Origin of the sequence: Flavihumibacter stibioxidans (assembly GCF_014332695.1) — a bacterium.
In the GTDB taxonomy this organism is placed as follows: domain Bacteria; phylum Bacteroidota; class Bacteroidia; order Chitinophagales; family Chitinophagaceae; genus Flavihumibacter; species Flavihumibacter stibioxidans.
Genome location: NZ_MBUA01000012.1, coordinates 865,256 through 922,926, shown reverse-complemented (window position 1 = coordinate 922,926; position 57,671 = coordinate 865,256). Strand labels below are relative to the sequence as shown.

Below are 57,671 nucleotides of genomic sequence, written 5' to 3'. Positions count from 1 at the left end.
ACTCACTTATGGGAATCCGACCAGTGGGATACGCTGCGCCAGCCCTTCAACTATGTTCACCGCCCCCTGGATCCCAAAACAGCCACCCAAAAAGACTTTGATTCATTCAAGGGGCGTGATTATGCGCCGCAGAAGATGACGGAAAAAGCACTTGAGTTCATCAGCCTGAATCAGCAAAAACCATTCTTTTTATACCTGCCCTATACCCTTCCGCATGTTTCGTTACAGGTGCCTGATGAGTGGGTGGAAAAATACCGGGGACAGTTTGAGGAAGCACCTTATTATGGGCAGCGGGGTTATGCATCACACCAGTACCCCCGTTCTGCTTATGCCGCCATGATCAGTTACCTGGATGCGCAGGTAGGGATTATTATGGATAAGATAAAGGCGATGGGAATGGATGAAAACACCCTGATCATGTTCAGCAGTGATAATGGCACCACCTTTAATTCTGGTGGTGTGGAGGCAGCTTTTTTCAACAGTGTGGCGGGTTTGCGGGGACTGAAAATGGATTTGTACGAAGGCGGGATCAGGGTTCCCTTTATTGCCCGCTGGCCTGGCAGGATTGCACCCGGAACCACCAGCGACCTTGTGTCGGCGCAGTATGACCTGATGGCAACACTGGCTGAATTAACCGGGCAGGGAATGCCCGCGAAGTCGGATGGCATATCCTTTCTGCCGGAATTGCTTGGAAAGGGTGAACAGAAAAAACACAGGTATCTCTATTTTGAATATCCTGAAAAGAACGGCCAGCTGGCTATCCGCATGGGTAACTGGAAGGCGGTGAAGACCAACCTGAAAAATGTTCCCAAAGCGCGCTGGCAATTATATGACCTGTCCACTGACCCTGCTGAAACAACAGATCTCGCTCCGCAAAACCGTAACCTGCTCAGGAAATTCAGCAGGATCATGAAAAGGGAGCATATTCATTCCGATGTGATGGAATGGGAGATCATTGATCAATAACTTGTTTCATCCAGTTTAACCTTGCCTTTAAAGGTCCAGAAAACAAAGCTGGTATAAATGCCGACCAGGGGCGTGCCAATTGCAGCAATAAGCAGCAGGGTTCCCATGGTTTTTTGTGATGAAGCTGCATTGTCGATGGTGATGCTGTTGGCCGGGTTGTTGCTGGCATACAGGAGGTTGGGAAAGACTTCCACGGCTACTGCCACCAGCAGTGCGGCAATCGTCACGGAAGAGCTGATGAAAGCGAAGCCGTAGTTCCCTTTTTTCAGTTGCCGGGGGATATTGGCAATGGCCAGCAGCATGATGGCGGGGAAAATAAAGTAGGCCGGATTACTTCTTATTTTATCACTCAGGTGCGGAATATATAATAGGGTATACAAGGTCGTTAGTGCAAATACAACCAGGAAAAATATATTGAAGTTTTTTGCCAGGATGGTCAGCCTGGTATAAAGCCTGTCTTCGGTTTTCATGGCCAGGTAGATGGCTCCGTGTGTCATGAAAAGTGCCAGTGTGGTTACGGCCACCATAATTGAAAACGGGTTGAAGAAGGTGCCCATTCCGCCGGCGAATTCTTTTTGCTCATTCAGTGGCAATCCCAGTGCCACGTTTCCAAGCATGAGCCCCAATGACAGGGTCACCACCACACAGGCGAAAGTATATACGATATCCCAGGTCAGCCGCCATTTAGGTCCGGGTTCCTTACTTCTGAACTCTATGGCCACGGCACGCCAGATCAGTCCGATCAGGAAGATCATAGCCGGAAGGTAAAATGCTGAAAACACTGCAGCATATGCAACCGGGAAGCCTGCGAACAATGCACCTCCCGCGATCACCAGCCATACTTCATTACCATCCCAGACAGGTCCGATGGCATTTAAAGCAATCCTGCGGCTCTTTTCCTTTTTGAGAAAGAGGTGGAGGGCCCCGGCACCCAGGTCAAAGCCGTCGAGAATGGCGTATCCGGTAATCACTGCGCCGAATACCAGAAACCACAATGTATTGTAATCGATTCCTAAAAACATAGCTAAAGTTTAATGGTGCATGATGGGGTTTTGTCTCCTGCTGGAATCCCCGGATTCATCGTCTTCGCCGTGATGCTCTGTCATAACCGGTCCATGCTGGATCTTTTTGTTCAGCAAATAAAGGAATAGTATGAGCAGGGTCAGGTAAACCAGGGTGAACATAATCAGGGAGATCAGCACCTGCTCTGCTTTAACCGCATTGGACAGGGCATCGGAGGTCCTGAGTAATCCGTATACGACCCAGGGCTGGCGGCCCATTTCTGCTGCGAACCATCCCGCCTGGTTGGCAATCTGGGGTAACAGTACCGCCCACACGAAAATGGTCATGAGCCATTTTTTATCAAACAGGGTGCCGCGTTTCCATAACCAGCTTGCATAAAGCGTCAGAGCGATCAAAGCCATGCCGATGGCAACCATGATATGGTAAAATTGAAAAACAGCATTTACCTGTGAAGGGCGGTCTTCGGGTTTAAAAGCATTCAACCCGGTAACCGGTGTCTTGAAATCGTAGTGAATCAGGAAACTGAGTCCGCCGGGAATTTTTAGTCCGCTGGTGGTCTGGCTTTCCTTGTTCACCCATCCCAGCAAATACATGTCTGCTGCGGCAGTGCTGTCAAAATGACCTTCCAGTGCGGCTAGTTTTGCGGGTTGGTTAACAGCTACACCGTCGGCGCTTTTATGCCCGGTGAACAATTGCGCCAGGGAGAAGATGGTGGCAACTGCCAGTGCGATTTTAAAAGAAGGCCGGGCGATTTCGAGGTGTTTATTCTTAAGTATATAATACGCGTTCACACTCAATACCAGGAATGCTCCGGCGAGGAAAGCGCCTATCCATACATGGGTCAGCCTGTCAACACTGGAAGGATTAAAAACCATGGCCCAGAAATCTGTGATCTCGGCCCTTGCATTCAGGCCATCACCCACAATATGGTATCCGGCAGGGGTTTGCTGCCAGCTGTTGGCAACCACGATCCAGACAGCGCTGAACATGGATCCAAGGAATACCATGATAGTGGAAAAGAAATGGACTTTTGAACTGACACGGTTCCAGCCAAACAGGAGAATTCCCAGGAAGCCGCTCTCCAGGGCGAAGGCGAAGATACCTTCGGCTGCCAGCGCACTGCCGAAAATATCTCCCACATATTTCGAATAGGTGGCCCAGTTAGTACCGAATTCAAATTCCATGATGATGCCGGTAGCCACACCCAGTCCGAAGATGAGAGCAAAGATCTTGATCCAGAATCGGGTCATGTCTTCATAAATCTTTTTCCCTGTTTTCAGGTAGAGCCCTTCCATGATCACCAGGATCAACCCCAGTCCGATACTAAGCGGCGGATAGATATAATGGAAGGCGATAGTGAAGGCAAATTGGATCCGCGATAATACTTCTACATCCATGATGACAAATTTTATTTGATGGCCAGTTTGGTTTTTCTGAATTCCTCCGGTGTAACGCCGATGTATTTCTTGAAGAACTTGACGAAATAGGAGGGGTCATCGAAATTCAACTGGTGAGATATTTGTGAAACATTATAGTCGGAATTTACAAGCAGGCGCCTGGCTTCCAGCAACACGCGGTCGCGGATGATTTCGCCGGCTGCTTTGCCCAGGGTGCTTTTGCACAGCGCGTTCAGGTGATTGGGAGTAATAAACAACAGCTCAGCATATTCCTTGGGCAGCTTGTTGACCTTGTATTGTTGTTCGATCAGTTTCTGGAAATTCCGCAGGATGAGATAATTGTGGCGGGTTAGTTTGCTGGTTTTGTCACTCACGAGTTTCCTGCTGACCAGTACAAACAATTCCACCAGTTTGGCGCGCAGGTAATCATATTTATATTCCTGCTGGCTCTTGCATTCTGCCTGCATATTGATAAACAACTGCAGCAGTTCCGGTTGCATTTTTTTCGGAACCTTCAGCACATTGTCACCAGAAATTCCGCTGAAAAAAGGGAAGTCGGAAATATAATGCGGGTTGATAAAAACAGAACTGAAAAAGGATTCAGTAAAATTTACCAGAAAGCCTTCAGTGTTGTCAGTGAAGCTCCATGTATGCACCTGTCCGGGTATCATGAAATAGATCTGTCCGGCTTCTGCCTCATATCCATCAAAATCAATCGTGTGTTTTCCGCCGCTTTTGGTGAAATAAAGGATCTGGAAGAATGAGTGCCGATGCGGGAAAACCATATTGGGATGGGTTTTCAGGAAATCGCTCAGGTGATAGATCAGGATGTCGTTCAATGTGAAATCATCTCCCAGTAGGTTACACATTCCGACGGTTGGTATTTGTTCCGGCATATTATCCTGTTGTTTACAACCAATTATCTTTTGCAAAGCTACACCTAACCCTCTTTAAAGGTATGGACAGAATTTCGTTCTTTATGGTACTATTTACTGAATGGCAGGAATAAAAAAACCAGGGCCCGAAAGGACCCTGATGATGGTATGGGGGATTAAAATAGTCAGATGTTGACGCCCTGGATATAGTTGGACATAACCTGGATGGTGTGTTCCTGTTCGCGGATCAGTAAGGAAACCACATCGCCAATACTGATGACACTTACAGGTTTGCCATTTTCGAGTACAGGCAGGTGCCTGATCTTTTTACCTGACATTTTTTCCATGCATTCCTGGATACTGGTACCCCTGCCCACGTGGATGATTTTTTCGGCCGGCGTCATGATTTCGCTGACCAGTGTATCAATGGAGCGCTTTCCCTTCAGCACAATTTTACGTGCGTAATCCCTTTCCGTCAGGATGCCCAGCATAGTGCCATCCTGGTCCATTACCAGCACGGAACCTGCGTTGTTTTCGCCCATTACCTTAACCGCGTCATAAACAGAGATATCAGGCCTTACCTGGTAAATCTGATTGGTTGCGCGAAACTTCAGAATGTCATTGACAGTAGCCATCGTTAGATTGTTTTTGTTTTTAGTTGATGTATTAAGCTTTTCCGGGTAAAATCTTAGCCCAGTAGAGCCAGGGAAGGATATGGCGCTTCAGCATGTACATGCTCCACCTTTCCTTGCTCTGGTCAATAGGGAAGGTCTCCTGGGGTTTGTTCTCGTAATCAAATTCTGCCAGTACCAGTTTGCCGTAACCTGTTACCAGCGGACAGGAAGTGTAGCCATCATATTTGGCGGTAAAAGCCTGCTGCCTGATGCATGCCAGCAGGTTTTCTACCAGTACGGGTGACTGTTTGCGGATGGCCGCACCTGTTTTGCTGGTGGGCAGGCCGGAGGAGTCGCCCAGTGAAAAAATATTGGGGTATTTGTTGTGCTGCAAACTGTGTTTGTCAACATCCACCCAGCCGGCGGCATTGGCCAGGGAACTGTTCCTGATAAAATCCGGTGCGCTTTGCGGCGGGGTTACGTGGATCATATCAAAATCGACCAGGTACTCTTCATCCTTGTTCTTTTCGCCGATACCAACAAATTTTGCCTTTTTCCCCGGGCCGTCAATTTCAACCAGTTTTACGTTGAAGTTGAGTTTGATATTTCCTTTTTCCACCACTTTCAGCAGTGTCTTTTCGTAGTGCGGAACAGCAAAGAGCTTGCCTGCGCCACTCCAGTACTGGATATCCACCTTATCCAGCAGTCCGTTTTTGCGGAAATAGTCTGCTGCCAGGTACATGATCTTGTGAGGCGCGCCACCGCATTTTACCGGGGTGTGAGGGTTGGTGAAAATAGCCTTTCCGCCTTTCAGGTTTTTCAGGCATTCAAAAGTATAAGGTGCATAATCGAAGCTGTAATTGGAGCAAACATTGTTTTTACCAAGGGTTTCCTTCAGTCCTTTGATTTCACCCCAGTTGAGCTGGATACCGGCAGCAACTACCAGGAACTCATAGGTTACGGTTTCGTTGTTGTCGAGTTGTACGGAGTTTTCTTCCGGTGAGAAGGAGGTTACCTTCTGTTTGATCCATTTCACGCCTTTGGGCATCACATCCGCTTCGTTGCGAACCGTGGCGTTGATGTCAAAAACACCGCCGCCTACCAGTGTCCATGCAGGCTGGTAATAATGTTTGTCGGCAGGATCAATGATCGCGATATCAAGTTGTTTGTCTTTAAGGAGCAGTTTGGACGCTACGGAAATGCCTGCATTTCCTCCGCCAATGATTACTATCTGGTGCTTAACCGGCATATGGCATAATATTTTATATGCCAGTTACGATGATTTGGAAAAAGGCTTCGTGACAAATATCACGCAGGACCCGGCAAGTCCTATAATTTCCATGAAAAACACCATTCCGCTGGAGCTGATCAAATTCATGGTTATCTGTAACATTAAGCACTTATGGAGAGAGGCGGCTGTTGCAATTTTGGAGGTGTCAATCGATGGCCATTCTTTAAGCGTATGATGTATGAAAATAGAACAGTTATATACCAGGGGTCTTGCCGAGGCTTCCTATTATATTGAGTGTAATGGGGAGGCGGCCATTATTGACCCTTTGCGGGACCCTCAGCCCTATCTTACGCTTGCCAGGAAGAACAAGGCTAAAATCCGCTTTATCCTGGAAACGCATTTTCATGCCGATTTCGTGAGTGGCCACCAGGAGCTGGCCGAAAAGACAGGGGCAACCATTGTTTTCGGCCCCACTGCCACGCCCATGTACAAGGCACATGTGGCAAAGGATGGCGAAATATTATCCCTGGGCGATTGCAGCATCAGGGTGATGCATACACCGGGACATTCTCTCGAATCGAGTACCTACCTGTTAATAGATAATAACGGGAAAGACTATGCGATATTTACCGGTGATACCCTTTTCATTGATGATGTGGGCCGCCCTGATCTCGTGCAGCGGGTGAAGGCGGAGATGACCCCGGACTTTCTTGCAGGCCTCCTATTTGATTCGCTGAGGAACAAGATCATACCACTGGCAGATGAGGTGCTGGTATATCCGGGTCATGGGGCCGGAAGTGCCTGTGGCAGAAAGATAGGTGAAATGACCTTTGATACCCTGGGCCGGCAAAAGCAGACGAATTTTGCACTGAGTCAGGACATTACCAGGGATGAGTTTATCAGGCGGGTAACGGAAAACCTGGCGGAACCGCCGGCGTATTATCCATTTAATATCCTGATGAACGCAACAGGTGATATTCCCGACCTGGAAGAGGTATTGAAAAAAGGGAACCGGGCGCTTTCGTCAAAGGATTTTTACCTCCAATGGCAGGCTGAGGATGCAGTAGTGATAGATACCCGGCAGGTAGCTGATTTCCAGCGTCAATATATTCCGGGATCACTGTTTATCGGATTGTGTGATGACTTTTCCTCCTGGGTGGGGAACGTGGTGAAGGATATCCGCCAGCCGATCTTACTGGTCACGGAAAAGGGGCGTGAACGGGAGAGCATCATTCACCTGTCGCGCATCGGATACCACAATATTATCGGCTACCTGAAGGAAGGGGTGAAAGGCTGGTCAAAGGATGGTTTTGAGACGGCCGCTGTGCCTGTCATAGGACACCAGCAATATGCGGGTTTTACCGTGAAGGAGCCGGGGTTGGTAATACTCGACCTCCGGACTGAATGTGAATACAAAGCACACCACCTGCCACAGTCTATAAATATGCCATTGGAATCCATTCCGCATAAATCGGGTCAGTTGCAAAAGAGCCGCAGCTATTTATTATGTTGCGACAGCGGATACCGTGCTACAATAGCCTATTCGCTCCTTAAACTGGACGGTTTCCAGCGGGTTACCTGCGTGGAAGGTGATCTGACAGCTGTTCCGGTATTATAGGGATACACCTCTTTTCCAGGGAATGAAATCATTCTGGTTAAGGAGTACAGCCTTCGGAACAATTTCACCACTCGCGCAGTGAATGCAAAAGTGCAGGATATCCTCTCCCATTTCCGAAATGGTTTTTGTTCCATCAATAATAGCTCCGGTATCAATATCAATGATATCTTTCATTTTTTTCGCCAATACTGAGTTTGTAGCGATTTTGATGGTAGGACATATGGGATTGCCGGTAGGGGTTCCCAGGCCGGTAGTAAAGAGAATCAGGGTGGCGCCGCTGGCAGCTTTGCCTGTTGTAGCTTCCACATCGTTCCCTGGTGTGCAGAGAAGATTCAGTCCCGGCTTTACTGCAGGTTCGGTATAATCCAGCACATCGGTTATAGGTGAAGTGCCTCCCTTCTTTGCCGCCCCTGCGCTTTTCATGGCATCGGTGATCAGTCCATCCCTGATATTGCCAGGTGATGGATTCATGTGAAAGCCGGAACCAGCGCGGGTGACAATCGATTCATAGTTCTTCATGAGGTCAATAAATTTCTGTGCAGCGCCAGGATCTTCCGTACGATCGAGCAGATCCTGTTCAACACCGCAGAGTTCAGGAAATTCCGCCAGAATAATTTTTCCGCCAAGGGCAACCAGCAGGTCGGCACAATAGCCTACAGCAGGGTTGGCGGAAATTCCACTGAAACCGTCACTGCCGCCACACTTCACACCAATGCAGAGTTTGTCCAGTGGTGCTGGTTTTCTTTCCTGCTGATTAATGGCTATCAGGCCTTCGAAAGTTTTTCGGATGGCAGTGGTGATCAGTTCTTCCTCAGTTCCGGCCTGTTGCTGTTCGAGCACAACCATTGGTTTGTTGAATCCGGGGTTTTGTGTTTTAATTTCTTCCAGTAATTCCGTTACCTGGAGGTTTTGGCAGCCAAGACTTAAAATCGTTACTCCGCCAACATTGGGGTGGTTGGCATATGCTGCGAGTAATTTACCCAATACCGCTGCGTCCTGTCTGATGCCGCCGCAACCGCCCTCGTGCTTCAGGAAGCGGATGCCATCTACATTCTTAAAAGGCCTGTCTGTTCGTGTGGGATCCGGACCAAATGAATGCATGGCTGCATCAGATAAGGGACGGGCATCCTTATATGCCGATAGCAAGCTGTTGGTATAGGACCTGTATTTTTCTGTTGCTGAATATCCCAGCTCGTTTTCAAGAACTTCGCGAATCACGTCCAGGTTCCTGTTTTCACAAAAAACAGTGGGGATGAAAATCCAGTAATTAGCAGTGCCTACCCTGCCATCACTCCGGTGAAAACCGTTGAATGTCAGTCCCCTGAACCGGCTGGTGTCCGGTGCCTGCCATTTATAATCATAACCGCGATAGCGGTAGGGCTCCGCAGCATGGCGCGTATTGCCGGTATGCACTTTTGTTCCTTTGGAAACTGCATGCAGGAGTTTGCCAACCAGCACGCCATACATAAAAACGCTGTCGCCCGAAGCCATATCATTCATAAAAAATTTATGCTTGGCGGGTATGGGTTCCTGTAACAGGAATTCCTCGTTTTCACAGGAGACTAATTCGCCTTTACGAAGGTCAGTCAACGCAACGAGTACATTGTCGGCCGGTGATAATTTCAGTATCTTGTTCTTCATGCTTTAATATAATTGGGAACCGCCTATTATGACCTGCTGAACGGTTACGGTATCGTCAAATATGGTAATATCAGCGTCCTTGCCTATTGCCAGGCTGCCTTTGGTTTTTGCAACTCCCGCTATCCTTGCCGGCGTGGTGCACATCATTTTAATGACGTCCGGCAGGTTTATACCGGCATCTTTCCACATCACGCGCACGAGCCTGTCGGCTGTGGCGATGCTGCCGGCGAAAGAAGACTTATCTGGAAGTTTGGCTACATCATCTTCTATGATCACTGGCAGGCCGTCATCCATTTTTCCCAGGACAGTCCGGGTAACATTGGTATCCGCAGCCCTCATGGCATCGGTGACCAGCGCAATCCTTTCCGCCCCTTTTATTTTGAAGATCAGTTGCAGCAGGGGTATTGGGAGGTGTTTGCCGTCGGCGATGATCTCCACATCCAGTTCATCGATCAGGAAAGCGGACTCCACTGTGCCGGCAAACCGGTATGCCCCCCGCCTGATCACACCGTTCATGGCTGAGTAGAGATGTGTAACCAGCGAGTATCCGTGTTTCATGGCTTCCACCACATCGTCATAAACGGCATCTGTATGCGCAATTGAGGGAATGATTCCCAAAGATGAAAGGTGATCCCCCATTTCCAGCGCTCCCTCCAGTTCCGGCGCTATGCTCCATCTCCTGATACAGGAGTGTTTTGCCAGGATATCCCTGTATTCAGCAGGTTCTGGGTTGCGGATAAATCTGGGGTCCTGGGCCCCGCGATGGTTCATGGCGAAATAGGGGCCCTCAATATGAACTCCCAGCAGGTTGCATCCGGTTCCATGAAGCCTGGCTATTTCCTCATAACAGTCCAGCACCTTGTGGATTTCTTCTTTTGTACTGGTGAGTGTGGTTGGCATCATGCTGGTGGTGCCATGTTTCATGTGTGCGCGGAAAATTCCTTCAAAGGCTGCTTTTGTGCCATCCATAAAATCATAACCGCCGCCGCCGTGTACATGCAGGTCGATGAATCCCGGGGAGATATAATTCCCCCTGACATCTATCACCTCATCGGCAGCATTAACCGGCAAGTGATTGCCCAGGGCCCTGATCCTGCCATTTTCATAAAGGACAGCACCGTTTGGTATGATGCCGTTTTCGGTTATGAGCTGTCCGTTGGTGATGATGGTTTTCATATCAGGTAACCAGGCTTGATGGGATTATAAGAGTGATGCAGAGTCTTCATCTAAGAATATATCACAATGTGCATGCTGCTGCAGAATACTTGAAGGGAAGAGGTTACTCACTTCATTTTTCAGGCAGTTCCTGACTGCTTCCGCCTTCCGCTTGTCGGGTACCGAGCAGATGATGTGTTTTGATTTCATGATCTGCTGAACCGACATACTGATTGCCTGTGCGGGTACTTCGTCGATGGTGTTAAACCATCCCTCGCCCATTTGTTGCCTGCGGCAGGCTTCATCGAGATTGACAATGATGTAGGGAATCTCAGTGTCAAAATCTGCCGGGGGGTCATTAAAAGCCAGGTGACCATTCTCTCCGATTCCAACCAATGCTACATCTATAGGGTATTTTGCGATAGCTTCCGACAGTTTTTTGCATTCAGCCTCAGGATCTGTTTCGCCATTGATCAGGTGGATTTCTTTAAGAGCCGGCACCTGAATGAGAAAACGTTCTTTCAGGTATTTCCTGAAACTGGCGGGATGGCTTTCCGGCAAGCCAATATATTCATCGAGGTGGAACATTACAACCCCAGACCAATCAATTTCCTTATCATTGATGAGATAACGCAATGTTTCAAACTGGCTGGCGCCGGTTGCAAGTATTACATTGGCCTGGCCTTTTTCACGGATCGCCTGTTTTATAAGTGCTGAAGTAAGTGTTCCTGCTGCATGTCCCAGATCCGGGACATTCTTATTCACATGTATCTGCATATATTTTGAATAAATGATTAATTAAAATGCAATGAACCCTTTGACCGGTATTGTGTGGCCAGCAGGTTGTATTTTTCCAATAAGGCGGCTTTTTTATCTTCCGTTAAAATTTTACCGTGAAGATTTCTTGGATTAGTAATACTGATTTTTGAATGGGAAAGCGCCATGGCATGAACGAGGTCGCCCCAGGGAATGATTCCGGGCAGGGTAATGGACATGTTGAAATATTCCACCTCCGGTTTTTCTTCATATACATAGCTTACCAGGCTGTCACAGAGTATGAGTTCGTCAATGCCGGGATAAAGTGCACTGAGTAATATGGCGGCTACGCCTGCTTCCCGGTTTGCAGATACCCGGAGAGTTGCATCTGGTTTTGATTTTCTGATAAGATCCAGGATGACTTTAAATTCCTTTATCCATTCGCCTACAACCGTTTTTCCCAACCAGATAAGCGTTCTTGATAAAGTATGAAATGGCGTAATTTCATTGTCATAAAAACTGGCAACCGGCGATGAAAGTTCTCCGGTTCCAAGCAGGTCAAATGATACTTTTTCGGCATTTCCCTGGGTAGGACAAGCCTTGTCTATGGTGGTTTCTTTACCATCCGGATCCGCACTGATGATAAAAATATCTGATTCGTTTTCAGAAGCCTGAAATATGACGGGGATCCGGATGCCTGTATCGGTGCAAATGGATTTCAAAATGCGGTTTTTATTCAGGCTCTGTTCATTTGTTTTTTCAACAGACCACCAATTCTGAATACGTACTATTTTTTTCAACTCCTGCAGTTCCGTTTCAGCATTTCCGCTGAATTTTTTTTGGGAGAGGATTGAATTGCTGGTGATGCGCAGATAATCCGGTTGTGAAATGATTTTGCTGTCCCGTTTTTTATGTTGAAACACCTTTAGCTCTTCCTTCTCCAGCAACTCTGTATCCAGGTTTACAGGCCCCTGTTTTTCGTTTTCTTTCAGGTGGCTGTTAAACCAGTTGATCATGGCAAACTGCATTTCTTTCGAGTACTCGTGTTCGTTATTGAAAATCTGCACATGAAAATTTTCACTTGCGTTAACCAGTCTGTAGATCTTTCCGGTGTTTTTAACTGTCCGCAACATTTCTGTTGCCGTAAATGCCTTGTGTTTTTCCTGGAGGGCATTGCATACATTCAATGCCCTTGGTGCTATCAACCCAAGTATCTGAGATTCCTCGCAAAAGGTGAGTCCATCCGGCAGTGTTTCGCATACGCAATTGTGAGCCATTACAAATGCCTCAAAAGTACCCACACTTACTACAGGCATTGCAGCTTTGATCCTTTTATCGATGGCTGCCAGCCACATCGCCTGGTTACCGCCACCACTCTCACCTGTTGCGCCAATATTGTTTTTATCAATGAAGTCAAGTGAGGAAAGGAAATCGACAATCCGCATATTTTCAGACACCTGTATGCCCAGCAGGCTCTGACCATTGTTGAAATGGTTTGCTCCGTCCATGCCACCATGGTAATCGGAATCATCTGGTTTAATGGATCTTTCTCCTGTTCCGAATGTGTCCATGCAGAAACAGGCAAATCCATTTCTTGCCAGGATGTGTGCCCTCTTCTGTACGGAATGATTAAGTTTGGAATCCAGGATATGTCCATGAAAGTTTATGACAGCTGGGAAGGGCCCATCTCCATCAGGAATATATAGGTTGCCGGTGGCATAAACTCCCGGCAGAGTTTGGAAGTAGATGTTCTTGATACTGTAATTCATTACCCGCGACCTCCCGGTAACCTGTTCATCAAAATCAAGTTCAGGGAAGAAAGCGATGCCGGCTTTTTTCAGTATGTTATCATAGATGCGATCTTTCATACCAGACCACTCCTGCCTGGTTGCCGGAATTTTATGTTTGGTAAACTGGCGGGTTGCTTCTTTTTTCAGCAAGTCACAGATCTCATCCGGTTCTTCCGGAAGGCCTGTTCCTAGTTGCCCCTGGTTATTGGTACTGATATCTATATACATTGTTCAGAAAAGTCGTTGAAGTATTATTTACGCGGTTTGTGCCCAGCCTGTGCATAATACAGGATATAGGCATAACTGGGAATGAGGCAGAGCAGGAAGGCTGATTTAAACCCTATTGACGGAATGCTTTTCAACTCACCAAATAAAAGTGGAATGATGGCCCCCCCGGCAATACCCATGATGAGCAGTGCCGCGCCGGTTTTGGTTTTTGAACCAAGCCCATTAATAGCCAGCGGGAATATTGCAGGCCACATCAGGGCATTGGCCAGTCCGAGCATAGCCACCATAGTTATGGCAGTATATCCGGTGGTGAAGTAGGTTGCGATGGTGAATAGGAGGCCCAGTAGTGCCGACATTTTGAGCGCTGTCTGCTGTGATAAATATTTCGGGATCGTGATGATACCTATGATGTATCCGATGAGCATGGCTGTCAGGGTAAAGGAAGTAAAGTATTTGGTTTTCTCCAGGGGCATGCCCATGGAATTTCCGTAAATGCCGATTGCATCGCCGGCCATTACTTCGGCGCCTACATAGAGGAAGATGCAGATTACGCCTAACCAGAGATGGCTGAAAGAAAAGATGCTTTTTTCTTCTGTAGTACCATCGGAAGCAATATCTTCCTCATCCTTTATTTCGGGTAGTGCAGACCGGTAGATCATTATTGCAAGGGCTACCAGTACGATGGCCATAATAATGTAAGGGGTGTGGATACGGGAGGCAAGTTCTTCCAGCAGTTTCTCTCTGGCTGCGGGTTCTGTGGTGGTGTTCAGTGCATTTTGTGTTACGCCAATATTGGAAAGCAGCAGTGTTCCGAGAATCAGTGGGCTGATGGCTCCGGCAACTTTATTGCAGATGCCCATGATGCTGATCCTTTTTGCTGCGCTTTCTATGGGGCCCAGGATGCTGATATAAGGATTGGAAGCTGTTTGCAGCAAGGCCAGCCCCGCCCCCTGTATAAAAAGCCCGGTAAGGAAGAGTCCGAAGCTGCGTTGGTCGGCGGCTGGCAGGAACAACAGTGTGCCCGCTACCATTACCATTAAACCCAGCGACATGCCTTTTTTGTAGCCAGTATATTTAAGGATGGTTGCCGAAGGTAATGCCAGGAAGAAATACGCCATGTAAGATGCGGTCACTACCAGAAAAGCCTGGGTATCACTCCTGAGTTCACAGGTGATTTTCAGGAACGGTATAAGTGTGCCGTTCAGCCAGGTAACGAATCCGAAGATGAAAAACAGGATTCCAATGATCAGGATCGGATAAAAATTGCTTTTGGGTGGGCTGGATGGCAAGCCTGTTGTTTTTTGCATGGCAGATTTTAGTACTTATAAATTTCCTCTTTTTAGTTCTTCCACCGCGAAGTTGGCGGCTCTTGCGGTAAAGGCCATATAGGTAAGTGAGGGATTCTGGCAGGCTGAGGAGGTCATGAAAGCGCCGTCTGTAACAAATACATTTTTGGCATCCCAGACCTGGTTCCATTTGTTAAGGACAGATGAACCGGGTTCGCGGCCCATCCGGGCAGTTCCCATTTCATGAATGGCCCGGCCGGGTGCGCCGGCTTCATCCGATGACTGAATGTTTTTGATGCCGATAGCCTCCAGCATTTCAACTGCATCGCCCACCATATCCTTGCGCATCTTTTTTTCGTTTTCCTTTATCTCACAATCAACAGCCAATGTGGGAAGGCCCCATTTATCCTTGCGGGATTTGTCCAGTGACAACCGGTTTTCATGATATGGAAGCATTTCACCGAAGGCACCTATGCCAAAACGCCAGTTGCCGGGCTCTGTTAAAAGGTCTTTTAGTTCTTTGCCGATCAGATACTCTGCAACTTCCCTGTTCCAGCCCTGTCTTCCGGCGCTGCCCTGGTAGCCAAAGCCGCGCAGGTAATCGCGTTTGTCGCCAAATAGATTCCTGAACCTGGGAATATATATCCCGTTTGGTCTTCTTCCGTAATAGTATTTATCGGTATAGCCCTCCACATCCCCGGATGCTTCCGCGCCTACATGATGGTCCATCAGGTTATGCCCCAGTTCTCCGCTGCTGCTCCCCAAACCATCGGGCCAGATATCGGTGGCAGAGTTCATCAGTATCCAGGTGCTGTTAAGTGTGGAGGCATTCAGGAAAACGATTTTGGCCCTGTATTCATAGGTCTTGTTTGTTCTGGCATCAAGCACTTCCACCCCGGTGGCCTTTTTACTGTCTCTGTCGTATAATATCCTGGTTACAATGCTCCAGGTATGAATGGTGAGGTTGCCGGTCTTCAATGCAGCAGGAAGGGTGGACGACTGGGTGCTGAAGTATCCGCTGAAAGGGCATCCCAGTGCGCATTTATCGCGGTACTGGCATTTGTTCCTTCCCGGCAGGGTCTCTGTGAGATTGGCAGATCGCCCCATGATCATCACTCTCTTGCCATTATAAAATGATTTCAGTTTTGCAGAGAGATCCTGTTCCACACAGTTCATTTTCATTGCCGGCTGAAACATGCCATCGGGCAGTTGCGGAAGGTTTTCATGCGACCCATTGATGCCGGCAAATTTTTCAACATGATCATACCAGGGGGCAATTTCTTCATAGCGAACCGGCCAGTCTGTTCCGATTCCGTCTTTTGCATTGGCTTCAAAATCAAAATTACTGAGCCGGTAACTCTGTCTTCCCCACATGATTGACCTTCCGCCCATCTGGTAGCTGCGGTACCAGTCAAAGCGTTTGATTTCCGTGTAAGGATTTTCTTCCTCCAAAGGCCAGTAATCCATCAGGTTCTCATCCATCAGGTAATCGCGGCTCAATACAGGGTATTGTTCTATCATTTTCCTGGTGCGTGTTCCACGGTGGGGCCAATCCCAGAATTCCTTCTGGGAGTTGGTATAGTCTTTCAGGTGCTCAAAATTCCTTCCCCTTTCCAGCATCAGGACCTTCAGCCCTTTTTCGGTCAGTTCTTTTGCAGCCCAGCCCCCGCTGATTCCGGAACCCACCACTATTGCGTCAAATTCAAATTCTGACATGTTGGTAGTATTTTCTCTAAACCGTTCAGCATTGAATTTATTAAACTAACAGCCTCGGATATTAATATAACGTTTTACTATTTTAATATCACGAGCCTTGAGTCCAGTATTACTTTATAAAAAGCGGAGTTGGCAGCCGCGTTGGTGCTCTTGTTATTCATGACATCGATGAGCACCTCCATTGCCTTTTGTCCCTGCAGGTAGGGATACTGTTCAAGGGACGCTGCGGGCTTGAAAACGGTGTGGGAACTCATAGGCAGGTTGGCAAAACTGACAACCGGAATGGTTTTATCTTTCTTTATCGATTTCAGGTATTCAATGATGTCAATGGCGGCATTGTCGTGAAAAGCCACCAGGGCAGTTGGCTTTCTTTTGCTGGACAGTAATTCTTTCACTGCCTGTATCACGCTTTCTTTTGACAGGTCTGAGTTCACCACCAGCGAAGGATCGTATTTAAGCCTGTTTTTACTGAGTGCCTGGCGGAAGCCTTCCAGTCGCTCCTTACTGGAGAAAAGTTTTTCAGGACCGTTGACCATCCCGATAATCCTGTGTTTTTGCTGCAGGAGATAATTCATGGCCTGCACTGTTCCGGATACGAGGTTGCAGGCAACATAATGAATTTCTTTCATGTCCGGGATTCGGTCAAAGAAAACGAGCGGAATTGTTTCTTTAATTTTCTTCAGATGGTCGTATTGGAAAGTGTTTTTTGAAATGGAAATCAGAATGCCATCCACCCGGTGTTTTTTCATTGTTTCCAAAAGCATTTGTTCTCTTTCGGGATCTTCCATGGATTGCCCCAGCAATACAACATAATTATGTTTGTTGGCCACTTCCTCAATGCCGCTGATCACCTGCGGAAAAAATGATTCTACCAGGCTGGGTACAATTACCCCGATAGTGTTGGTCCTGCCTTTTTGCAGGAATATGGCTGTCTGGTTGGGTTCGTAGTTAAGTTCTTCCGCCATCGCCCTCACCCGCATTTTGGTTCGCAATCCGATACTCTGGTCATCATGAAGGGCTTTGGATACTGCTGAAACGGAAATGTTCAGTCGCTTTGCGATTTCCTTTATGGTGACGGGCTTTTTTTCCATAACATGAAGTTACATGATCGTTTAGTTTTATATCCACTGTGAAAAGGGATAAAAAAAAGTTACGGTATAGACATACCATAACTTACTACTTGTAAATCAAAACTACTGCTTACTGCTTGCTTGCAAAGGAAAACACCTGTGAAAACGGTTTTCTCGTTTTCCATTTTCCCCGCGAAAAATCGGGCACTTTGACCAGTTGACCACCTGCTGCAATGGAGGCTGCACTCAATGGCGTGATGCTTCTCCAGGTCGCCAGGTCATATACATCCAGCGGGAAATCAATCTTACGTTTGATACATTCGATAAAGGCATTGTCGACAAAGAAGTCCATGCCACCATGTCCTGAGCCTTCCGCTTCTTTTGAAAACTGTTTCCAAAGCGGGTGGTCATATTCCTCCAGATATTTTTTGGGATTTTCCCAGGTATGGGCAGGACTCCTGTCTTCAAAATAAATCATGCCCTGGTCAGGCTGCCCCTCACTGAACTCCTGCCAGAGCCCGTTGGTGCCCTGTACCTTAAAGCCCAGGTTATAGGGCCGGGGGGAGTTGGTGTCGTGGGTTAAAACAATGGTTTCACCATTTTCCGTCTGGAGGGAAGTGGTAACAATATCGCCCAATTTGAATTTGAGCTTCGCGTTGGGATGATTTGGTCCGCCATCCGGATTATTGGCCACATACCGGTTCATTCCCCTTGCCTTGGTGGCCATACTGGTAAGGCTGGTCAGCCTGTTACCGCGGTTGATATCTGTCATCACGGCGATGGGCCCCAACTGATGGGTGGGATAAATCTCCGCGTTTACCTTATGGTAGTACTCAGTGCGCCACCTGGACGAGCCGATTCCTTTTTCACCAAATTCCACGCCCTTGCAGCACTCGGGTGAGGTGTTGAATAGCTGTGCCCTCAGGTCGTGCTGGTAACCGCCCTGCAGGTGCAGTAATTCACCGAACCTGTTTTGCTGGACCATATTCAGTACGGCCATGATATCACGCCTGTAACAGACGTTTTCGAGTATCATGATGGGTGATTTTGTTTTTTCGTAGGTATTGACAAAGTCCCAGCAATCCTGCAGTTTGATGGCACCGGCTACTTCCAGTCCCACTGCTTTTCCCGATTCCATGGCAAATATGCTCTGGGGCAGGTGCCATTCCCAGGGTGATGCTATTATCACTGCATCTATATCTTCTCTTTTCAGCAGGTTTTTGTAATCGTTATTGCCGTTTCCGAAGACGATGGGCTCCGTCCTGCCATATCTCCTTACCAGGTCCAGCGCTTTTCCGCTGCTGGAAGAATTCGGATCTGCTACAGCAATAATGTCCACATCCTTTCTTTTAAGCATTTCTTCCATATGCAACCTGCCTCTGGAGCCAACGCCGATAAAGCCCATCCTAACCCGGGTGTTTTTTTCCGAAGCAATGAGGTGTGCAGGAAATTGCAGAAAAGTGGCAGCAGCCGTTCCCATGGCGGTATTACGGATAAAAGACCGCCTTGTAATATCCTTGGACATGATTTTTTGATTTGTTTGAAAGTACAGATTAAAGTATGCAATTGTGTAGTAAAACGTTTTACATAATATCCGCAGGCATCCGGGTTGGGCTCCTCCTATACACGCAGGTATATTTTCCGCCGGTCAAGAAATTTTGCCACCAGCCAGCAAATGAGCATGAAACTGATCGCAAAAAATAATGACCCTGCATACCCGCCAATGCGTGAAAAAAAAGTATCATAAGTCCAGCGGTAAGCATTTGAATTCTTTACAGGTGTCAGGTATAATACGGTTCCTGTCATTTCGAAAAAAAGGTAGATGAGCAAAGGGTTTTTCCCGAATACAGCAAAAAAATCCGACCCCAGGTTCATTTTCCTTGTTTCCAGAAAATACACCAGTGCTGCCAGGATGACCAGGTCAAGTGAAATGGTGAGTAATGCAAAACTGCTTGTCCAGAGTTTTTTGTTGAATGGAAGAATATAACTCCACATATATGCCAGGAACAGCAGCGTGCATCCTGCCAGCAGCACCTGCAATATGCTTTCCAGTGAATATTGACGATCGCCCAGGAATTTGAGAGACAGGTATCCGGCGATACAATTTACAATAGCAGGCAGGGTACTCAGCAATCCTTCCGGGTCAAAAGGGAAGCCTTCGCCCTGGTATAAGTGATTGGGACCAAGGATGGCAAGATCCATGTTCAGTACGGCATTTTCACGGATCGCCAGCGGGTCATTTCCATGCGGCAGCATGTAAAGAAGTGACCAGTAGCTCAACAATAAAATTGCACTGAGCCAGACCAACCTGGTGGCAGAAATGTAACGTATCAGTATGGATGTGAGAAAATAGCAAATGGCGATTCGTTGAAGGACGCCCATGATCCTGATGTTGGTGAAAGTTGATAAATGAAGCGATCCGTCTGTTATTCTGAAAAAGGGAAACCAGTAAAGGCCGACTCCCAGGAGAAAGATCACTGAGGCTCTTTTGAATGTCTTCAACAGGAAATCCTGTCCGCACGGTTGTTTCTTTTTACTGCCGATATACAGGGCACTTCCTGATACAAAAATAAAGCCCGGGAATACCAGGTCAGTGGGAGTGAAACCATGCCAGACTGCGTGTTTTAGTGCTGCAAATGTTGTTTCATAATTGCCGGGCATGCTGACAATAATCATGAAACAGATGGTAAGTCCGCGTAGATAATCAATTGATCGAATACGATGAGAACTGCTGTGGGACATGCTTTTAACGTTTTACAGTTGAATATGAAAGCATAAATTAATTGAAATAATACAGCACATGGCTGCAATGCAAACTGAAAAAATTACTACAACGTTATAGTCCGTTATGCTGATATTTTATAATACCCTTTCGACTACATTAGTGGAAACAGATGGTAAATCAGTGGCTTGAAATATTGTCTGCCGTATAATTATTGAACTAAAATAACAAACTGCCATGCGAAATTTAAAGCGCTTAATTGTTTTGCATCTATTGATGATGCTGACATTGCTAACCCAGGCCCAATCCAGGATGATCCGGGGAAAGGTGACTGGTGCAAACAATGAGCCCGTTGCCGGGGCCTCTGTGATTGTAAAGGGGCAAGCCGGAGGTACTGCCACCAACAACGCCGGTTCTTTTGAAATGACTGTACCAGCAGGAACTGTTACCCTTGTGGTGTCATCAGTTGGATTTCAGACCATAGAGTTCACTGTAGCAGAAAATGCTCAGGAGGCTTCTATTGTAATGCAGAAGTCTGAAGGTGATCTGGGAGAAGTGGTTGTGACTGCCCTGGGAATACAGCGCCAGGTAAAATCCCTCACCTATGCCACTCAGAAAGTGAGTGGCGATAAGATCAACGAAGTGCGCGATGCGAACTTCGCCAACACCCTTTCCGGTAAGGTGGCAGGCCTTGTTGTGAACCAGTCCGCTTCAGGACCCGGTGGCGCAACAAGGATTGTTCTCCGCGGAAACAGATCCATCCAGGGCAATAACAATGCCCTTATCGTAGTGGACGGGGTGGCCATTGATAACTCCACACCCAGCGGCCAGGTGGATAATGATTTTGGTGGCCAGAATGGCAGCGATGGTGCCGCCAACATCAACCCCGATGACATTGAGTCCATCAACGTATTGAAGGGTGCTGCAGCTTCTGCTTTATATGGTAGCCGTGCTGCGAATGGTGTGATCATGATCACTACCAAAAAGGGACGTTCCGGGAAACTGGGCGTGGATGTTAACTCCGGTATCGCAATCGAAAAACCTATGCTGCTTCCTGAATTCCAAAACCAGTATTCACAGGGTAATGGCGGTAACTTTACCGCCAATGCAGGTCAGAGCTGGGGTGAAAAGATGACTGGTCAGCAGGTGACTGACTGGACCGGAAAACAAACAGCGCTCAGCGCACAGCCTGATAATATCAAGGATTTTTTCCGAACCGGTAAAAACATCAACAACTCCATTTCGATTAATGGAGGATTCGATAAAGTCCAGTCTTATTTCTCCTACTCAAACAATTATGTGGATGGTATCATTCCGGACAACCATCTGAACAGACATACCATCAATTTCAGGATGAACGCAAAGCTGAGCAGCAAGTTGTCTGCAGATGCAAAAGCCACCTACATGGTTCAGAACCTGTATAACAAACCCAGGCTGGGTGAAGAAAGTTCAGTAATGATGAACCTGTATAAAATGCCTCGCAACGTTAGTCTCGATGATGTAAAAAATTACAGCAGTGTGAATGCTTCCGGTATTGAAACACAGAATTACTGGACCACCTCTTCCATTTACATGAACCCTTACTGGACTGTAAAAAACACACACCGTGATGAAGTCCGGAACAGGATCAACGGATTGGTTTCAATGAAATACGAATTGACCAATTGGTTGAGTTTACAGGGAAGGGTGAGCTATGACAGGTATGATGACAATATCATTGACAAATTTGCCAATAACACCTTGTTGTTTGCCAAGCCCGGCGGTTCCCTGTCAGTAGGTAATATCAGGGTGTCTGAGCAGAACATGGATCTTTTACTGACCGGTAACAACAAGATATCTTCTGACTTTTCCATCAATTACAACCTGGGTACATCTGTGCTTAAGAGAAAGCTGAACACTTCTTTTACCAATGCGAATGGTTTGCTGGTTCCCAACAGGTATGATCTGTCATTTGCCTCACAACTTTCCACGCAAACGGCAAATGTTCAGTCAGAACTTCAATCCGTTTATGGTACCACACAGTTGACATTCAGGGATTACCTGTTTTTGGATGTTACCGCCCGTAACGACTGGTCATCAACGCTTCCAACACCTCACAGTTATTTTTATCCGTCTTTTGGTGTAACTGCATTGCTGTCTGAAATGATGAATATGCCCGCCGCTGTTACCTTTGCTAAAGTAAGGGCCTCTTACACCAGGGTTGGTAACGATGCGCCTGCTTACCTGCTTGCCCAGACCTATAGTTTCAGCCAGGGTGGAACCGGTGGTTTTATCAGCCAGGACAGGACCAAAGCTATTTCTAACCTGAAGCCCGAATTGACTACGGCTTTGGAGATTGGTACAGAGTGGCGTTTCTTCAATAACAGGCTGGGACTTGACTTTACCTACTACAAAACCAATTCAAAAAACCAGTTACTGCGACTCGGACTTGCACCGGCATCCGGATTTGAGTTCCAGTATATCAATGCCGGTAACATCGAAAACCAGGGTTTTGAAGCCAGCATTACCGGTAAGCCGGTTCGTTCAGGAAAGTTTTCCTGGGATATGTTTCTGAATATGTCGGCCAACAGGAACAAGATCATTGAACTCAGCCCTGACCTCACAACAGCATTTATTGGTGGTGCATATGGAAGGACTGCTAACGTAGCTGTAACAGTGGGCGGTTCTTATGGTGACCTCTATGCATACGGCTGGGAAACTAAAGACGGAAAATATATTGTTGATAATTCAGGCAAACCGGTCAGAACTTCCAGTACCAAGTATGTAGGAAACTTCAACCCTAAATTCAACCTGGGTTTTGGCAACACCGTCTCCTATGGTAATTGGGTTGCTTCAGCATTGATTGATGGCCGTTTCGGCGGCGTGGTGACTTCAGGTACAGATGCAAACTTTGCATTCGACGGAACTGCGGAATACACCCAGTCCTACAGGGACGGAAATCTGGTGCTTGATGCAGTGCAGGCCGACGGCTCTAAAAACAGCGCGGCAATCAATGCGGAAACATTCTGGACAACCGTTTCCGGAGGACGTTATTCATGGGGTGAATTCTTTACCTATGATGCTACCAACGTTCGTATACGCGAATTGAGCATTGGTTACCAGTTTGACAATTTCCCAATCAAGTTTGTAAAGAGCGCGAAGCTTTCACTGGTTGGAAGAAACCTGTTCTTCCTGTACAGGGGTAGTTCCATCCTTGAAGTACCGGGAATGGATAAACGCAAGATGAATTTCGATCCTGAACTTAGCCTTGGCGCATCAAACTTTCAGGGTGTTGAATATGGTAATATGCCTTCTACCAGAAGCATCGGAGTAAACCTGAAATTATCATTCTAAAATCAGTTAAAAAGATATTATGAGAAATAAATTAATAGCCGGACTTATCCTGGCAGGTTCTGTTTACCTGTCCGGCTGTACCAAAAAGTTCGAAGAACTGAACACGGATAAAACCAAACTGACCACATTGGGGGCTTCCGAATATCCTTTTCTTTTCTCAAAAGCACAATCTGCTGCATCCTATAAGTATGCTGACTACCAGATTGCCCAGAACCTGTTTGCTGACCTGTATGCGCAGTATTACGCAACCTCTGCGACTTATTTCCCCAGCGATCGGTACACAATTGTTTCCGACTGGCTTCCCGGCCACTGGCTGCCCCAGTATACGGAAGTGGTGCCCCAGTTGAGGACTCTGTTGAAAGAAACCGATGCCGCTTCTGCAGAGAACGCATTGGCAAACATTTGGTGGGTCTGGTCTTTTCACCGCATCACAGATTATTATGGACCGATTCCCTATTTCCAGGCCGGCGAGCCATTGAACACTATCCCGTATGATGCACAGGATAAGATCTATGATGATTTCTTTAAAAGGCTGAATGCTTCCATAGACGTATTGAAATCAAATACATCAGCTACGCCTTATGGCAATTTCGATCTGATCTATTCGGGGAATGTGGCAAAGTGGCTCAAATTTGCCAATACACTTAAACTTCGCCTTGCACTGCGGGTTTCAAAAGCGGATCCTGCAAGAGCGAAAGCTGAAGCTGAAGCAGCGGTCGCAAGCGGTGTGATGACTGCTACCAGTGACGATGCGTATATGGTTGCAACACCTGCCGGAAATGATGCCAACGGATTGGCCGGTATTGCAGGATGGAACGAATTCCGGATGAGCGCCACCATGGAATCTGTACTGAAAGGTTATGAAGATCCCCGTATTGGTGTGTATTTCCAGCCGGCATCCTCTACAGGAACATATGAAGGATTGAGAAACGGATTGAGTCCCACCCAGCTTGGGGATGCACTGAATTCCAATGACAATAATTCCAATGTTGGTACCCGTTGGGTAACCGGCGGCGGCGCAAGCTGGAATAACAACCTGAGCACTCCGAGAAATATCATGCATTCAGCCGAAGCATATTTCCTTAGGGCTGAAGGAGCATTGCTTGGCTGGAATATGAATGGAACAGCAAAGGAACTTTATGAGAAGGGAATCGAAGCATCCATGAACCAATGGGGTGTTACAGATGCCGCTGCCATTACCGCCTATATTAACAGTAACAATACTCCGGTGGCTCCTGCTGATGCCATGGCCTCGCCTGCTGTTAACAATTACCCGGTTAAGTTTGATGCAGATCCTGCCATGCAGATAAAGCAGATCGCACAACAGAAATGGCTGGCACTGTTCCCTGATGGATTTGAAGCCTGGGCGGATCTCAGAAGGATGGGCGTGCTGCAGCAATACCCGCTTGTGAATAGTGATAACCCTGACCTTCCTGTGGGTACCAGGATCAGGCGCCTTCCTTTCATTGATCTTGAAAAGAGAACGAACGGAGCGGCTGTTGAAGCAGCGGTACAGTTGCTGGGAGGGCCAGATAAACCTAACACGAAATTGTGGTGGGACAAAAATTAATACAATGGAAAAACACCGCAACTGCGGTGTTTTTCTTTTAAAAAATGTTACTTTATTCAACTGATTATTCAAATGCTTCCATATGCGGCTTATTCTGATTCTCCTGGTCATTTCTGTTGGTATTCTTTCCTGTAAGGAAGACAGATCAAAACAATTCTCCATGCTGGAGGCGGGCCGAACAGGCATAAACTTCAGAAACCTGGTGGAAGAAACAGATGAGTTCAATGTCCTTAATTATACCTATTTCTATAACGGTGGCGGGGTTGCGACCGGCGATATCAACAATGATGGCTTGCCTGATATATTGTTCACCGGCAATATGGTTAAGAACAGGCTTTTCCTGAATAAAGGCGATTTCAAATTTGAGGACATAACCGCTCAGAGTGGCGTGGCTGACAAGCAGGGTTGGTGCACCGGAGCCTCCATGGTGGATATCAATGATGACGGACTCCTGGATATCTATATCTGTCGTAGTGCAGACGGCATTCCGGAGAAGCGGAAAAACCTGCTGTTTATCAATAACGGCGATCTGAGTTTTTCTGAAAAAGCTGAAGCATACGGCCTCGCCGACCAGGGTTACTCCACCCAGGCATCTTTTTTCGACTATGACCGTGACGGCGACCTGGACTGTTTTGTAATCAATCATTCACTGCAGCAATTTACCACGGGTGCCCAGGAAAATGCCGAACTGCGCAATAAATCAAATCCTGATTTTGCCAGCAAACTCTACCAAAACAACAATGGCAGATTTACTGATGTCAGCAATCAGGCAGGTATTGTATCCAATGTATTTTCTTTCGGACTGGGGATCACTGTTACAGATTTTAATAACGATGGCTGGCCCGACATTTATTTGTCGAATGATTTTAACGAACACGATTATTTTTTTGTGAACCAGGCCGATGGCACATTTAAAGAATCCCTGTCCGGTCATTTCGACTATGTATCACTTTATTCCATGGGATCTGATGCGGCAGATTTTAACAACGACGGCCTCACCGATATAGTAACGTTGGATATGCTGCCGGAGGATAACCATACCCAGAAGATGCACAGCGGTGCAGAAAACTTTGATAAATTTCAATACCTTTTCGGGAAAGGTTTCTATTACCAGTACAGCAGGAATATGCTGCAGAAAAACAACGGGGATGGCACTTTCTGCGAAGTTGGCCAGTTAGCGGGCATCTCAAATACTGACTGGAGCTGGGCTTCCCTTTTCGCGGATTTTGATAACGACGGGAACAAGGATCTTTTTGTTACCAACGGCTATGTCAAGGATTATACTGACATGGACTTTATCCAGTACACTATGAACAAGGCAATCATGGCGAAAAGCGCTCATCAGCAGGTTGCCACTAAAGAGATCCTGAAGAACATGCCTGATAATAAAATTAGCAACTATGTGTTCAGGAACAATGGCAATGAAACATTCACCAATCATACAGAAAGCTGGGGGATCAGCCAGCCGGTTGTATCGGCAGGTGCGGCATATGCGGATCTTGACAATGACGGTGACCTCGATCTTGTAGTAAACAACTCCAACGATTACGCCGGCGTGTATCGTAATAACAATGAGTCTCTGAAGAAGACCAATTACCTTCGGGTGCAGTTAAAGGGGGCATCCGGCAACAAAAATGGTATTGGTACAAGGATTAAGCTCTATTCCGGCAAACATCTCTTTTACCAGGAACAGTTTCCGGTAAGGGGGTTCCAGAGTTCGGTTGATCCAACCCTGGTTTTTGGTTTGGGAACACTTGCCGGAATTGATTCGGTTATGGTAAACTGGCCTGATGGGAAAATACAAAAAATCACTTCGGTTGCCATCAACTCAACTCTTAAAATCGATTATTTACCCTCTGGTGACACTATGGCACGGCTCATTTCCGGCGAAGGTTATTTCCAATTCGATACACTTTCCAATTCAAAACATGAGGAAAATCCATTCAATGATTTTACCATTCAAAGATTATTGCCTTCATATTACAGCCGGCAGGGTCCCTGCATTGCCGTGGCTGATGTCAATAAGGACGGCCTTGATGATTATTTTATGGGGGGGGCTGCCAATCAGGCCGGTAAACTGTATCTGCAGCAAGCGGGTGGCAGCTTCACATTAAGGAATACCCCTGATTTTATTTCGGATGCCGCCAGCGAAGATGTGGCAGCCCTATTTACTGATATCAACAATGATGGTTTTCCTGACCTGTACGTAGGTTCCGGAGGATATGAGTTTACTGAAAATGACCCGGCCCTTCAGGATAGGTTATATATGAATGATGGCCGGGGTAATTTTAAGCGTAACAGGAATGCCTTACCTGAAATGATCACCAGCACAGGAACAGTATGTGGGGCCGATTTCGATGGCGATGGAGATACGGATCTGTTTGCAGGCGGCAGAATTGTACCTGGCCGTTACCCCATCAGCCCCCGCAGTTATGTATTACAGAATGACGGGAAGGGAAATTTCAGGGATGTTACAAAGGAACACGGAACTGGTTTGATGGCGCCAGGAATGATAACTTCTGCTGCCTGGGTTGACCTGAACGCAGACAACTTACCTGAGCTGATAGTAGCAGGAGAATGGATGCCTGTAAAGGTTTTTGAAAACAATAAGGGAACCCTGAACGATGCTTCTGTAAAATACATTTCATTCGAATCCAATGGATGGTGGAATACCATTAAGTCCGCTGATATGGATGGGGATGGAGACCAGGATCTGATACTGGGTAATTACGGACTTAATACCCAGTTCAAGGCAAGCGTGAAGGAACCGGTAACCATGACCTGCAAGGATTTTGATGGCAATGGTACCATCGACCCGATCATGTGTTACTTTATTAAAGGCGTATCCTATCCAGCGGCTTCGAGGGATGATCTTGCGGACCAATTGCCCCTTATCAAAAAAAAATACCTAAACTATAAAGAGTATGCTGCTGCTACATTGCCAACTATGTTCAGTGCAGATACCCTGAAAAACGCCCTGGAACTAAAGGCATCCAACATGGAAACCATTTATCTGGAGAATATTGGCAGGGAAGGATTCAGGCGGCTCGATCTGCCTTACCAGGCACAGTATGGGCCCGTATATGCGATTGGGCTTTCAGATCTGAATGCCGATGGAAAGCCTGATATTGTGCTGGCTGGCGGAAATAGCTGGAGCAGAATTAAATGGGGTAAATATGGAGCTAATCATGGTATCGCCCTCATAAATGAAGGGAATAACCGCTTTGTGTATCTTCCGCAAAATCTCAGTGGCCTGAAACTACGAGGTGATGTAAGGAGTCTGCAGTCTGTCAGAATAAACGGAAAGGATGCCATGCTGGCCGGCATCAACAATTCACCTCCAATAATGTTAATACCCCGGGTAAACAAGGGTTTATAGTGATTTTCAGCAGGAAAGCACCATGAGGGTGTGACATTTATCACATAAGTCTGTCCTATGTAAATTAAATTTGTTTACTTCCTATCCCTATCGGGGTTTATTTTAATTTGTTACCAGCTCAACGGAAAAATATGATTGAAGAAAAGCAAATTCAGGAGCTGTTTCCAAACCTGGAACAGGGCCTATACGATGAGTTAATGATGTATGGTGAGATCAAGGAATACCGCGCAGGCTCAACAATGTTGCGCATAGGCCAGAATATCCGTTCCACCATGCTGGTGCTGGAAGGGGTGGTGAAACTCTACCAGGAAGATGATGAGGGTAATGAATTCTTCATTTATAACATACAACCAGGGCAGGCTTGTGCCGTATCCATGGTATGTACTTTCCAGCAGGAAAAAAGCCAGGTGATGGCAAGGGCACTTACCGATGTAACTGTCCTGAATATACCACTGCAATACATGGACAAATGGTTGAGCCAATACAAGAGCTGGCACTATTTCGTAATTAAAACCTATCGTTCCCGGTATGATGAATTGTTAAAAACCGTCAACGAGATCGCGTTTAAAAATATGGATGAAAGGCTTGAGTTCTACCTCAAACGCCAGGTGAAACAATTCGGCCGCCAGGTCAAACTTACACACCAGGAAATAGCATCAGACCTGAACTCTTCCCGCGAGGTAATCAGCAGGCTGATGAAGAAAATGGAAAAGAACGGATGGATTATTATCCACCGGAACTCCTTTGAGTGGATAAGGGATTGACTTAAGTGACTGCTATCACAGATAATCTATTTGGAAGTTTTCACCTTTGTGTTCAAATAAAAAAGTATGGAAATAATAGGTTATCTGGCATCCCTTGTAATTGGTGTTTCGCTTGGCCTTATCGGAGGCGGTGGTTCAATCCTGACGGTACCGGTTCTGGTTTACCTTTTTGGAGTTGATCCTGTTCTCGCTACAGCATATTCCTTATTTATCGTTGGTTCAACCAGCCTGGTGGGAACTATGCCTAAGTACAAAGGCGGAGAGGTAAACCTGAAAACCGCAATTATCTTTGGTATTCCTTCCATCATAGCTGTTTATTTAACCCGTGCTTTCATCGTACCTGCGATTCCTGCACATGTATTCAGCATCGGCGATTTCCAGGTTTCCAAAGCACTCCTGATGATGATCCTGTTTGCAATCCTGATGGTGTTTGCTTCAGTATCCATGATCAGGGATAAAAAGAAGGAAGCAGCTGATGAACCTGCGGGCGAGCAAAAATTCAATTACCCCATGATCCTGCTGGAAGGTGCGGTAGTGGGTGTGCTGACCGGCCTGGTGGGAGCTGGTGGCGGATTCCTGATCATTCCGGCCCTGGTATTGTTCAGCAAACTTCCCATGAAGCAGGCGGTTGGAACTTCCCTGCTGATCATTGCAGCCAAATCACTGATCGGATTTACAGGCGACCTTGGCAAACAAACAATGGATTGGACTTTGTTATTGAGCGTTACCGCTCTGGCAATTGTTGGTATTTTCCTGGGTAACAGACTGAGCAAGAAAGTAAGTGCCGACAGCCTCAAAAAAGGATTTGGCTGGTTTGTCCTGGTGATGGGTATTTATATTATCGTGAAAGAACTGTTCTTTCCCGGAGGTGGCGGCCATTAATAAAACTGTAAACAAACAATCAAAATAAAACTTAAAAAATAAAGCCATATGTTTTTCCAACACATTTACGACAAAAGCCTTGCACAGGCTAGCTATTTCATCGGATGTCAGAAAGCGGGAGTAGCCGCAGTTATTGACCCCAAGCGTGATGTTGATACTTATCTTGAAATAGCTAAGCAAAACAACATGAAGATTACGCATATTTTCGAAACCCATATCCATGCCGACTTCCTGGCAGGATCAAGGGAACTTGCTGCACTGACCGGTGCAGAAATGTACCTCTCTGATGAAGGCGGTGAAGGCTGGGAATATGAGTTCCCTCACGTTGGACTGAAAAATGGCAGCGTGGTAATGGTGGGTAACCTGAAGATCGAAGTAATGCATACTCCGGGTCATACTCCTGAAAGTATCAGCTTCCTGCTGACCGATACTCCTGCCAGCGATGAGCCTGTGATGCTGTTTACCGGTGACTTTGTATTCGTTGGTGATATCGGTCGTCCTGACCTGCTGGAAAAAGCAGCCGGTATGAAAGGAACCCAGGACAAAGGCGCGCACCAGATGTATGAGTCTATCCGCAGGTTCAACGAACTGTCTGACTTCATCCAGGTATGGCCTGGGCACGGTGCTGGTTCTGCCTGTGGTAAAGCGCTCGGTGCTGTTCCAAGTACCACTGTAGGTTATGAAAAGGCAAGGAACTGGGCTTTCCGTTATAATAACAATGAAGAGGGCTTTGTGAAATACCTGCTGGCAGATCAGCCGGAGCCACCAAAGTATTTCGCGATGATGAAAAAACTTAACAAAGTTGACCGTCCCCTGCTGACTGAGGTGCCGAAACTGAAGCAACTCAGTGCTGAAGAACTGAAAGCGGCTATGGATAAAGGTTATAAGGTGATTGACACCCGCAATAAGACTGATTTTGCTGCCGGATTCATTCCCGGAAGCATCAATATCCAGGGTAATAATTCCTTTGCTACCTGGGCAGGATGGTATCTGACTTATGAAGAGCCGTTTATCCTGCTGGCAGACGAATCACAACTGGATGACCTTACCAGGAAACTGATGCGCATTGGCCTGGATAATATCTACGGATATGTTCCTTCTGTTGAAGTGTATACTTCTGCCGGCGGACAACTGGAAAAAGCCAATGTGATCGGCCTCGATGAGTTCAAGTCACTGTATGAGAACAACGGAATCCAGGTGGTGGACCTTCGTGGTGCCGCTGAATTCAAGAGTGGTCATATCAAGGGGGCAGACAACGTTTTCGTGGGTACTATCCTGAATAACCTGGACAAGATCAGCAAGGATAAGAAAGTTGTTATCCATTGCCAGGGTGGTGACAGGGCAGCAATTGGTTATTCACTTCTCGTGAAGAACGGTTACAGGAATATCCTGAATTATTCTGCCGGAATGAACGAGTGGGTTAACCAGGGTAACCCGGTTGAAGCATAGTTTTTTTGAAGGTTGAGTTGATTATATTGGTTTAGGCTTTTATTGAGGAGCCCCCGGAAACGGGGGCTTTTTTTATGCGCCAGGGCATCCCTTTTTAGCGGGTTTCATTTAATTCGGTAATACCGGCTCGAATAATTTCCAGCTGCCGGCTTGCAAAGCGATGGTAGTGCTGGTGTGCAAGGATAGCTGCTACCAGTCCGTCGTGTGTGCTGGAATAATTATCCTCCACATCATAAGCTGTTCGCCAGGCAGTGGGGACATCTGATATTTTTGAACTGACAAAATAACTGTCGTCCATATGTGTATAACCGGATTCGAAATAGTCAATAAAATCAGCATGCTGCTGCCGGAACAATTCCAGCCTGCCGGCTTCAGCCCGCCAGTAATCGACTGCATCTACAGGATCAACAGGTGCAAATAGCAATCCCTTGAATTTGAGCGTGTATAGTTCAAGCCTGGAGGTGAAAAGCGGCTTGATGTGTTTGAAATAATAAATTTCCGCTGCTTTGGAGGGGAAGCGCGCATCTTTTGTACAGCATTGCAGTTTATTATAATGCTGTACAGTGATCATAAAGCGCTGCGCTATCTGCTCTGTCAATGGCAGGGTTTTATCAACCTGGCTATTGAGTGCATCAATGTAATCATTATATAACTCATCTCTGCAGCTTTCAAGATGAACCTGTTCGTCTGATGTATACACAACCTTAACTTTTTTCTTCCTTGATACGGCCTGTTCTAATATTCCTGTCTAACGGTGCAGTATATCCGCATACGGGTATAAAGGATAAGGTTGAAACTGAAATAGGATTTCAGTGTTTAAATGTAAGGATAAAATTTTCGCTTATCCTTCAACAGGATATATATAAGTTATAATGATAAGAAACCAGGCTGTTTCGCGCAGCCTGGTTAACCTTTTTTTGAGATAAGGAGTTAACTTGAGTGATAATAATTATTGCCATGCCATTCAGTTTCAGCCATCCTTACGCCATCAATCCCTCCTTTTCAAAACGGGTTGCGTACTTCTGCATGGAATATGCCATGCATCAATCATTTAAGGTCTATGCGGGCGGACTCGGTTACCTGGCAGGTTCACATATGAAGAGTGCCCACGACCTTCAGCAGAATATGGTGGGTATTGGTATCCTCTGGAAATACGGATATTATGACCAGGTTCGCAAGTCAGATCAGACAATGGATGTGCTGTTCCAGGAGAAGGTTTATGGATTCCTGGAAACTACTGATATCAGGTTCACTATCCATATTTCGGGGCATCCTGTCTGGGTTACAGCCTATTACCTTCCACCTTCCGTTTTTAATACCGTTCCTGTTTTTTTTCTCAGTACGGATTTGCCTGAAAACGATTACCTGGCGCAAACAACCTGCCACCGGCTGTACGACGCAAATCCTGAGGCCAAACTGGCTGCAGCAGTACTACTTGGCGAGGGTGGTGCAAAATTGCTAGACCTGCTGAACTGGCAACCCGATGTGTATCACCTCAATGAATCTCATGCTTTACCGCTTGCCTTCCATCTCTACAAAAAGTATAAGGACCTTTCTGAATTGAAAAAGCACCTGGTATTCACGAACCATACCCCTGAAGAGGCTGGTAATGCAAAATCAGACCTGCATTTTCTGGAAAAGATGGGTTTCTTCAGCGGACTTCCATTGACTGAAGTAAAAGCCATTACCCATACCGAAGGGGATGTACTGGATCATACCGCTTCGGCATTGCACCTGGCTGGTAAGGCAAACGGCGTTTCAAAACTTCACCAGCAGACAATGATCCGGATGTGGAAAGACCATGGCGATATCTGCCCGATTCAATCCATTACCAATGCACAGCATTTTAATTTCTGGTCCGACAAGGATATGTATGCTGCGCTGGATCGGGATGATGATGCCGGTTTGCGACAGCACAAACACAACCGTAAAAAGTTACTGTTTGAAGAAGTGTCTGACCAGAATGGGGAAATTTACAATGAAGATGTGCTGACAATAGTGTTTGCAAAACGATTCACCGGTTATAAGCGCCCCGAACTTCTCTTCCATGATATGGATCGGTTTGTGAAAATGGTAACCAGTAAAGATCGGCCGGTGCAGATCATCTGGGCTGGAAAACCCTATCCCCTGGATTACCCGTCCATAGGCGTTTTTGACCAGATTGCCCACCTGTGTAAATCCTATTCGAATTGTGCCATTCTGGTTGGGTATGAAATGAAATTGTCGAAATTGCTGAAAGGAGGAGCCGATTTGTGGCTGAATGTGCCGCGCCTGAGGCATGAGGCTTCCGGAACCAGCGGCATGACTGCCGCAATGAATGGCGCGGTAAATGTGGGCCTGCCCGATGGCTGGTTTCCCGAATTTGCCAGGGATAAGATCAATAGTTTTGTGATCCCGCCCTGTGATACCTGCCTGCACGACCACCAGCAGGATGAACAGGACGCCACTCAGTTGTACGACCTGCTCGAAAACGAGATCATCCCCATGTTCTACGATTTCCCGGACCGCTGGCTGCAGATCATGAAGCAGGGGATGCGGGATATCGTTCCGCAATTCGGCAGCGATCGCCTCGCCATGCAATACTACGATGAATTATACTCGTAAAAACCCCACCCGTCGGGTGGCACCCGACGGGTGAACAGTGTTCAATTTTTTTTGTATTGGCCAATCAGTTCGCCAAAACCAAGAATATGTCCGGCCATGGCGGATTCCAGCGCTGATTTTGTTGACCCTGGTGTAAGATCCAGTTGTTGATCCAGTGCATAGAGTTTAAAATGGTAATGATGTGTCCCTGATGGCGGACAGGGGCCATTGTACCTGTGTTTTCCGAAATCGTTCCGGCCCTGTATTCCGGGTGATGCATCTTCTTTGACGTGGTGGGTTACCGGAATATTCCAGCATACCCAATGGACCCAGGTACCCCGGGGCGCATCCGGATCATCCACAATAATCGCAAGGCAGGCGGCTGCCTCCGGTATATCCTCTATCTCAAGCGGTGGATTAATATCGGCTCCATCACATGCGTACCTTGCGGGTATCATTTGCTGCTGGCCAAAGGCCGATGAACTGATTTTCATTAAGCTGTAATCAATTTCCTTCAACTGGTGTTTCATGTTCGGCTGAAATTTTAGTTACAGAAATTCAAGAGCAGGTTAAGCTACCGGTTTATTCTCCAATTATCAATGAGTAGACTCATTGACAAAAATGACATGCCTCAGGGTGTATGCCTGGGCCAACTGTTAATTTTATTTATTTTCCGGGTTATCCTGCCACCGATTACCCTTTGGCTCAATTCATGTGGTAACAATGGTATTATGATAACAGCCTTGCCATTAAAATCGCTTAAGCTTTTAAGCTACCGGAGGGATGTTCCCTCAGTTGCCGTTCTGTTCCCTTTCGATCCGAAAATGACTGACAAACAGGACATGGCAGTACATTTAAAGCAGGTGATGTCGAAGGCCGAAGCGGCCATTCTGCAAAGGTATTCCTCAGAGACAGCAATGGAGCTTATCCAGCGTTTACAACAGGTGATGAGCAGGCTTAATTTTAACACCCACAAAAAGGCAGTTGCGATTTTCCTTTCATCGGAATCCGAAAAACTGATGTACCTGGATATTTCCCTGAAAGAAAAAATCGAAGTGGCAGGAAACCTTTCCATGCGCGACCTGGTGCTGGATAAAAACCAACAGGAGGAATACCTGGTGCTGGTCCTGGAGGAAGACCATGCAAGGATCTTTGATGGAAACAGTCAGGCAATCATGAAGCTGATACTGGACCAGCCCAATACAATTCTTCCACAACTTGATTATGGGTTGTCTGTAGTGCTGGCATCCAATCCCTTCCCGGTTTTTGTTTTAGGTGCCAAAAAACTGCTATCAGAGTTTTCGCGGGTTACATCAAATGCCGTGGAAATCGTAAAATATATTACCAGCTATAAAAAAACCATCCTGGAAGGTTCAATCAGTAAGGCACTGGATCCCTTTATCCGGAATTGGCGTAAAACTTATCAATTTTTCCTTGAGCAGAAACTGTTCAATGCCAGGAATACAAATAAGCTGGTATGCGGACTGGAAAATGTTCAGATGAACTCATGCCGCATGGGTAATGCTTTGCTGCTGGTGGATCGTGATTTTTATCCTTCGGGGCGCAATCCATCGCGGCAGGAGCCATTTTATATTAAGGATGAGGTTGATCGACTGATCGAATCGACACTCACCAGCGGTGGTAATGTGGAACTGGTCGACCAGGAACTGCTGCGGGATTATGGCCGCATAGCTTTGCTGCAAAACCATGAATTGCCCTGCCTGAAAATCAACCAGCGATCAACGGACGAGGCTTGTTTCGAGATATAAAAATCTGAACACCTGGCGGGAGCTTCCCATCGGGTGTTCAGATTTGCAGGGAGACCGCACCATCAGGGTTTATGGGCGTTACCGAATAATACCATCCCGCTTCTGGTGCCATTGTGTTTGCCATCTTCTATCACAACCTGTCCATTTACCAGAACATACCGGAAACCTTCCGAGAACTGGTGGGGTTGGGTGAAAGTTGATTTGTCGGTTACTGTGGCGGGATCAAAGATTACGATATCGGCAGCCATGCCGGGCAGGATCAGGCCCCTGTCTGCCAGCCTGAATTTCTGGGCCGCCAGACTGGTCATACGGCGGATGGCTTCTTCCAGGGTGATGAGTTTTTCTTCGCGCACATATTTCCCCAAAACCCTCGCATTGCTTCCATAACCGCGGGGATGCGGCACGCCGGTTCCTGTGGCCACTCCGGCATCTGCACCGACCATATTGTTGGGATATTTCATGAAATGCCGCACATCCTCTTCATTCATGCTGTGGTAGATCATTTGGGCACCTCCGGCCGCGATCATTTCCAGCACCGTGAGAATTTCATCTTTTGGTTTGGCTTTACGGCCTTTGATGCGGTTGATCTCACTGATTGACTTTCCGTTATAATTACTGTCGCTTTCAAAACGCGCCACCACAGCATAGCTGTAATCCTTGTATTTGTTTCTTTTCAGGTTTGCCAGCATGTCTGCTACGATGCGTTTTTTGGTGGCTTCCTCTTTCAGCCTGATCCTGATGGAATCGAGTCCGCCGGATTGTGCCCAGTCGGGCAACTGTGTATTCAGGTTGGTACTGCTGGCAGTGTAAGGGTATTGGTCAATGGAGACATCATACCCTTCGCGCCTGGCTTTTTCGATATAGGCAAGGGTTTCCGCAGAACGGCCCCAGTTGGCTTTTCCCGCCACCTTGAAATGGGAAACCTGTACGGGGATATTTGCCTGGCGGCCGATCGCAATGGCTTCTTCGATGGCTTCCGCCACTTTGTTGCCTTCGCTGCGAATGTGCGAGGCATATACGCCACCGTTTTTTGCGGCAACCTTTGCAAGGCTGACCACTTCTTCTGTTTTGGAATACATGCCCGGCAGGTAGATAAGCCCTGTTGACATGCCCACTGCGCCATCCTTCATGGCTTTATCAAGGAGTTCATCCATTTTTTGCTGGTCCGCAGGTGTAATGGATTTGTCGGCCAGGCCTACCGCCAGCCGGCGCACCGTATTATGTCCCACCAGGGAGGCCACATTGATGGAGGTTTTGGTGCTGTCAATTTTCCTGAAGAATTCGGCGAGATTATCTGCCGAGCCACCGCAGTTGCCGGTAATGATGGAGGTAACGCCGTCATAGATAAAATTGTCGGCAGTCGGGCGCTGGAAGATGCTGCCCTCGATATGTCCGTGTACATCTATAAAGCCGGGGGCCACGGCAAGTCCTTTTGCGTCAATGGTTTTTGTTGCCGCCCCCTGCTGCAGGTTACCTACAGCAAGGATTTTGCCGTCTTTGATTCCCACATCCCCATGAAACCAGGCGTTCCCGGTACCATTGATGATCCTGCCGTTACGGATTAGCAGGTCGAAGTCCTGTGCAAGGGCCGGGGTGAAAGCGGCCAGCGTTATTGCGCTGAGAAGAATGGTAGGGAATAGATGTGTATGCATTTGGCTTTTTGCTAAAAGTTAAGGCTTTCATGATAATTTTCCCCCCTCCACCCGTCGGGTGCCACCCGACGGGTGGAGGGAAAACAGCACTATTCCAGCTGGCCGATGATCTTGCTGACTTCTGCTTCGGTGGATCTAAGCCGCGCCTGGCAATATTCGATGAGCAAGGCGGCACGCTTCACTTTTTCCGCCAGCTGGTCCACCGTGATCGTTTCATTTTCAATGTCGGCTGCTATCTGCTGCAGCTCGGCATAGGCCGACTCATAGGTCAAATGGTTTTCCATCATAGTTTGTTTTTGTATTTACAGTTGTTCCCAATGCGGTGCTTCCCAGGATTACCCTGATTTCATCGCCCACTACCACTCCATCTGCATTGGCGATCAGTTTCCCTTTGCTCTCAACCAGGGCAAAACCTCTTTGCAATGCTTTTTCAGGTGAAGCCATGCGGAACAGTCTTAGCAGGCTTTCGAGTTCATTCTGATGCAATCGCAGGAAATTCCGGTTTGCGGTGGCCAGCTGCCTGTCCAGTAAATGCAGGTTTTGCTGCCTGGCTGCCAGCAGGAGGGAAGGTTGCCGGGCCAGCATCTGTTTTTTCACCAGGAGATCGTGTTTATGTTGAATCAGGGATGCCTGTGATTGGTGGATCAGGCTTGATTTCAACTGCATCAGTTCCTGCCTGGAGGCTGCCAGCATCTGCTGTGAATAGATGATGACAGACTGCTGCAACTGCAGTAGTTCCAGTTCAAAACTCCGGTTCTGCTGTAATATGAATTCCGCAACTTTTGTGGGCGTTTTGAGTGAGGTATGGGCCATCAGGTCAGTAATGGTTTCGTTCTTCTGGTGGCCGATCCCGGTCAGTACCGGAAAGGGACAGGTAGCCACTGCGGCGGCAATTTCAAACTGGTCGAAGATCAACAGGTCGGTACTTGCACCACCCCCACGAATAATGACCACTGCATCATAATCAATACCTGTGCGCGCTGCCGCCTTTGTTACATCCTCAAATGTTGCGGCAAGTTCAGGCGCATTGTTTTCTCCCTGTACAGTAGTAAAAAATCCATCAATGATAAAAGTGTAATGGAAGGGATTATTTTCAAGGCTGTGAAGGAAGTCTTCATAACCCGCAGCAGTACGCGAACTGATCACCGCAATACGTTGTATGACCCGGGGCAGTTCAAGCTCCTGGTTAAAAGTATGCAGGATTTCATCGACCTGCCATACATAGTCCGGGCATTCGTGTATGAGCCTGCTGATGGTTGCCTGGCGTTTCTGTTCGAGTTGTCCGAGTGTAAACCTGGCATCAATATCCAGCAGGGTTAGTTTTAATCCGTAAACCGGGTGATAGTCCACCGATACTTCAGCCAACACCTGGATCTCATTTCCGAATTTTTGTCCGGTTGCCGTTTCAAAAGCCCTGATCCTGGCTGCGCCGGTTGCCCATGCTACAGCCGGGATTTTGCTGAGGATCGCAGCTCCGGATTTTCCCCTGCCATCGCGGTTTTCCGTTTCCACCAGGTCGAAATAATGAAATCCCTTCTGGGAGTAAAAGCTGTGGTTACTCACTTCAGCCATCACCCAGAACCTTTTCCACGCAAAGGTTTCCTGCAGGGCTTCCTGGATCAGAAGGCTGAGTTGGGATAATCGCATGGGCTTGCTCATGCGATAAAGATAAGTCAGGATGCGGCCAGATCGTTCACCGCTTTTGCCATTCGGTTGATGCGTGTTTCGTCGTTTGCCGGGGCTTCGATCCATTTAATGAGGCGGATCTTTTCCTGGTCTGGCAGTTTTTCGAATTTCCTTAGCGCAGCCGGTTCATCCTGCAGGCAAAGCAAAAAATTCTCCGGTATTTCAATTGTTGAATTGTCGGGGTACAGGATAACTTCCACCTGGTCACCTGCTTCTTTTCCGATCTTCTTCCTGATGGCTGCTTTTACCGGAAGAAAAAGCTGGCCATTGCCCATGGGCATCAGGTTATAATGTTTCAATTCCACGCCGTCTATTGATCCGTTCACCCGTACCCACCCAAACCAGGCATGCTTGTCCGGGGCAAGTTCCGGAAGCCGGGCATATGTCCAGCCACCTTTGCCCGGAAATTTCTCCAGTAATACTTTTTTGCTGATCAGTGGTTTGATCTCTCCCTTTTTCATGCGGCTAGTTCACTCATTAAGAACAGGTTATTCGTGTTAATGGATGAAGGCAACAACATAAGATACGAATTAAAATAACACAAATAAGCGTCTAAAATACATTAACTAGGCTGAATAAGGGATTTACATACCTATTTATTAGTACTTCAGTGGAAAAATAGCCCCGCCCCCCAAAAAAAAATCTTAAAAATATTTTTAGAAAAATGGAATAAATGTCAAAAATACATTTATTTTAGTGCAAGGAATTTAACCTTCGCATGGTTGGTTTCCACATTTTGAACCATATTTAAAAATAACTTATGAGATTGCTTGTCACCCGAAGCCTCCGGTGCATCATGTTGTGCATCACCTTCGCTTTCCTGATGACTTCCATTCCGGTTTCTGCCCAGACAGGAACCTCTCCCGTTTCCGGAAAAATTACAGACTCAAAAGGTAATCCCCTTGTTGGTGTTACCGTTGCGCTGAAAGGCAGCAAAAAAGTGGTTACCACAGACAATGAAGGCCGCTTCACCATTGAGGCAAAATCAAATGATGTACTGGAACTCAGTCACGTTGGATTTAACGACCAGTCCGTTACTGTTCAGTCCGGGCAAGCCATTGCCATTTCATTACAGGAGAAATCCGGCACGCTGGATGATATTGTGGTGGTGGGATATGGTACACAAAGGAAGAAAGACCTCACAGGTTCTGTGGGTGTGGTTAAAGTAGATGAGGCTAAAAAGACAGCATCATATGATGTGGCTAAAATGCTTCAGGGGCAGATAGCCGGTGTTACAGTACATGGTTCAGGTGAGCCCGGCGGATATGTGCGCATCAAGGTACGTGGTGTAAGTTCTTTCACCAGCAATGACCCGCTGTTTGTGGTGGATGGTGTTCCCCTTAGTGCGCCATTTGATTTCAACCCTGGTGATATTGAGAGCATCCAGGTTCTGAAAGATGCCTCTGCAGGAGCTATTTACGGTTCACGTGCCGCCACCGGTGTGGTGATCATCACTACAAAAAAAGGAAAGGCCGGAGCACTCAAGGTTAATTATAATGGTTATATGGGCGCGCAATGGAATCCTAAAACACTGCCTCTTACCGGTCGCACAGATTACCAGAAGATCGTTAGTGCTGCGGAGCAAAACGCAGGCTTGTCCATTGCTCCGGCAAATGATCCGGCCAGTCCCTTTTATGTCACTGATGTGAATACAGACTGGCAGAAAGAAGGCATGAAGACCGGTATCATCCAGGACCACAATGTTGGTTTCTCTGGTGGCAGCGAAGCAGCAACCTACAATGTTTCTCTGGGCTATTTTGACCAGGAGGGAACCTATCGCGGACCGCAGAAATACAACCGTTATTCATTGAACGCGAACCTCGGCGGCAAGAAAGGCATTTTTTCATATGGTGTAAAAGTTGCCTACAGCCAGTCTGATAAGATCGCCCCGTTCAACGACATGGGATCCCGCGCCGTATTTGGCGGCATGGTAACCAGTCTGGTTACAGCCTTCCCCACTATCCCGGTTCATGATGAAACCCACAAGGGTGGATTTGGCGGCCCTGCCGAGACCATCTACCGTGGTATCATGCTGAATGTGATCGGTATGAACGCAATGCTCGATAACAGGAGCAACCGTGGCCGTATGCTGGGAAGCGCCTGGGGTGAACTTGAATTGCTGAAGGGGCTCAAATACAGGATGAACCTTAGCTATGACCGTACCGATTGGAAGGATACCTATTTCGAGCCCGAGTTTGAAATGGGAACATATTATACCAATACACTTTCCCTGCTGCGTGACAACCGCGGAATCAATACTTCTTCCATGATGGAAAACCTGCTTACCTACAAGAAAGACTTCGGAAAGCATGGCTTCGATCTGCTGGGTGGTGTTACCTACCAGTATGAAAGGGGAGAAGGCATTTATGCCAGTGCACGTGGTCTCACAGAGCCTTATTATCCCAATTTCGAGCAGGCTCCGGCAGAAGGAAAAACTGTTTCAAGCGGCTTCCAGGAGAATGCCATTCTTTCTTACCTGGGTCGTATGAATTACAATTACGATGATCGTTACCTGCTGACAGTTAACTTCCGTCGTGATGGATCTTCCCGTTTTGCATCCACCAACCGCTGGGGTAATTTTGCTTCCGTAGCTGGTGCATGGAACCTGCACAACGAACATTTCATGCAACTGCCCGACTTTATCAGCTCGCTGAAACTGCGTGGTGGTTACGGTGAACTGGGCAACCAGAATATCGGCAACTACCTTTACCAGGCTTTTGTGAATACCAATGCCAGTTACGTGTTCAATGGCACACTGGCCCCGGGTACTTCCACCATTAACGTGGTGGACCCTTCCCTGAAATGGGAAACCAAAGTAACTTCATACGCTGGTTTTGATGCGGGCTTCCTGAATGAAAAAATCACACTCTCTGCAGAATACTACCGCAATACAAACAAAGACCTGTTGTTCGGATTGCCAATTCCTTTGACAGTGGGTTCTTTCCCGTCGAATATCACTACCAATGCTGCGTCTATCCGTAACAGTGGTTTTGAATTCAGTTTGGGTTACCGCAATGAGATCGGCAAGTTCAAATACAACCTGAATGCCAACATGCACACGGTTAAGAACGAAGTGCTGAAATTGGGAGATAACAATGATCCCGTTTATGGCACAGGAAGCAAGACGGAAGTGGGCCGCTCAATCGGAGAGATCTATGTGTATAAAACTGCCGGACTGTTCAACACGGCTGAAGATGTTGCCAAGCATGCACAGCAGATTAATGCGGCTCCAGGCGATGTTCGTTTTGTTGATACCAATGGAGACAATGTGATCAATGATCTTGACCGGGTTTACCAGGGTAACTCTATTCCGAAAGTGTATTTTGGCCTGAATGCCGGCGCCAGCTATGGTAATTTTGATTTCTCCATGTTCTGGCAGGGACACGCAGGTAACAAGGTGGTGAATGGTATCTACCACGACCTGATGCTGGGGCTTTATGCCAACTACCACACTGATTTCCTGAATTACTGGACCCCAACCAATATGAATACCAATGTTCCGCGGCCGGTGATCGGTGACCCCAATGGCAACGCCCGCCTGAGTGATCGTTTTGTGGAAAGCGGTAATTATGTGCGACTGCAGAACTTCCAGGTCGGTTATACCATGCCGTCAGAGCTCCTGGGCCGTACCAAAGTGATTAATTCACTTCGTTTCTATATCTCCGGACAAAACGCTTTGACCATTTCAAAATACCGCGGATATGATCCCGACTTCTTTAACGATGGCCTTTACAGCCGCGGTTTCGATATCGGTTCATGGCCAAATCCAAGAACCTATATGTTCGGAATCCAGGCCGGATTCTAAGTATTGCGAAATCTTCAAAACTTAACGAAAATGAAAATGCCAACTAATAAAATATATGCGGTATTGATGGCCGCCGCAACAATCGGTTTCTCGGCCTGCGAAAAAAAGCTTGACCTGGTAAACCCCAATGCGCCAACATCGGCCAGCTTCTGGAATACGGGTACCGATGCTATTAAAGGAATAAATGCGGCTTATGCCAGCTTGCTGATTGATGGAAGTTATATGCGCAGCACTCCTTTGATGATGGACACCCGTGGCGATGATGCCAAGAGTAACAGTCCCTGGTTGCAGATGTATAATACCGGGAAGTTCGCACTGAACACTGCTGATGGGGCCATCTATGCCTGGTCTTATGGTGCGTGGTATGAAGGAATTTCAAAAGCCAACCAGGTATTGAATTATGTGCCAGCCATCGAAATGGATGCGGCACTTAAGGACAGGATAATGGGTCAGGCGTATTTCCTGCGTGGTTTGTATTTTTTCCACCTGGCTAATTTCTGGGGTAATGTCGCTTACCCTACATCGTTACCCGCCAGTAAAGATGAGTTTTATATGGAGCAGGAATCTGCAGAGCAGGGATGGGATAAGGTAATTGCCGATTTCCAGCAGGCTGCCAACTTGCTTCCGGTGAGTTATGATGCGGTGGGCGGTCCCGACCAGGGACAAAAAGGTCGTGCCACAAAAGGTGCTGCCCTTGCCTATCTTGGAAAGGCCCATATGTTTCATACTACCAAGAAAGATTATACTGCAGCCGCCGCCGCTTTCAAGGCAGTAATTGACCTTGGCGTATATGATCTTATGCCCAACTATCGTGATAATTTCACGGAGGTTGCCGAGAACAATAAGGAATCCATTTTTGAAGTGCAGTTTGACCTGAGTGCGGGTGGTACAGAACTCGGCTGGGGTGGTACTCCTTCCTCCGGCTGGGGCAAAACCAGCGCCCGTGCCATTACTTATGGTCCCCGCGGATTTGGATTTGTGGACGTACAACCCACGCGCAGCGTATTCAATTCCTTCCTGGAAGAGAAAACAGCCGGTGGTGATGATGATCCGCGTTTGGTGGCAACCATGTTCTACAACAAACCAGGTTTGAAATTATATGGCCAGGAGTTTTCCGTATTCTATGGAGGAAATCCGGCTGACCTGAATGATCTTTTCTGTCGTAAGTATGAGAACGATGAAACAAAACCCAATGAGTTCGACTGGCGTTCCGGTATCAACGAGCGTCTGATGCGCTATGCAGACGTATTGCTGATGTACGCCGAATGCCTGAATGAAAACGGATCTACCGCTCAGGCCTATCCGTATATCCAGCGGGTGCGCAGCCGCGTTGGTCTGCCCGACCTGGCTGTGACCAAACCCGGTATGACACAGGCCCAGATGCGCGACCAGATCGCACAGGAGCGCCTGCTGGAATTCTGCCTGGAGGGAAAACGTTTTGATGATATCCGCCGCTGGGGCTGGTTGCAGGATCCTGCGAAACTGGCATTGTTGAAATCACGTGACCCGGAATTCAATTCATACCAGGCCGGACGTGAATATTTCCCCATCCCGCAGTCTGAGATCGATATCAACCGCGGCTGGAAACAAAATCTGAGTTATTGAGTTTTTTTCATATAGCAAGCAGCAGTCGATTAATGGAGGAGATCAGGGGAACCTTTCCCGGTTTCCCGGTCTTCTCCTCTTTTTTTCAAAATCCCTGCATCCCGATCTTTCTACTTCCTCATTTCTCTATTTCTGTATATAAGTGTAAATTGTACAATTCATTTGCTTAAATAACTTCTATGCTGACCAGGATTGCACGCCATATTCAACATCATTTAATTGCGGGTACTGTATTCTGCCTTGCAACAGCTTCCCTTCCCCTGTATGCCCAGTCCGTACAGAATGCAACGGTGGTATTGAAACCGGCATCTGCCCAACATACCATCAATAAAAATATTTACGGTCATTTTGCCGAGCACCTGGGAACCTGTATCTACGGAGGTTTTTTTGTCGGAGATACCAGTACTGTAATACCTCATACTGAGGGTGTGCGGAATGATGTAATTGCTGCGCTGAAAAAACTGAAAGTACCGGTTCTTCGCTGGCCGGGCGGATGTTTTGCCGATACCTATCACTGGAAAGACGGAGTGGGCCCGCGTTCCCAGCGTCCATCCATTGTAAACAAATGGTGGGGCGGCGTAACGGAAGACAACAGTTTCGGTACCCATGATTTCCTGAACATGTGCGAAAGAATTGGGGCTGAACCATACCTGGCCGGTAATATGGGAAGCGGTACGGTACAGGAACTGATCGACTGGGTCCAGTATGTAAATTTTGACGGCCTGAGCCCTATGAGTAAATGGCGCCAGGAACATGGCCGCGTAAAGCCATGGGGCGTGAAATTCTGGGGTGTGGGCAATGAAGCCTGGGGCTGTGGCGGCAATATGACACCGGAGTACTATGCCAATGAGTACAGGAAATATGCAACCTTCATGACCGACTGGAACAACAGTGATAAAATGTTCCGGATCGCGTCCGGTGCCAATTCAGGCGACTATAAATGGACGGAAGTGCTGATGCGCGATATCCCGCACCAGATGCTGGAAGGTGTGGCATTGCATCACTATGCCGTAATTGACTGGGGCAATAAGGGATCGTCCACGGAGTTTTCCGAGCAACAGTATATGCTGAGTATGAAGGCTGCCTGGAAAATGGAGGAACTGGTGAACAAACATTCGGCCATCATGGACAAATATGATCCGGCAAAGAAAGTGGCACTGGTAGTGGATGAATGGGGTGGCTGGTATGCGCCGGATCCCGGTACCAATCCGGGTTTCCTGCAGCAGCAGAACACTATGCGGGATGCGATGATTGCCGGCATGACCCTCAATATTTTCAACAACCATGCTGACCGTATCAGGATGGCCAACCTGGCCCAGACCATCAATGTATTGCAGGCGGTCATCCTGACCAATAAGGAGAAACTGATCCTGACGCCTACTTTCCACGTGATGGAAATGTACAATGTACACCAGGATGCCACCATGATCCCTGTTGAATTGAAGAGTCCGGATTATGTACTTGGTACAGAAAAAATGCCGGCGGTATCAGCATCTGCTTCAAAGGATAAATTTGGCAAAACCCATATGTCGCTGGTAAATATTCATCCGGGTGCCACACAGGAAATTACTGTGGAGGTAGATGGTACAAACTACAGGCAGTTAAGCGGCCGCATACTGGCATCCGCCAGAATCCAGGACTACAATAGTTTTGACCAGCCGGAAAAGATCAGGCCCGCTCCCTTCAAGGGTGCCAGCCTGAAAGGAAATAAACTGACAGTAAAAATGCCTCCGGCGTCGGTGGTAGTACTTGAATTGCAATAACCCGGCAAAACTCAAAGGCATGCGGATCAGATACATCAGGTCTATCTTAAGTGTTGCGGCAGTGGCAGCAATGTTGGCGGTATCATGCTCCAAAAAAGACGGGGTATCACCTGAACCGGCACCTGGTCCCACTCCTGGTCCTACGCCTGCTCCGGTATTTGATATCAATACCATTCGTGATGATTATGCTGATATCTCTTCCGTTGACAAGTTCCTGTTCTGGGGCTCGCATAATGTGCATGATCCATCCATCATTAAACATGGCGACTACTACTACAGTTACAGTACAGATGTGGCCTATGGTTCCGCCATCAGGGCAGGGCTGCAGGTCAGGAAATCAAAAGACCTTGTACAGTGGCAGACCGTAGGCTGGGTTTTTAACGGATTGCCCGCCAAAGGCGCAGCTTTTATCCGGCAGAACGGAGGGACTCCTTTTGATGCGCTCTGGGCCCCCTATGTGTTGAAAGTTGGAAATGAATTTCGCCTCTATTATTCTTTATCAAGTGCTGTGCCCCGGTTAAGTGTAATCGGCCTTGCAACCGCCACCTCCCCGGAAGGGCCCTGGACGGAAAAGGACCTGGTGGTTGTTTCCAGGAATGATAATACTGTGCAGACAAACGCCATTGATCCTGCTGTGGTGGTAACACCGGCCGGCGAACAGTGGTTCTATTATGGTTCAGCCTGGGATGGCATCTATACATTACAGTTAGATCCTGCGACCGGACTTGCCATGTCATCCGGATATAAAGGTAAAAGGATTGCCAACCGTGGTTTTACCGGTGGCCGATACAATGGCAATATCGAAGGACCCGAAGTAATCTATAATGCGCAGCAGAAAAAATATTACCTCTTCATTTCATATGACTGGCTGGAAACAAAATACAATGTGCGGGTGGCAAAAGGAGACAAACCAGATGGTCCCTTTTATGATTTTAATGGAAAGGATGTGAACCTCAGTGAAGACCATGGCCCGATGATCCTGGCCCCTTACCAGTTCAGCAATCACAGCGGTTACCAGGGCGTAGCCCACTGCGCGGTTTTTGAAGATGGTGCCGGTCAGTATTTCATGGCACACCAGGCACGTCCGGGTAACGGAAAGTATTTCATGAACCTGCATGTACGCAAGATATTCTGGACGGCAGGTGGATGGCCGGTTGTGTCTCCTGAGCGCTATGCATGGGAAGACAACAGCCTGGTGGCTTCTTCGGATATTGCTGGCAGTTATGAGCAGATCATTCTGGGATACAGGATCGTACCGGGATACGCGGAAGAACAATTGTCCCCGGATTTCCAGACCAGTATTAACCTTGTAATTGGGGCGGATGGCAGCCTGAATGGGAATGCCGGTACCTGGACCTATACCGCGCCCTGGCTTGAGTTGAAATGGGGCAATGGGTTTACAGACAAAGTGTATGTGCAGAAAGGGCGCGACTGGGAGAATAAAAAGAACACAATCATATTTACAGGTCTCAACAACGAAGGTGTTGCGATCTGGGGAAAGAAAAAATAACGATGATGAATAAACTAAGTCTATCGCTGGTAATGGCTGCCATGCTGGGCGGCTCATTGCAGGCACAGCAGGGTAACGATATTGTGGTTAATGCTGCTAAAAAAATTGCTCCGGTACAATCAACCATGTGGGGGGTGTTTTTTGAGGACATCAACCTTGGCGCCGATGGAGGTATGTATGCCGAACTGGTAAAGAACCGTTCCTTTGAATTTTATAAACCCCTGATGGGATGGACACCACAGGGCAGTCAGGTTAAAGAAGGGTCATTTCTCGTTTTGAACCGTGGTTTCGCACAGGAAGCAAATCCGCGTTTTTTGCGGGTTCTTGCTGCCGGTGCGGAAAAGGGGAAATTCGGCCTGTCCAATGAAGGCTTTCGCGGGATGGGAATAAAAGCCGGACTGCGTTACGATTTTTCTGTTTGGTACCGGCAGCCGGAAAAGGGTGTAACCATGTACCTGGAACTCATAGATGAAAAAGGTGGCGTGATTGGCAGTACCAGTTTTGTTCCCGACCAGTCTGCTGACTGGAAGAAGGGGTCTGTAAGTTTTACCTCAAACGCCACCAGCCCGAAAGCCAAACTGAATATCTGGTTTGAGGGCAATGGTCAGCTCGACCTGGATATGATTTCATTGTTTCCAGAGGATACCTGGAAGGGGCGTAAAGGTGGCCTGCGTGCAGACATGGTGCAGATGCTGGCTGATATGAAACCCGGTTTTGTTCGTTTCCCCGGCGGATGTATCGTGGAGGGACATGACCTCACTGTTCGCTACCAGTGGAAAAAAACGGTGGGCCCCGTTGAGCAGCGACAGCAGATCATTAATCGCTGGAACGCCGAATTTGCGCATCGTCCCACCCCTGATTATTTCCAGACTTTCGGTTTGGGTTTCTTTGAATACTTCCAGATGTCCGAGGATATTGGCGCCGAGCCCCTGCCCATCCTGAACTGCGGCATGGCCTGCCAGTTCAATACTGCTGAAGTGGTTCCCCTGGATCAGTTGGAACCGTATGTGCAGGATGCGCTGGACCTGATCGAGTTTGCTAACGGTGAGGTATCTACGAAATGGGGAAAGCTGCGTGCTGAGATGGGTCATCCGGCCCCATTCAACCTTAAATATATTGGCGTTGGCAATGAGAACTGGGGACCGCAGTATGTGGAGCGACTGAAAGTATTTACGAAAGCCATCAGGGAAAAATATCCTTCCATAAAGATTGTGAACAGTTCAGGCACGGATCCCGAGGGAGAAAGATTTGAATTCCTGAATAAGGAGTTGCGGAAAATGGGTGCGGATATCATCGATGAACATTATTACCGCCGTCCGGAATGGTTTTTGGGGAATGCAGCGCGGTATGACAGTTATGATAGAAATGGTTCCAAAGTTTTCGCAGGTGAATATGCCGCGCAGAGCGATAGAACAGTGAGTATCCATAACCGTAATAACTGGCTGACCGCGATGGCGGAAGCTGCTTTCCTGACCGGCCTTGAGCGAAATGCGGAAGTAGTGCATATGGCCTCCTATGCGCCGCTCTTTGCCCATGTGGAGGGATGGCAGTGGACGCCTGACCTGATCTGGGTGGATAACCTTCGGGTATATGGCACACCCAACTATTACGTGCAGAAATTATTTTCCGTTAATAAAGGAACGCATGTGGTGAGTGCCCTCAGTGGCGGAAAAGCCCTGACAGGCCAGGACAGCCTCTATGCTTCATCTGTTCTGGATGAGAATGCCGGTGAATTGGTCCTGAAGATTGTGAATGCATCAGGTGCTGGTGTAAACCGGAATATTGTTGTTGACGGGCTGAAGCGGAATGGGAATGTCATTAAACTGGTCGTTTTGAAAAGTGCTCAGCTGGAGCAGGTAAATTCCCTGGACCAGCCCAAAGCGATTGCGCCGGCAGAATCTGCCCTGCAGGTGAAAGGCAAAAAGATCAGCCTGAATCTGGCTTCGCACTCACTAACCGTAATAAGGGTGCCAGTAAAAAAATGAACACTGTTCACCCGTCGGGTGCCACCCGACGGGTGAACAGTGTTCAAAAACAAAAAATATTGTAAATCAATCAATTGAAAATCCTGGTGGATTGATTTTGGCAAGCTCACCCGTCGGGTGCCACCCGACGGGTGAGGAGAAACTGAATAAAATGAAAAGGAAGATTCTGGGATTGTTGACGGGAGGGCTGCTGGTGGCAGGTATGGTGATCGGGCAACCGAAGCAGCCATTGGCGACATCGGCCGTGCCGGTACATGATCCCGTGATGATCAAGGAGAAAGATACCTGGTACCTGTTTGCGACCGGCATGGGCATCAGCGTCTGGAGCTCAAAGGACAAACAGCTATGGACAGCCGAAAAGCCGGTATTCAGCGAGCCGCCGACATGGGCCATTGAAAACATCAAAGGATATCGGGGACATACCTGGGCCCCGGATATAAGTTACCACAATGGCCTCTATCACCTTTATTACAGTGTCTCCGCATTTGGAAAAAACACTTCCGCCATCGGGCTGGCGGTAAATAAAACCCTGGATCCCGCCTCAAAAGATTTTAAATGGATGGACAGGGGAAAAGTGATCCAGTCTGTACCCGGCCGCGATATGTGGAATGCGATCGACCCCAACCTGGTTCGTGATGATAAAAATCAGGCCTGGCTGAGCTTTGGCTCCTTCTGGAACGGCATCAAACTGGTGCGGCTTAACGATGATCAAACTGCGCCGGCCCAGCCGGAGCAATGGTTTACACTGGCATCCCGGCCCAGGAGTTTTTATCTTCCCGATAGCGTTGCCGGTGATGCGGCCATCGAAGCGCCTTTCATTTTCAAAAAAGATGGTTATTATTATTTGTTTGTTTCCTTCGACTATTGTTGCCGCGGGGAAAGAAGCACCTATAAAGTGGTGGCAGGCAGGTCAGAAAAACTGGAAGGCCCCTACCTGGATTGGGAAGGGGTGGCCATGACACTTGGCGGCGGTACCACGGTTTTTGAGGGAAGTCGCGACTGGCATGGCGTTGGGCATAATGCCGTAATCACCGATGGCGATAAAAACCTGCTTGTTTGTCACGGTTACGATGCAAAGGATAAAGGACGATCAAAGCTGATCATCCGCGAATTGAAATGGCGGAACGGTTGGCCCTTTGTAACCCCAATGCCGGAATAAAATGTTTAAATCGATTGCAAATATGAAATGGATGACTGTAATAATTACTGCCGGCGCCATAGTTATGGGAACAACTGCCTGCAAGAACAACGAACAAAAAGAAGTTGTTGAAAGCCCTGTGTCCGGCATCCGTAAATCATCCTGGGGACAGGCAGATGGCCAGCCGGTGGATCTCTATACCCTTACCAACAGTAAAGGTACTATTGTAAAGATCACCAATTATGGAGGTATCATTACCTCATTCGTAACCAGGGATAAAAATGATTCTGCTTCCAGCATTGTCATTGGGTTCGATAGTATAGCCCAGTACCTGCAATCGCCCCCCTATTTTGGTGCGATCATAGGTCGCTACGGGAACAGGATTGGCGGTGGAAAATTCTCCATCGGTGACCAATCCTATACGCTGGCCAGAAACAACGGCGAAAATCACCTGCATGGAGGTGTGAAAGGATTCGATAAGGTGATCTGGACCGCAGGGCCCGTGGTAGATAGTATTGCAGCCCTCAGCCTCAGCTATCTCAGCAAGGATGGAGAAGAAGGATACCCCGGCAATCTGCAGGTAACGGTGAAGTATACCCTAACCGACAACGATGAATTGAAAATCGAATATGATGCCACCACTGACAAGCCAACGCCGGTGAACCTGACCAATCACAGTTATTTCAATCTCACCGGAGATGTACAGTCCACCATCCTGGATCACCAGCTGCAGATCGATGCCAATGGTTATACTCCTGTAGACAGCGGGCTGATTCCGACAGGTGAAATCAGGGCAGTGGCGGGTACACCATTTGATTTTACCAGTTCACATACCATTGGCAGCAGGATCGATTCAGTGGAAGGCGGATATGACCATAACTGGGTGTTGAACAGTAAGGGTGCATCCATGCAAAAAGTGGCCACCTTAAATGACCCGGTAAGCGGCCGTTATGTGGAAGTGTTTACCACGGAACCCGGACTTCAATTCTACAGTGGGAATTTCCTGGATGGCAAGTTCATTAATCATACCGGCACAGCAGTAAAACTGCGCACGGCACTTTGCCTGGAAACACAGCATTTTCCTGATTCGCCAAACAAGAAAGATTTTCCGTCCACAATTTTAGAGCCGGGACAGAAGTACCATAGCGAAACCATTTATAAAGTGGGGCGAAACAGAGAAACAGGGAAACAGGGAAATAGTGAATAAGTGAATGGGTGAATGGGTGAATGGGTGAATGATTCGGAAGTTATCGAACCGGGAACAAACCATAATAAAGCAAACAACCAAACATAAAATGAAATTTTTTATTGACACCGCCAACCTGGATCAGATCCGTGAAGCCAATGAACTGGGAATCCTGGATGGCGTTACCACCAACCCTTCACTGATGGCGAAAGAAGGCATTAAAGGTGAGGAAGCCATCCGGCAACATTATAAAACCATTTGTGAAATTGTTGAAGGTGATATCAGCGCCGAAGTACTGGGAACCGATTTCAGCACCATCGTTGAAGAGGGTAAAGCGCTGGCAGCCCTGCACCCGAATATCGTGGTGAAAGTACCTATGATCAAGGATGGCATCAAAGCCATCAAATGGTTTACCGATAACGGTATCCGGACCAATTGTACCCTGGTGTTTTCGGCGGGACAGGCAATTCTTGCCGCGAAAGCCGGTGCTACTTATGTTTCCCCTTTTATCGGCCGCATAGATGACAGCGGCTGGGATGGCATGGAACTCATCCGCCAGATTTCAAACGTGTATACCATTCAGGGATTCAACACACAGATACTCGCTGCCTCTATCCGCAATGCCAATCATATCATCTCCTGCGCAGAAGCAGGCGCCAATGTGATCACTTCACCGCTGGACCCCATCCTCGGACTGCTGAAGCATCCGTTGACCGATATTGGGCTGGCAAAGTTTCTGGAGGATGCGAAAAAGATGTAAGAGTCAGGCATTCATCTCTTCATTTTAACGTCAATTTCCTGGTAAGACAAACAAAAATCATGCAAGCAACAACCATACAACCATCCGCGCAGGGAAGCAGCGCGGAAATTGATTTAAACCAGTTAAAAGCCATCGCTTCACAGGTGCGTCGCGATATCCTTCGAATGGTGCATGGCTGCCAGAGCGGCCATCCCGGCGGTTCGCTGGGCTGTACCGATTACCTGACAGCATTGTATTTCAAGGTAATGAAGCGCCAACCCGCTTTTGATATGAATGGTAAAGGCGAAGACCTGTTCTTCCTTTCCAACGGACACGTATCACCGCTTTTTTACAGCATACTGGCAAGGGCCGGTTATTTTGAACCTGCAGAACTCTCCACCTTCCGCCAGCTGAATTCCAGGCTGCAGGGACACCCCACCACACATGAGCATTTACCCGGAGTAAGAATTGCCTCGGGCTCACTCGGGCAGGGACTGTCGGTGGCCATCGGTGCCGCTCGCACCAAAAAACTGAACAACGATGACCGCAGGGTATTCTGTCTCCACGGCGATGGTGAATTGCAGGAAGGCCAGATCTGGGAAGCTGCAATGTTTGCGGCACATCACAGGGTGGATAACCTGATCGCAGCAGTAGACTTCAACGGACAGCAGATCGATGGTTCAACAGAACAGGTGATGTCGCTCGGCAACCTTCGGGCCAAATGGGAAGCGTTTGGCTGGAAAGTGCTGGAGAGCAATGGTAACGATATGGAGGCCATTTTGAATGTGCTGGACGAGGCCATAAAAGCCAGTGGTAAAGGACAGCCTGTGATGATCCTGTTGCACACCGAAATGGGATACGGTGTCGACTTTATGATGGGCAGTCACAAATGGCATGGTGTAGCTCCCAGCGATGAACAACTGCAGCAGGCCCTCGCGCAACTGCCGGAAACCCTGGGAGATTACTGATCGCAGTAAGCCATCTCCCCATGTATAACATATAAGTACAAACGAAATGAAGAAATACAACTATACTGAGAAGAAGGATACCCGTTCCGGTTTCGGGGCGGGATTGCTGGAAGCCGGCAGGAAGGATGAAAACGTGGTGGCCCTTTGTGCCGACCTGGTCGGATCGCTGAAAATGGAAGCATTTATAAAGGAATTTCCGGAGCGGTTTACCCAGGTAGGGATCGCAGAAGCCAATATGATGGGCATTGCAGCGGGTATGACCATTGGCGGCAAAATTCCCTTCACCGGAACTTTTGCGAATTTTTCCACCGGACGGGTATATGACCAGATCCGGCAGTCCATTGCGTATTCAGACAAGAATGTGAAGATATGCGCATCCCACGCGGGACTCACCCTGGGCGAAGATGGAGCCACCCACCAGATACTGGAAGATATCGGTATGATGAAAATGTTGCCGGGAATGGTAGTGATCAATCCCTGTGACTACAACCAGACCAAAGCAGCCACCATGGCCATTGCAGCATATAACGGTCCCGTTTACCTGCGTTTTGGCAGGCCGGTGGTTCCCATTTTTACCGATCCCGACCAGAAATTTGAGATCGGCAAAGCATGGATGGTGAATGAGGGAACCGATGTGAGTATTTTCGCCACAGGTCACCTGGTATGGGAAGCCATCCAGGCAGCAGAGCAATTGGAAACACTGGGCATTTCAGCCGAAGTAATCAATATACATACCATCAAACCACTGGATGAAGAAGCTGTGTTGAAGTCCGTTGCCAAAACCAGGTGCGTGGTGAGCGCGGAAGAACACAACCGTTTCGGCGGACTGGGAGACAGTATCGCTCAACTACTGGTTCAGCATGATCCCGTTCCGATGGAGTTTGTGGCGGTGAACGACAGTTTTGGTGAAAGTGGCAAGCCTGACCAGCTCATGAAGAAATACGGCCTCGATGCGGAACATATTGTGAAAGCCGCCCGGGCTGTGATGCAAAAGAAGAAATAATGAAGGCTTCTCTCCTGCCATACAAGGCTTTCCTGTTTGACCTGAATGGTACCATGATCGATGATATGGGTTACCATGTGGTGGCCTGGACGGATATTCTGAACAATGAGCTGAAGGCCGGACTTAGTTATGAACAGGTGAAAGCGCAGATGTATGGCAAGAACGATGAACTGCTGGAAAGGGTTTTCGGCGAAGCGAGATTTTCACCCGAAGAAATGCTGACGATTTCCATGGAGAAGGAAAGACGTTACCAGCAGGCTTTCTTTCCAGAACTGAAACTGATTGCCGGGCTCGGTGAGCTGCTGGAGTCGGCCCGTGAAGAGAGAGTCAGGATGGCCATCGGTTCGGCTGCCATACCTTTCAATATTGATTTCGTTTTGGACAACCTGCAGCTCCGGCACTATTTTGAAACCATTGTCAGCGCCGATGATGTGGAGATCAGTAAACCCCATCCCGAAACCTACCTGGAATGTGCTGCCCGGCTGGCACTGGAGCCCGGGGATTGTGTGGTGTTTGAAGATGCGCCGAAAGGTGTGGAAGCGGCTCTTAATGCCGGAATGGATTGCGTGGTGCTGACTACCCTGCACGGGCGGGAAGATTTCGGAAATTACCCGAATATTATCCGTTTCATTACGGATTATAACCAACTCTGAAAGGGGCTGGGAAAATAAATGTAAAATATACACTTAATAATGATTTAGTCGTATATTGTAGCCTGAAACGCTTGTCATAATAAGAAAATATGTCTAAGACTTTTGTAATTGGTGTTGACTATGGAACGGATTCCGTCAGGTCAGTTATAGTAGATACAGCCGATGGCGCTGAGCTCGCCTCCTCCGTGTTTTATTATCCGCGCTGGCGCGATGGCCTGTATTGTGATGCAGCCTCCAGCCAGTTCCGCCAGCATCCCCTCGATTATATTGAAGGATTGGAAACGACCATAAAGGAATGCCTGAAAAAGGCTGGTCCGGGTGTTGCCGGACAAGTCAGGGCTATCTCTGTGGATACCACCGGCTCCACGCCGGTAGCGGTGAACCGCCAGGGTATGCCGCTGGCGCTTTTGCCGGAATTTGAGCAGAATCCCAATGCCATGTTTGTGTTGTGGAAGGACCACAGTTCTGTTAAGGAGGCCGCTGAAATCAATGAACATGCGACAAAATTTGACAGGAATTACCTGGATTTTGTAGGTGGAATTTATTCCTCAGAGTGGTTCTGGGCAAAATTGCTGCATATACTTCGCATAGACCCGGCCGTGAGATCTGCCTGTTATTCCTGGGTGGAGCATTGCGACTGGATTCCCTTTTTGTTAACCGGAGGAAACGATGTGCAGCAGTTGCGCAGGAGCGTATGTGCCGCGGGCCACAAAGCATTGTGGGCGGAGGAATTTGACGGGTTGCCGCCAAATGAATTTTTCAGTTCACTGGATCCCCTGCTGAATGGATACCGATCCGGCTTTGCAGCTGAAACCTATACTGCTGATAAGGCAGCAGGTTTTTTGTGTGAAGAATGGGCAGAGCGGCTGGGACTTCCCGCTTCCGTTGTGATTGGAATCGGTGCCTTTGATGCGCATATGGGTGCTGTTGGCGGGCAGATCGAACCCTATCACCTCAGTAAGGTGATGGGAACATCCACCTGTGATATGCTGGTAGCACCGCTGGAAGAAGTTCGGCATATGTTGATCAGGGGAATCAGTGGCCAGGTTCCGGGTTCTATCATACCCGGTACGATGGGCATGGAAGCCGGCCAGTCTGCCTTTGGTGATACCTATGCCTGGTTCAGGAAGATGGTCACCCAATCGGTGGGAAAGATGCTGCGTTCCTCCTCCCTGATTGATGAGGTCATGGCGGCCAAACTGGAACAGGAACTTAATGATCGGTTTATCAGCGAAGTTTCTGCCGAGGCAGCAGCTTTGCCTTTACAGGATAAGGATGAACTGGCTGTTGACTGGCTGAATGGTCGTCGTACCCCGGATGCCAACCAATTGCTGAAAGCAACCATTACTGGTTTGCATCTCGGAACCGATGCACCAAGGATTTTGCGTGCCCTGATTGAATCAACCTGTTTTGGCGCCAAAGCAATCGTAGACAGATTCAACGGGCAGGGTGTTCCGGTGAAAGGACTGATTGGTATGGGTGGCGTGGCGAAGAAATCGCCCTATATCATGCAGATGATGGCAGATGTGATGCAGATGCCGATCCGTATTCACCGGACTGAGCAGACTTGTGCAGCAGGAGCTGCCATGTTTGCCGCTACTGCCGCAGGGATCTACAGTAAGGTGGAAGATGCTATGGTGGCCATGGGACAGGGCTTTGACGCAGAATACCATCCTTTTAAAGCTAACGCCGCCTATTATGCGAAACGTTACCAGCGGTACCTGGAGCTGGGGGCGCATGTGGAGGAAAGGCAAACGGTGAATGGTGAATGATTCGGTCGCTTACAGAGTAACATAAAATTTCAGACCTGGATATGAATTTTGATATTATAAGACAGGAGGCATACGATGCCAACATGCAACTTCCCAAACTTGGGTTGGTATTGTTTACGTTTGGTAATGTGAGTGCAGTGGACAGGAGCCGGGGAGTCTTTGCCATCAAACCCAGTGGTGTTCCTTATGATGAACTGACGCCGGCTTCAATGGTGATCGTGGATTTTGACGGCAATGTGGTGGATGGCAAACTGCGCCCTTCTTCTGATACAAAAACCCATGCGGTTTTGTATAAACACTGGGAAGGGATTGGCGGTATCGTACATACGCATTCTGTTTTTGCCACGTCCTGGGCACAGGCACAGCGTGATATCCCGATTTTCGGGACA

At 47.8% G+C, this 57,671-nt stretch carries 43 protein-coding genes (2 of these 43 running past the window's edge); 23 read left to right on the top strand and 20 right to left on the bottom strand.

Annotation, left to right across the window (positions count from 1 at the left end; translation table 11 throughout):
- Positions 1–966, top strand: partial view of an arylsulfatase gene (locus BC349_RS11015; RefSeq protein WP_187256772.1) — the 3' portion only. Its footprint begins 561 nt before the window's first position; only the last 966 of its 1,527 coding nucleotides appear in the window; the start codon falls outside the window, past its left edge; it ends in the stop codon at positions 964–966.
- Here BC349_RS11015 and cydB read toward each other — a convergent pair.
- The 5 genes from cydB to BC349_RS10990 all read right to left on the bottom strand — a co-directional run bounded on the left by cydB (position 960) and on the right by BC349_RS10990 (position 6,124).
- Positions 960–1,988 carry a cytochrome d ubiquinol oxidase subunit II gene (gene cydB / locus BC349_RS11010; protein ID WP_187256771.1) on the bottom strand — a complete coding sequence of 343 codons (1,029 nt, stop codon included), beginning with the start codon at positions 1,986–1,988 and terminating at the stop codon, positions 960–962. The genes BC349_RS11015 and cydB overlap by 7 nt on opposite strands.
- A 9-nt stretch (positions 1,989–1,997) precedes the next feature.
- Positions 1,998–3,386, bottom strand: coding sequence for a cytochrome ubiquinol oxidase subunit I (locus BC349_RS11005; RefSeq protein WP_187256770.1), 1,389 nt, complete (start codon positions 3,384–3,386; stop codon positions 1,998–2,000).
- Positions 3,387–3,397: 11 nt separating this feature from the next.
- Entirely contained in the window at positions 3,398–4,282 is an 885-nt protein-coding gene (locus tag BC349_RS11000) for an AraC family transcriptional regulator (protein WP_187256769.1), read from the bottom strand.
- Between the two features lie 164 nt (positions 4,283–4,446).
- Entirely contained in the window at positions 4,447–4,896 is a 450-nt protein-coding gene (locus tag BC349_RS10995) for a CBS domain-containing protein (protein ID WP_187256768.1), read from the bottom strand.
- 31 nt (positions 4,897–4,927) lie between these two features.
- Positions 4,928–6,124: an NAD(P)/FAD-dependent oxidoreductase gene (locus BC349_RS10990; RefSeq protein WP_187256767.1), complete on the bottom strand. Its 1,197-nt coding sequence runs from the start codon at positions 6,122–6,124 to the stop codon at positions 4,928–4,930.
- A 220-nt stretch (positions 6,125–6,344) separates the two neighbouring features.
- On the opposite strand from BC349_RS10990, the gene BC349_RS10985 reads away from it, so the two are divergent.
- Complete coding sequence (locus tag BC349_RS10985; protein WP_187256766.1) at positions 6,345–7,724, top strand: MBL fold metallo-hydrolase; 1,380 nt, start codon at positions 6,345–6,347, stop codon at positions 7,722–7,724.
- Here the strand turns inward: BC349_RS10985 and BC349_RS10980 are convergent.
- From BC349_RS10980 to BC349_RS10940, 9 genes are all read right to left on the bottom strand, one after another.
- Complete coding sequence (locus BC349_RS10980) at positions 7,719–9,365, bottom strand: UxaA family hydrolase (protein WP_187256765.1); 1,647 nt, start codon at positions 9,363–9,365, stop codon at positions 7,719–7,721. The two genes, BC349_RS10985 and BC349_RS10980, sit on opposite strands and share 6 nt — an antisense overlap.
- 3 nt (positions 9,366–9,368) lie before the next feature.
- Positions 9,369–10,541 carry an N-acetylglucosamine-6-phosphate deacetylase gene (gene nagA, locus BC349_RS10975; protein ID WP_187256764.1) on the bottom strand — a complete coding sequence of 391 codons (1,173 nt, stop codon included), beginning with the start codon at positions 10,539–10,541 and terminating at the stop codon, positions 9,369–9,371.
- 24 nt (positions 10,542–10,565) lie between these two features.
- Complete coding sequence (locus tag BC349_RS10970; RefSeq protein WP_343063680.1) at positions 10,566–11,285, bottom strand: glucosamine-6-phosphate deaminase; 720 nt, start codon at positions 11,283–11,285, stop codon at positions 10,566–10,568.
- Positions 11,286–11,314: 29 nt separating this feature from the next.
- The gene (locus BC349_RS10965; RefSeq protein WP_187256762.1) at positions 11,315–13,294 is read right to left on the bottom strand and encodes an alpha/beta hydrolase family protein; all 1,980 of its coding nucleotides are present in this window, start codon (positions 13,292–13,294) and stop codon (positions 11,315–11,317) included.
- 23 nt (positions 13,295–13,317) lie between these two features.
- Complete coding sequence (locus tag BC349_RS10960) at positions 13,318–14,601, bottom strand: sugar MFS transporter (protein WP_187256761.1); 1,284 nt, start codon at positions 14,599–14,601, stop codon at positions 13,318–13,320.
- Positions 14,602–14,616: 15 nt separating this feature from the next.
- Complete coding sequence (locus BC349_RS10955; RefSeq protein WP_187256760.1) at positions 14,617–16,296, bottom strand: GMC oxidoreductase; 1,680 nt, start codon at positions 16,294–16,296, stop codon at positions 14,617–14,619.
- A 77-nt stretch (positions 16,297–16,373) separates the two neighbouring features.
- Positions 16,374–17,387: a LacI family DNA-binding transcriptional regulator gene (locus BC349_RS10950; protein ID WP_187256759.1), complete on the bottom strand. Its 1,014-nt coding sequence runs from the start codon at positions 17,385–17,387 to the stop codon at positions 16,374–16,376.
- Positions 17,388–17,496: 109 nt separating this feature from the next.
- On the bottom strand, positions 17,497–18,891 hold the full coding sequence (locus BC349_RS10945) for a Gfo/Idh/MocA family protein (RefSeq protein WP_187256758.1): 1,395 nt from the start codon (positions 18,889–18,891) through the stop codon (positions 17,497–17,499).
- A 95-nt stretch (positions 18,892–18,986) separates the two neighbouring features.
- Entirely contained in the window at positions 18,987–20,042 is a 1,056-nt protein-coding gene (locus BC349_RS10940; protein WP_246456895.1) for an acyltransferase family protein, read from the bottom strand.
- Positions 20,043–20,325: 283 nt separating this feature from the next.
- On the opposite strand from BC349_RS10940, the gene BC349_RS10935 reads away from it, so the two are divergent.
- The 6 genes from BC349_RS10935 (at position 20,326) to BC349_RS10910 (ending at position 31,465) form a co-directional block, all read left to right on the top strand.
- The gene (locus BC349_RS10935; RefSeq protein WP_187256756.1) at positions 20,326–23,421 is read left to right on the top strand and encodes a SusC/RagA family TonB-linked outer membrane protein; all 3,096 of its coding nucleotides are present in this window, start codon (positions 20,326–20,328) and stop codon (positions 23,419–23,421) included.
- Positions 23,422–23,440: 19 nt separating this feature from the next.
- A complete protein-coding gene (locus tag BC349_RS10930) occupies positions 23,441–24,991 on the top strand; it encodes a SusD/RagB family nutrient-binding outer membrane lipoprotein (RefSeq protein ID WP_187256755.1) in 1,551 nt (516 codons plus the stop codon).
- Between the two features lie 82 nt (positions 24,992–25,073).
- A complete protein-coding gene (locus tag BC349_RS10925; protein WP_187256754.1) occupies positions 25,074–28,370 on the top strand; it encodes a VCBS repeat-containing protein in 3,297 nt (1,098 codons plus the stop codon).
- Between the two features lie 131 nt (positions 28,371–28,501).
- Positions 28,502–29,134, top strand: a complete 633-nt coding sequence (locus BC349_RS10920; protein ID WP_222840145.1) for a Crp/Fnr family transcriptional regulator — start codon at positions 28,502–28,504, stop codon at positions 29,132–29,134.
- 66 nt (positions 29,135–29,200) lie between these two features.
- Positions 29,201–30,016, top strand: coding sequence for a sulfite exporter TauE/SafE family protein (locus tag BC349_RS10915; RefSeq protein WP_187256753.1), 816 nt, complete (start codon positions 29,201–29,203; stop codon positions 30,014–30,016).
- Between the two features lie 48 nt (positions 30,017–30,064).
- Positions 30,065–31,465, top strand: a complete 1,401-nt coding sequence (locus BC349_RS10910) for an MBL fold metallo-hydrolase (protein ID WP_187256752.1) — start codon at positions 30,065–30,067, stop codon at positions 31,463–31,465.
- 94 nt (positions 31,466–31,559) lie between these two features.
- Here the strand turns inward: BC349_RS10910 and BC349_RS10905 are convergent, their stop codons facing one another.
- Entirely contained in the window at positions 31,560–32,165 is a 606-nt protein-coding gene (locus BC349_RS10905) for an RteC domain-containing protein (RefSeq protein ID WP_187256751.1), read from the bottom strand.
- 257 nt (positions 32,166–32,422) lie between these two features.
- Here BC349_RS10905 and glgP point away from each other — a divergent pair, with 257 nt between their 5' ends.
- Positions 32,423–34,069 (top strand): alpha-glucan family phosphorylase, encoded by a 1,647-nt coding sequence (glgP, locus tag BC349_RS10900; RefSeq protein WP_187256750.1) that lies wholly within the window; start codon positions 32,423–32,425, stop codon positions 34,067–34,069.
- 41 nt (positions 34,070–34,110) lie between these two features.
- Here glgP and BC349_RS10895 read toward each other — a convergent pair whose 3' ends face one another.
- Positions 34,111–34,578 (bottom strand): YbhB/YbcL family Raf kinase inhibitor-like protein, encoded by a 468-nt coding sequence (locus BC349_RS10895; RefSeq protein WP_187256749.1) that lies wholly within the window; start codon positions 34,576–34,578, stop codon positions 34,111–34,113.
- Positions 34,579–34,779: 201 nt separating this feature from the next.
- Between BC349_RS10895 and BC349_RS10890 the strand changes: the two genes are divergently transcribed.
- Positions 34,780–35,817: a hypothetical protein gene (locus tag BC349_RS10890; protein ID WP_187256748.1), complete on the top strand. Its 1,038-nt coding sequence runs from the start codon at positions 34,780–34,782 to the stop codon at positions 35,815–35,817.
- A gap of 62 nt (positions 35,818–35,879) precedes the next feature.
- Here BC349_RS10890 and BC349_RS10885 read toward each other — a convergent pair whose 3' ends face one another.
- The 4 genes from BC349_RS10885 to BC349_RS10870 all read right to left on the bottom strand — a co-directional run bounded on the left by BC349_RS10885 (position 35,880) and on the right by BC349_RS10870 (position 39,616).
- Entirely contained in the window at positions 35,880–37,469 is a 1,590-nt protein-coding gene (locus BC349_RS10885; RefSeq protein WP_187256747.1) for an N-acyl-D-amino-acid deacylase family protein, read from the bottom strand.
- Positions 37,470–37,558: 89 nt separating this feature from the next.
- On the bottom strand, positions 37,559–37,756 hold the full coding sequence (gene xseB / locus BC349_RS10880) for an exodeoxyribonuclease VII small subunit (protein ID WP_246456894.1): 198 nt from the start codon (positions 37,754–37,756) through the stop codon (positions 37,559–37,561).
- On the bottom strand, positions 37,731–39,128 hold the full coding sequence (xseA, locus tag BC349_RS10875) for an exodeoxyribonuclease VII large subunit (protein WP_187256746.1): 1,398 nt from the start codon (positions 39,126–39,128) through the stop codon (positions 37,731–37,733). The genes xseB and xseA overlap by 26 nt, the downstream gene beginning before the upstream one ends.
- A gap of 14 nt (positions 39,129–39,142) precedes the next feature.
- Positions 39,143–39,616, bottom strand: a complete 474-nt coding sequence (locus tag BC349_RS10870; protein ID WP_187256745.1) for a YdeI/OmpD-associated family protein — start codon at positions 39,614–39,616, stop codon at positions 39,143–39,145.
- Positions 39,617–39,915: 299 nt separating this feature from the next.
- Between BC349_RS10870 and BC349_RS10865 the strand changes: the two genes are divergently transcribed.
- From BC349_RS10865 to BC349_RS10805, 13 genes are all read left to right on the top strand, one after another.
- Positions 39,916–42,960 carry a SusC/RagA family TonB-linked outer membrane protein gene (locus tag BC349_RS10865; protein ID WP_187256744.1) on the top strand — a complete coding sequence of 1,015 codons (3,045 nt, stop codon included), beginning with the start codon at positions 39,916–39,918 and terminating at the stop codon, positions 42,958–42,960.
- Between the two features lie 30 nt (positions 42,961–42,990).
- Positions 42,991–44,565, top strand: coding sequence for a RagB/SusD family nutrient uptake outer membrane protein (locus tag BC349_RS10860; protein WP_187256743.1), 1,575 nt, complete (start codon positions 42,991–42,993; stop codon positions 44,563–44,565).
- A gap of 179 nt (positions 44,566–44,744) precedes the next feature.
- Positions 44,745–46,328, top strand: coding sequence for an alpha-N-arabinofuranosidase (locus BC349_RS10855; protein WP_187256742.1), 1,584 nt, complete (start codon positions 44,745–44,747; stop codon positions 46,326–46,328).
- A gap of 19 nt (positions 46,329–46,347) precedes the next feature.
- Positions 46,348–47,838 (top strand): arabinan endo-1,5-alpha-L-arabinosidase, encoded by a 1,491-nt coding sequence (locus BC349_RS10850; RefSeq protein ID WP_187256741.1) that lies wholly within the window; start codon positions 46,348–46,350, stop codon positions 47,836–47,838.
- Between the two features lie 2 nt (positions 47,839–47,840).
- The gene (locus BC349_RS10845) at positions 47,841–49,823 is read left to right on the top strand and encodes an alpha-L-arabinofuranosidase C-terminal domain-containing protein (RefSeq protein ID WP_187256740.1); all 1,983 of its coding nucleotides are present in this window, start codon (positions 47,841–47,843) and stop codon (positions 49,821–49,823) included.
- 151 nt (positions 49,824–49,974) lie between these two features.
- On the top strand, positions 49,975–50,982 hold the full coding sequence (locus BC349_RS10840; protein WP_246456892.1) for an arabinan endo-1,5-alpha-L-arabinosidase: 1,008 nt from the start codon (positions 49,975–49,977) through the stop codon (positions 50,980–50,982).
- A 31-nt stretch (positions 50,983–51,013) separates the two neighbouring features.
- Positions 51,014–52,168 (top strand): aldose epimerase family protein, encoded by a 1,155-nt coding sequence (locus BC349_RS10835; protein WP_246456891.1) that lies wholly within the window; start codon positions 51,014–51,016, stop codon positions 52,166–52,168.
- A gap of 88 nt (positions 52,169–52,256) precedes the next feature.
- Entirely contained in the window at positions 52,257–52,907 is a 651-nt protein-coding gene (gene fsa, locus BC349_RS10830) for a fructose-6-phosphate aldolase (RefSeq protein WP_187256738.1), read from the top strand.
- A 59-nt stretch (positions 52,908–52,966) separates the two neighbouring features.
- Positions 52,967–53,854 (top strand): transketolase, encoded by an 888-nt coding sequence (locus BC349_RS10825; protein ID WP_187256737.1) that lies wholly within the window; start codon positions 52,967–52,969, stop codon positions 53,852–53,854.
- Positions 53,855–53,900: 46 nt separating this feature from the next.
- Positions 53,901–54,857: a transketolase family protein gene (locus BC349_RS10820; RefSeq protein WP_187256736.1), complete on the top strand. Its 957-nt coding sequence runs from the start codon at positions 53,901–53,903 to the stop codon at positions 54,855–54,857.
- Positions 54,857–55,510 carry an HAD family hydrolase gene (locus BC349_RS10815; RefSeq protein ID WP_187256735.1) on the top strand — a complete coding sequence of 218 codons (654 nt, stop codon included), beginning with the start codon at positions 54,857–54,859 and terminating at the stop codon, positions 55,508–55,510. The genes BC349_RS10820 and BC349_RS10815 overlap by 1 nt, the downstream gene beginning before the upstream one ends.
- Positions 55,511–55,599: 89 nt before the next feature.
- A complete protein-coding gene (locus BC349_RS10810; protein ID WP_187256734.1) occupies positions 55,600–57,282 on the top strand; it encodes a ribulokinase in 1,683 nt (560 codons plus the stop codon).
- 41 nt (positions 57,283–57,323) lie between these two features.
- Positions 57,324–57,671 carry the beginning of an L-ribulose-5-phosphate 4-epimerase gene (locus BC349_RS10805; RefSeq protein ID WP_187256733.1) on the top strand. The gene runs 348 nt beyond the window's last position, so the window shows 348 of its 696 coding nt (coding positions 1–348); the start codon lies at positions 57,324–57,326; the stop codon falls past the right edge of the window.

What these genes read in the sequence shown, in the direction of transcription:
- fsa (WP_187256738.1), top strand. Translation starts at nt 52,257, where the DNA reads ATGAAATTTTTTATTGACACCGCCAACCTGGATCAGATCCGTGAAGCC.
- BC349_RS10995 (WP_187256768.1), bottom strand. Translation starts at nt 4,896, where the DNA reads ATGGCTACTGTCAATGACATTCTGAAGTTTCGCGCAACCAATCAGATT.
- nagA (WP_187256764.1), bottom strand. Translation starts at nt 10,541, where the DNA reads ATGAAAACCATCATCACCAACGGACAGCTCATAACCGAAAACGGCATC.
- cydB (WP_187256771.1), bottom strand. Translation starts at nt 1,988, where the DNA reads ATGTTTTTAGGAATCGATTACAATACATTGTGGTTTCTGGTATTCGGC.
- xseB (WP_246456894.1), bottom strand. Translation starts at nt 37,756, where the DNA reads ATGATGGAAAACCATTTGACCTATGAGTCGGCCTATGCCGAGCTGCAG.
- BC349_RS10935 (WP_187256756.1), top strand. Translation starts at nt 20,326, where the DNA reads ATGCGAAATTTAAAGCGCTTAATTGTTTTGCATCTATTGATGATGCTG.
- BC349_RS10815 (WP_187256735.1), top strand. Translation starts at nt 54,857, where the DNA reads ATGAAGGCTTCTCTCCTGCCATACAAGGCTTTCCTGTTTGACCTGAAT.
- BC349_RS10925 (WP_187256754.1), top strand. Translation starts at nt 25,074, where the DNA reads ATGCGGCTTATTCTGATTCTCCTGGTCATTTCTGTTGGTATTCTTTCC.
- BC349_RS10820 (WP_187256736.1), top strand. Translation starts at nt 53,901, where the DNA reads ATGAAGAAATACAACTATACTGAGAAGAAGGATACCCGTTCCGGTTTC.
- BC349_RS10890 (WP_187256748.1), top strand. Translation starts at nt 34,780, where the DNA reads ATGATAACAGCCTTGCCATTAAAATCGCTTAAGCTTTTAAGCTACCGG.
- BC349_RS10825 (WP_187256737.1), top strand. Translation starts at nt 52,967, where the DNA reads ATGCAAGCAACAACCATACAACCATCCGCGCAGGGAAGCAGCGCGGAA.
- BC349_RS10860 (WP_187256743.1), top strand. Translation starts at nt 42,991, where the DNA reads ATGAAAATGCCAACTAATAAAATATATGCGGTATTGATGGCCGCCGCA.
- BC349_RS10870 (WP_187256745.1), bottom strand. Translation starts at nt 39,616, where the DNA reads ATGAAAAAGGGAGAGATCAAACCACTGATCAGCAAAAAAGTATTACTG.
- BC349_RS10915 (WP_187256753.1), top strand. Translation starts at nt 29,201, where the DNA reads ATGGAAATAATAGGTTATCTGGCATCCCTTGTAATTGGTGTTTCGCTT.
- BC349_RS10885 (WP_187256747.1), bottom strand. Translation starts at nt 37,469, where the DNA reads ATGCATACACATCTATTCCCTACCATTCTTCTCAGCGCAATAACGCTG.
- BC349_RS10980 (WP_187256765.1), bottom strand. Translation starts at nt 9,365, where the DNA reads ATGAAGAACAAGATACTGAAATTATCACCGGCCGACAATGTACTCGTT.
- BC349_RS10930 (WP_187256755.1), top strand. Translation starts at nt 23,441, where the DNA reads ATGAGAAATAAATTAATAGCCGGACTTATCCTGGCAGGTTCTGTTTAC.
- BC349_RS10945 (WP_187256758.1), bottom strand. Translation starts at nt 18,891, where the DNA reads ATGTCCAAGGATATTACAAGGCGGTCTTTTATCCGTAATACCGCCATG.
- BC349_RS11000 (WP_187256769.1), bottom strand. Translation starts at nt 4,282, where the DNA reads ATGCCGGAACAAATACCAACCGTCGGAATGTGTAACCTACTGGGAGAT.
- BC349_RS10850 (WP_187256741.1), top strand. Translation starts at nt 46,348, where the DNA reads ATGCGGATCAGATACATCAGGTCTATCTTAAGTGTTGCGGCAGTGGCA.
- BC349_RS10895 (WP_187256749.1), bottom strand. Translation starts at nt 34,578, where the DNA reads ATGAAACACCAGTTGAAGGAAATTGATTACAGCTTAATGAAAATCAGT.
- BC349_RS10950 (WP_187256759.1), bottom strand. Translation starts at nt 17,387, where the DNA reads ATGGAAAAAAAGCCCGTCACCATAAAGGAAATCGCAAAGCGACTGAAC.
- BC349_RS10985 (WP_187256766.1), top strand. Translation starts at nt 6,345, where the DNA reads ATGAAAATAGAACAGTTATATACCAGGGGTCTTGCCGAGGCTTCCTAT.
- BC349_RS10955 (WP_187256760.1), bottom strand. Translation starts at nt 16,296, where the DNA reads ATGTCAGAATTTGAATTTGACGCAATAGTGGTGGGTTCCGGAATCAGC.
- BC349_RS10865 (WP_187256744.1), top strand. Translation starts at nt 39,916, where the DNA reads ATGAGATTGCTTGTCACCCGAAGCCTCCGGTGCATCATGTTGTGCATC.
- BC349_RS10835 (WP_246456891.1), top strand. Translation starts at nt 51,014, where the DNA reads ATGACTGTAATAATTACTGCCGGCGCCATAGTTATGGGAACAACTGCC.
- BC349_RS10910 (WP_187256752.1), top strand. Translation starts at nt 30,065, where the DNA reads ATGTTTTTCCAACACATTTACGACAAAAGCCTTGCACAGGCTAGCTAT.
- BC349_RS11005 (WP_187256770.1), bottom strand. Translation starts at nt 3,386, where the DNA reads ATGGATGTAGAAGTATTATCGCGGATCCAATTTGCCTTCACTATCGCC.
- xseA (WP_187256746.1), bottom strand. Translation starts at nt 39,128, where the DNA reads ATGAGCAAGCCCATGCGATTATCCCAACTCAGCCTTCTGATCCAGGAA.
- BC349_RS10855 (WP_187256742.1), top strand. Translation starts at nt 44,745, where the DNA reads ATGCTGACCAGGATTGCACGCCATATTCAACATCATTTAATTGCGGGT.
- BC349_RS10845 (WP_187256740.1), top strand. Translation starts at nt 47,841, where the DNA reads ATGATGAATAAACTAAGTCTATCGCTGGTAATGGCTGCCATGCTGGGC.
- BC349_RS10990 (WP_187256767.1), bottom strand. Translation starts at nt 6,124, where the DNA reads ATGCCGGTTAAGCACCAGATAGTAATCATTGGCGGAGGAAATGCAGGC.
- BC349_RS10940 (WP_246456895.1), bottom strand. Translation starts at nt 20,042, where the DNA reads ATGATTATTGTCAGCATGCCCGGCAATTATGAAACAACATTTGCAGCA.
- glgP (WP_187256750.1), top strand. Translation starts at nt 32,423, where the DNA reads ATGCCATTCAGTTTCAGCCATCCTTACGCCATCAATCCCTCCTTTTCA.
- BC349_RS10965 (WP_187256762.1), bottom strand. Translation starts at nt 13,294, where the DNA reads ATGTATATAGATATCAGTACCAATAACCAGGGGCAACTAGGAACAGGC.
- BC349_RS10960 (WP_187256761.1), bottom strand. Translation starts at nt 14,601, where the DNA reads ATGCAAAAAACAACAGGCTTGCCATCCAGCCCACCCAAAAGCAATTTT.
- BC349_RS10920 (WP_222840145.1), top strand. Translation starts at nt 28,502, where the DNA reads ATGATTGAAGAAAAGCAAATTCAGGAGCTGTTTCCAAACCTGGAACAG.
- BC349_RS10810 (WP_187256734.1), top strand. Translation starts at nt 55,600, where the DNA reads ATGTCTAAGACTTTTGTAATTGGTGTTGACTATGGAACGGATTCCGTC.
- BC349_RS10840 (WP_246456892.1), top strand. Translation starts at nt 49,975, where the DNA reads ATGAAAAGGAAGATTCTGGGATTGTTGACGGGAGGGCTGCTGGTGGCA.